This window comes from Mycobacterium sp. OTB74, from assembly GCF_029892685.1.
GTDB lineage: Bacteria > Actinomycetota > Actinomycetes > Mycobacteriales > Mycobacteriaceae > Mycobacterium.
This window is the reverse complement of the sequence record NZ_JARXVD010000003.1, coordinates 228,345-286,015: the sequence shown is the minus strand read 5'-3', so window position 1 is coordinate 286,015 and position 57,671 is coordinate 228,345. Positions and strand designations below refer to the sequence as shown.

Annotated in this window: 53 protein-coding genes and 1 pseudogene (2 of these 54 cut by a window edge); 26 read left to right on the top strand and 28 right to left on the bottom strand. The window is 64.7% G+C overall.

Going from position 1 to position 57,671, the window contains the following annotated elements:
• Positions 1-851: the 3' portion of a wax ester/triacylglycerol synthase family O-acyltransferase gene (locus tag M2432_RS06910; protein ID WP_280826013.1), read on the top strand. Its footprint begins 565 nt before the window's first position; the window shows 851 of its 1,416 coding nt (coding positions 566-1,416); its start codon lies off the left edge, out of view; it ends in the stop codon at positions 849-851.
• A gap of 136 nt (positions 852-987) precedes the next feature.
• Here M2432_RS06910 and dmpG read toward each other — a convergent pair whose 3' ends face one another.
• Genes dmpG through M2432_RS06895 form a run of 3 tightly spaced genes read right to left on the bottom strand, consistent with a single transcriptional unit; the run spans position 988 to position 3,776 of the window.
• Positions 988-2,052 (bottom strand): 4-hydroxy-2-oxovalerate aldolase, encoded by a 1,065-nt coding sequence (dmpG, locus tag M2432_RS06905; protein WP_280826012.1) that lies wholly within the window; start codon positions 2,050-2,052, stop codon positions 988-990.
• Entirely contained in the window at positions 2,049-2,960 is a 912-nt protein-coding gene (locus tag M2432_RS06900) for an acetaldehyde dehydrogenase (acetylating) (protein ID WP_280826011.1), read from the bottom strand. Before M2432_RS06900 ends, dmpG begins: the two co-directional genes overlap by 4 nt.
• Positions 2,961-2,990: 30 nt before the next feature.
• Complete coding sequence (locus tag M2432_RS06895) at positions 2,991-3,776, bottom strand: 2-keto-4-pentenoate hydratase (RefSeq protein WP_280826010.1); 786 nt, start codon at positions 3,774-3,776, stop codon at positions 2,991-2,993.
• A gap of 71 nt (positions 3,777-3,847) precedes the next feature.
• Between M2432_RS06895 and kstD the strand changes: the two genes are divergently transcribed.
• The 3 genes from kstD to M2432_RS06880 all read left to right on the top strand — a co-directional run bounded on the left by kstD (position 3,848) and on the right by M2432_RS06880 (position 7,709).
• Complete coding sequence (kstD, locus tag M2432_RS06890) at positions 3,848-5,542, top strand: 3-oxosteroid 1-dehydrogenase (RefSeq protein WP_280826009.1); 1,695 nt, start codon at positions 3,848-3,850, stop codon at positions 5,540-5,542.
• A 1-nt stretch (position 5,543) separates the two neighbouring features.
• Positions 5,544-6,404, top strand: coding sequence for a MaoC family dehydratase (locus M2432_RS06885; RefSeq protein WP_280826008.1), 861 nt, complete (start codon positions 5,544-5,546; stop codon positions 6,402-6,404).
• Positions 6,405-6,632: 228 nt separating this feature from the next.
• On the top strand, positions 6,633-7,709 hold the full coding sequence (locus M2432_RS06880) for an MPT63 family protein (RefSeq protein WP_280826007.1): 1,077 nt from the start codon (positions 6,633-6,635) through the stop codon (positions 7,707-7,709).
• 82 nt (positions 7,710-7,791) lie between these two features.
• On the opposite strand, the gene M2432_RS06875 is transcribed toward M2432_RS06880, so the two are convergent.
• The 8 genes from M2432_RS06875 to M2432_RS06840 all read right to left on the bottom strand — a co-directional run bounded on the left by M2432_RS06875 (position 7,792) and on the right by M2432_RS06840 (position 15,994).
• The gene (locus M2432_RS06875; RefSeq protein ID WP_280826006.1) at positions 7,792-8,565 is read right to left on the bottom strand and encodes a hypothetical protein; all 774 of its coding nucleotides are present in this window, start codon (positions 8,563-8,565) and stop codon (positions 7,792-7,794) included.
• A 19-nt stretch (positions 8,566-8,584) separates the two neighbouring features.
• A complete protein-coding gene (locus M2432_RS06870; protein WP_280826005.1) occupies positions 8,585-9,700 on the bottom strand; it encodes a hypothetical protein in 1,116 nt (371 codons plus the stop codon).
• A 154-nt stretch (positions 9,701-9,854) separates the two neighbouring features.
• Positions 9,855-11,009, bottom strand: a complete 1,155-nt coding sequence (locus tag M2432_RS06865; protein ID WP_280826181.1) for a lipid-transfer protein — start codon at positions 11,007-11,009, stop codon at positions 9,855-9,857.
• A 2-nt stretch (positions 11,010-11,011) separates the two neighbouring features.
• The gene (locus tag M2432_RS06860; protein WP_280826180.1) at positions 11,012-11,395 is read right to left on the bottom strand and encodes a MaoC family dehydratase; all 384 of its coding nucleotides are present in this window, start codon (positions 11,393-11,395) and stop codon (positions 11,012-11,014) included.
• Between the two features lie 41 nt (positions 11,396-11,436).
• Positions 11,437-12,411 carry a bifunctional MaoC family dehydratase N-terminal/OB-fold nucleic acid binding domain-containing protein gene (locus M2432_RS06855; protein WP_280826004.1) on the bottom strand — a complete coding sequence of 325 codons (975 nt, stop codon included), beginning with the start codon at positions 12,409-12,411 and terminating at the stop codon, positions 11,437-11,439.
• A gap of 16 nt (positions 12,412-12,427) precedes the next feature.
• Positions 12,428-13,591 (bottom strand): acyl-CoA dehydrogenase FadE29, encoded by a 1,164-nt coding sequence (gene fadE29, locus M2432_RS06850; protein WP_280826003.1) that lies wholly within the window; start codon positions 13,589-13,591, stop codon positions 12,428-12,430.
• Between the two features lie 2 nt (positions 13,592-13,593).
• Entirely contained in the window at positions 13,594-14,655 is a 1,062-nt protein-coding gene (locus tag M2432_RS06845; RefSeq protein WP_280826002.1) for an acyl-CoA dehydrogenase family protein, read from the bottom strand.
• A 43-nt stretch (positions 14,656-14,698) separates the two neighbouring features.
• On the bottom strand, positions 14,699-15,994 hold the full coding sequence (locus tag M2432_RS06840) for a cytochrome P450 (RefSeq protein WP_280826001.1): 1,296 nt from the start codon (positions 15,992-15,994) through the stop codon (positions 14,699-14,701).
• A 161-nt stretch (positions 15,995-16,155) separates the two neighbouring features.
• Here M2432_RS06840 and M2432_RS06835 point away from each other — a divergent pair, with 161 nt between their 5' ends.
• The 4 genes from M2432_RS06835 to M2432_RS06820 all read left to right on the top strand — a co-directional run bounded on the left by M2432_RS06835 (position 16,156) and on the right by M2432_RS06820 (position 19,729).
• Positions 16,156-17,307 carry a steroid 3-ketoacyl-CoA thiolase gene (locus M2432_RS06835; RefSeq protein ID WP_280826000.1) on the top strand — a complete coding sequence of 384 codons (1,152 nt, stop codon included), beginning with the start codon at positions 16,156-16,158 and terminating at the stop codon, positions 17,305-17,307.
• Positions 17,308-17,311: 4 nt separating this feature from the next.
• Positions 17,312-17,698, top strand: coding sequence for a hypothetical protein (locus M2432_RS06830; protein WP_280825999.1), 387 nt, complete (start codon positions 17,312-17,314; stop codon positions 17,696-17,698).
• 9 nt (positions 17,699-17,707) lie between these two features.
• Positions 17,708-18,190 (top strand): nitroreductase family deazaflavin-dependent oxidoreductase, encoded by a 483-nt coding sequence (locus M2432_RS06825; RefSeq protein ID WP_280825998.1) that lies wholly within the window; start codon positions 17,708-17,710, stop codon positions 18,188-18,190.
• A 147-nt stretch (positions 18,191-18,337) separates the two neighbouring features.
• A complete protein-coding gene (locus M2432_RS06820; RefSeq protein ID WP_280825997.1) occupies positions 18,338-19,729 on the top strand; it encodes a histidine phosphatase family protein in 1,392 nt (463 codons plus the stop codon).
• Positions 19,730-19,846: 117 nt separating this feature from the next.
• Here the strand turns inward: M2432_RS06820 and M2432_RS06815 are convergent, their stop codons facing one another.
• The 3 genes from M2432_RS06815 to M2432_RS06805 form a co-directional block, all read right to left on the bottom strand.
• Positions 19,847-20,047, bottom strand: coding sequence for a hypothetical protein (locus M2432_RS06815; protein ID WP_280825996.1), 201 nt, complete (start codon positions 20,045-20,047; stop codon positions 19,847-19,849).
• Between the two features lie 404 nt (positions 20,048-20,451).
• A complete protein-coding gene (locus M2432_RS06810; protein ID WP_280825995.1) occupies positions 20,452-21,357 on the bottom strand; it encodes an SDR family oxidoreductase in 906 nt (301 codons plus the stop codon).
• A gap of 43 nt (positions 21,358-21,400) precedes the next feature.
• A complete protein-coding gene (locus tag M2432_RS06805; protein ID WP_280825994.1) occupies positions 21,401-22,165 on the bottom strand; it encodes an SDR family oxidoreductase in 765 nt (254 codons plus the stop codon).
• Between the two features lie 57 nt (positions 22,166-22,222).
• On the opposite strand from M2432_RS06805, the gene echA20 reads away from it, so the two are divergent.
• Genes echA20 through ipdC form a run of 4 tightly spaced genes read left to right on the top strand, consistent with a single transcriptional unit; the run spans position 22,223 to position 25,722 of the window.
• Positions 22,223-22,981 carry a (7aS)-7a-methyl-1,5-dioxo-2,3,5,6,7,7a-hexahydro-1H-indene-carboxyl-CoA hydrolase gene (gene echA20 / locus M2432_RS06800; RefSeq protein ID WP_280825993.1) on the top strand — a complete coding sequence of 253 codons (759 nt, stop codon included), beginning with the start codon at positions 22,223-22,225 and terminating at the stop codon, positions 22,979-22,981.
• Positions 22,982-23,015: 34 nt separating this feature from the next.
• Entirely contained in the window at positions 23,016-23,903 is an 888-nt protein-coding gene (gene ipdA / locus M2432_RS06795; RefSeq protein ID WP_280826179.1) for a cholesterol ring-cleaving hydrolase subunit IpdA, read from the top strand.
• Positions 23,900-24,649 (top strand): cholesterol ring-cleaving hydrolase subunit IpdB, encoded by a 750-nt coding sequence (gene ipdB, locus M2432_RS06790; protein WP_280825992.1) that lies wholly within the window; start codon positions 23,900-23,902, stop codon positions 24,647-24,649. Before ipdA ends, ipdB begins: the two co-directional genes overlap by 4 nt.
• A 2-nt stretch (positions 24,650-24,651) precedes the next feature.
• Positions 24,652-25,722: a (3aS,4S,5R,7aS)-5-hydroxy-7a-methyl-1-oxo-octahydro-1H-indene-4-carboxyl-CoA dehydrogenase gene (gene ipdC / locus M2432_RS06785; RefSeq protein ID WP_280825991.1), complete on the top strand. Its 1,071-nt coding sequence runs from the start codon at positions 24,652-24,654 to the stop codon at positions 25,720-25,722.
• 85 nt (positions 25,723-25,807) lie between these two features.
• Here ipdC and M2432_RS06780 read toward each other — a convergent pair whose 3' ends face one another.
• The 4 genes from M2432_RS06780 to M2432_RS06765 form a co-directional block, all read right to left on the bottom strand.
• Positions 25,808-28,123: an FdhF/YdeP family oxidoreductase gene (locus tag M2432_RS06780; RefSeq protein ID WP_280825990.1), complete on the bottom strand. Its 2,316-nt coding sequence runs from the start codon at positions 28,121-28,123 to the stop codon at positions 25,808-25,810.
• 65 nt (positions 28,124-28,188) lie between these two features.
• Positions 28,189-29,160 (bottom strand): cation diffusion facilitator family transporter, encoded by a 972-nt coding sequence (locus M2432_RS06775; protein WP_280825989.1) that lies wholly within the window; start codon positions 29,158-29,160, stop codon positions 28,189-28,191.
• Between the two features lie 37 nt (positions 29,161-29,197).
• On the bottom strand, positions 29,198-30,718 hold the full coding sequence (locus M2432_RS06770; RefSeq protein ID WP_280825988.1) for a wax ester/triacylglycerol synthase family O-acyltransferase: 1,521 nt from the start codon (positions 30,716-30,718) through the stop codon (positions 29,198-29,200).
• 31 nt (positions 30,719-30,749) lie between these two features.
• On the bottom strand, positions 30,750-31,532 hold the full coding sequence (locus tag M2432_RS06765) for an SDR family oxidoreductase (RefSeq protein WP_280825987.1): 783 nt from the start codon (positions 31,530-31,532) through the stop codon (positions 30,750-30,752).
• Positions 31,533-31,650: 118 nt separating this feature from the next.
• Here M2432_RS06765 and M2432_RS06760 point away from each other — a divergent pair, with 118 nt between their 5' ends.
• Positions 31,651-32,247 carry a QsdR family transcriptional regulator gene (locus M2432_RS06760; RefSeq protein WP_280825986.1) on the top strand — a complete coding sequence of 199 codons (597 nt, stop codon included), beginning with the start codon at positions 31,651-31,653 and terminating at the stop codon, positions 32,245-32,247.
• Between the two features lie 366 nt (positions 32,248-32,613).
• On the opposite strand, the gene fadA6 is transcribed toward M2432_RS06760, so the two are convergent.
• Entirely contained in the window at positions 32,614-33,768 is a 1,155-nt protein-coding gene (gene fadA6 / locus M2432_RS06755; protein ID WP_280825985.1) for a steroid 3-ketoacyl-CoA thiolase FadA6, read from the bottom strand.
• A gap of 25 nt (positions 33,769-33,793) precedes the next feature.
• Positions 33,794-34,414, bottom strand: coding sequence for a TetR family transcriptional regulator KstR2 (gene kstR2, locus M2432_RS06750; RefSeq protein ID WP_280825984.1), 621 nt, complete (start codon positions 34,412-34,414; stop codon positions 33,794-33,796).
• Between the two features lie 252 nt (positions 34,415-34,666).
• Between kstR2 and M2432_RS06745 the strand changes: the two genes are divergently transcribed.
• On the top strand, positions 34,667-35,908 hold the full coding sequence (locus M2432_RS06745; protein ID WP_280825983.1) for a CaiB/BaiF CoA-transferase family protein: 1,242 nt from the start codon (positions 34,667-34,669) through the stop codon (positions 35,906-35,908).
• A gap of 304 nt (positions 35,909-36,212) precedes the next feature.
• On the top strand, positions 36,213-37,280 hold the full coding sequence (locus M2432_RS06740) for an IS110 family transposase (protein ID WP_280825982.1): 1,068 nt from the start codon (positions 36,213-36,215) through the stop codon (positions 37,278-37,280).
• Between the two features lie 75 nt (positions 37,281-37,355).
• Here the strand turns inward: M2432_RS06740 and ipdF are convergent, their stop codons facing one another.
• Positions 37,356-38,144, bottom strand: a complete 789-nt coding sequence (gene ipdF, locus M2432_RS06735; protein WP_280825981.1) for a (5R,7aS)-5-hydroxy-7a-methyl-1-oxo-2,3,5,6,7,7a-hexahydro-1H-indene-carboxyl-CoA reductase — start codon at positions 38,142-38,144, stop codon at positions 37,356-37,358.
• Positions 38,144-39,292, bottom strand: coding sequence for an acyl-CoA dehydrogenase IpdE1 (gene ipdE1 / locus M2432_RS06730; protein WP_280825980.1), 1,149 nt, complete (start codon positions 39,290-39,292; stop codon positions 38,144-38,146). Before ipdE1 ends, ipdF begins: the two co-directional genes overlap by 1 nt.
• Positions 39,293-39,394: 102 nt before the next feature.
• Between ipdE1 and M2432_RS06725 the strand changes: the two are divergent.
• The 7 genes and pseudogenes from M2432_RS06725 to M2432_RS06695 form a co-directional block, all read left to right on the top strand.
• Positions 39,395-39,511: pseudogene (locus M2432_RS06725) on the top strand (hypothetical protein); the annotation flags it as partial.
• Positions 39,512-39,519: 8 nt separating this feature from the next.
• Complete coding sequence (locus M2432_RS06720; RefSeq protein WP_280825979.1) at positions 39,520-40,644, top strand: acyl-CoA dehydrogenase family protein; 1,125 nt, start codon at positions 39,520-39,522, stop codon at positions 40,642-40,644.
• Positions 40,645-40,653: 9 nt separating this feature from the next.
• Positions 40,654-41,610, top strand: coding sequence for an acyl-CoA dehydrogenase (locus tag M2432_RS06715; RefSeq protein ID WP_280825978.1), 957 nt, complete (start codon positions 40,654-40,656; stop codon positions 41,608-41,610).
• Complete coding sequence (locus M2432_RS06710; protein ID WP_280825977.1) at positions 41,607-42,548, top strand: acyl-CoA dehydrogenase family protein; 942 nt, start codon at positions 41,607-41,609, stop codon at positions 42,546-42,548. Before M2432_RS06715 ends, M2432_RS06710 begins: the two co-directional genes overlap by 4 nt.
• A 35-nt stretch (positions 42,549-42,583) precedes the next feature.
• A complete protein-coding gene (locus M2432_RS06705) occupies positions 42,584-43,570 on the top strand; it encodes a linear amide C-N hydrolase (protein WP_280825976.1) in 987 nt (328 codons plus the stop codon).
• Complete coding sequence (locus tag M2432_RS06700; RefSeq protein WP_280825975.1) at positions 43,567-44,733, top strand: pyridoxal phosphate-dependent aminotransferase; 1,167 nt, start codon at positions 43,567-43,569, stop codon at positions 44,731-44,733. Before M2432_RS06705 ends, M2432_RS06700 begins: the two co-directional genes overlap by 4 nt.
• Before the next feature lie 132 nt (positions 44,734-44,865).
• A complete protein-coding gene (locus tag M2432_RS06695; RefSeq protein WP_280825974.1) occupies positions 44,866-45,687 on the top strand; it encodes an Abi-alpha family protein in 822 nt (273 codons plus the stop codon).
• A gap of 6 nt (positions 45,688-45,693) precedes the next feature.
• On the opposite strand, the gene M2432_RS06690 is transcribed toward M2432_RS06695, so the two are convergent.
• Positions 45,694-47,055: an MFS transporter gene (locus M2432_RS06690; RefSeq protein ID WP_280825973.1), complete on the bottom strand. Its 1,362-nt coding sequence runs from the start codon at positions 47,053-47,055 to the stop codon at positions 45,694-45,696.
• 255 nt (positions 47,056-47,310) lie between these two features.
• On the opposite strand from M2432_RS06690, the gene M2432_RS06685 reads away from it, so the two are divergent.
• A complete protein-coding gene (locus M2432_RS06685; RefSeq protein ID WP_280825972.1) occupies positions 47,311-48,744 on the top strand; it encodes a hypothetical protein in 1,434 nt (477 codons plus the stop codon).
• A gap of 172 nt (positions 48,745-48,916) precedes the next feature.
• Here M2432_RS06685 and hsaB read toward each other — a convergent pair whose 3' ends face one another.
• The 3 genes from hsaB to hsaA are packed head-to-tail and all read right to left on the bottom strand — an operon-like array spanning position 48,917 to position 51,644.
• Positions 48,917-49,486, bottom strand: a complete 570-nt coding sequence (gene hsaB, locus M2432_RS06680) for a 3-hydroxy-9,10-secoandrosta-1,3,5(10)-triene-9,17-dione monooxygenase reductase subunit (RefSeq protein WP_280825971.1) — start codon at positions 49,484-49,486, stop codon at positions 48,917-48,919.
• A gap of 24 nt (positions 49,487-49,510) precedes the next feature.
• Positions 49,511-50,410, bottom strand: a complete 900-nt coding sequence (gene hsaC / locus M2432_RS06675; RefSeq protein ID WP_280825970.1) for an iron-dependent extradiol dioxygenase HsaC — start codon at positions 50,408-50,410, stop codon at positions 49,511-49,513.
• Between the two features lie 43 nt (positions 50,411-50,453).
• Positions 50,454-51,644: a 3-hydroxy-9,10-secoandrosta-1,3,5(10)-triene-9,17-dione monooxygenase oxygenase subunit gene (gene hsaA / locus M2432_RS06670; RefSeq protein ID WP_280825969.1), complete on the bottom strand. Its 1,191-nt coding sequence runs from the start codon at positions 51,642-51,644 to the stop codon at positions 50,454-50,456.
• 158 nt (positions 51,645-51,802) lie between these two features.
• On the opposite strand from hsaA, the gene M2432_RS06665 reads away from it, so the two are divergent.
• Entirely contained in the window at positions 51,803-52,870 is a 1,068-nt protein-coding gene (locus M2432_RS06665) for a ferredoxin--NADP reductase (protein ID WP_280825968.1), read from the top strand.
• 21 nt (positions 52,871-52,891) lie between these two features.
• Positions 52,892-53,473, top strand: coding sequence for a hypothetical protein (locus M2432_RS06660; protein WP_348536294.1), 582 nt, complete (start codon positions 52,892-52,894; stop codon positions 53,471-53,473).
• A 5-nt stretch (positions 53,474-53,478) separates the two neighbouring features.
• Here the strand turns inward: M2432_RS06660 and M2432_RS06655 are convergent, their stop codons facing one another.
• Positions 53,479-54,483: a bile acid:sodium symporter family protein gene (locus M2432_RS06655; RefSeq protein ID WP_280825967.1), complete on the bottom strand. Its 1,005-nt coding sequence runs from the start codon at positions 54,481-54,483 to the stop codon at positions 53,479-53,481.
• A gap of 71 nt (positions 54,484-54,554) precedes the next feature.
• Here M2432_RS06655 and M2432_RS06650 point away from each other — a divergent pair, with 71 nt between their 5' ends.
• Entirely contained in the window at positions 54,555-55,409 is an 855-nt protein-coding gene (locus M2432_RS06650; RefSeq protein ID WP_280826177.1) for a LysR family transcriptional regulator, read from the top strand.
• 150 nt (positions 55,410-55,559) lie between these two features.
• On the opposite strand, the gene M2432_RS06645 is transcribed toward M2432_RS06650, so the two are convergent.
• On the bottom strand, positions 55,560-57,671 hold the 3' portion of the coding sequence (locus tag M2432_RS06645; protein ID WP_280826176.1) for an acyl-CoA dehydrogenase. Its footprint extends 30 nt past the window's final position; the window shows 2,112 of its 2,142 coding nt (coding positions 31-2,142); its start codon lies off the right edge, out of view; it ends in the stop codon at positions 55,560-55,562.

Here is a 57,671-nt window from a genome sequence, read left to right as displayed (position 1 = left end):
GCCAGACCAGGGCACTGCTCCGGTTCCCCGGCATCGTCGCCCGCACCGCCAAGGTCACCGGCACCATCCGCCGCCGGCAGAAGGCCGGCAAACCTGGCTACGCCGCGGCCTTCATCCCACCGGCCCTGCCGTTCAACGACCCGCTGAGCGCCCGACGAGGATTCGCCTACCGCGGCTGCGATATGGAGCAGATCAAGCAGGTGTCCAAGGCCTTCGAGGTCAGCCTCAACGACGTCTTCCTGGCCTTGTGCAGCACCGTGCTGCGGGAATATCAGGCATCACGCGGCGCCGTCAGCGACGACCCCATGACCGCGGTGGTTCCGGTGTCGATGCGCCCCGAAGACGGTGACCCGTGGGGCAACAAGGTGGCCCGATGGAACGTCGAACTCGCCACCCAGATCGCCGACCCGGTGGACCGCCTGCGTGCCATCGCATCGGCCACCAAGACGGCGCGCGAGGTGCAGGGCGAGCGCGACGCCTGGCTGCAGCACGACTGGATGGAGTACTGGCCGCTGTTCAAGTTCTATTCGCGGGGTCTGCCGATCATCGGGGCCAAGCTCAAGAAGCGGCCGATGTTCAGCATGATCGCCTCGAACATGCGCGGACCGCAGCGCCTGTACTTCGGCGGCGCGCCGGTCGAGCAACTGATCTCCACCGGGCCGCTGGTGTTCCCGATGGGGCTGAACATGACCGGATGGAGCTACGAGGGGCAGATGCAGATCTGCGTGCTGAGCTGCACCGACCAGCTCCCTGATCCGCAAGCTATCGCCGATAGGCTGCCCGTCGCGCTGGCCGAGTTGGTGGCGCGCTGTAGATCGGCCTCCGATTCGGTTGACCCCGTCACCAGCTGACCTCTAACGCACAACGCCGGCCGTTCTCGAAAGGACGGCCGGCGTTTTCGTGTTCCTCAGCGAGTGTGTGGGCTACGCACTGGATCTGCCCCAAAGAGGCGTGCATAGCCCACACAGTCGCGGCGCCAGAAAAGGCTTAGGCCCCGGCTTCGGCCTGCTCGCGCTTGATCTCCAGCGCAATGTCGATCAGCTGGTCCTCCTGGCCACCGATCAGCTTGCGCTGTCCGGCCCGGTGCAGCAGCTGGTGCGCCGGCACGCCGTAACGCTCGGACTGACGCACCGCGTGCTTGAGGAAGCTCGAGTACACACCCGAGTAGCCCATGATCAGCGCGTTGCGATCCAGCAGGCACTCGGCCGGCATAGCCGGGGCAACAACCTCTTCGGCCGCATCGGCGATGTCGAAGAAGTCGATGCCGGTCTTGACGCCGATCTTGTCGAACACGCCGATGAGCGCCTCGACCGGCGCGTTGCCCGCACCGGCGCCGAACCGGCGGCAAGAGCCGTCGATCTGCTTGGCACCCGCGCGCACGGCCTCGACCGAGTTCGCCACGCCCAGACCCAGGTTCTCGTGACCGTGGAAACCGACCTGCGCGTCGTTGCCGAGTTCGGCGACCAGTGCGGCCACCCGATCAGCAACGCCGTCGAGCACCAGGGCACCCGCGGAGTCGACGACGTACACGCACTGGCATCCGGCATCAGCCATGATGCGGGCCTGTTCGGCCAGCTTCTCCGGGGAGATGGTGTGGCTCATCATCAGGAAGCCCACGGTCTCCAGGCCGAGTTCCCGGGCAAAACCGAAGTGCTGGATCGAGACGTCAGCCTCGGTGCAGTGGGTGGCGATGCGGCAGATGGAACCGCCGTTACCCTGCGCGATCCGGATGTCCTCCTTGGTGCCCACACCCGGCAGCATCAGGAAGGCGATCTTGGCGTTCTTCGCGGTCTCGGCCGCAATGGTGATCAGCTCCTGCTCCGGGGTCTTGGAGAACCCGTAGTTGAAGCTGGATCCACCCAGGCCGTCGCCGTGGGTCACCTCGATGACCGGCACACCCGCGTTGTCCAGCGCGCCGACGATGGCGCGCACCTCGTCACCGGTGAACTGATGACGCTTGTGGTGTGAACCATCACGCAGCGAGGTGTCCGTCATCCGGACGTCCCAGGCGGCGTCGAAGAAGATATCTCCTGGTTGAAGTGCGGTGCTCATGCCTTAACTCCTGATGTGACGAGGCGATCCCTCGCAATTTCTTCGCCCACCTTGGTGGCCGCGGCGGTCATGATGTCCAGGTTTCCAGCGTAGGGCGGCAGATAGTCGCCCGCACCTTCCACCTCGACGAAGATGGTGACGACGTGATTGCCGCCGTTGACCACCGACGGCTCGTCGAACTGCGGCTCGTTGAGCAGCCGGTAGCCGGGCACATAGGTCTGCACGTCAGCGGCCACATCCTTGATGGACTGCGTGATGGCGTCGCGGTCGGCATCCGCCGGGATGGCGCAGAAAATGGTGTCGCGCATGATCATCGGCGGATCGGCCGGGTTCAGGATGATGATGGCCTTGCCGCTCTTGGCTCCACCGATATCGCGCACACCGGCGCTGGTGGTCTTGGTGAACTCGTCGATGTTGGCCCGGGTGCCCGGACCAGCCGAGGCCGACGATACCGACGCCACGATCTCGGCGTAGGGCACATTCACGACGCGCGACACCGCGTAAACCATCGGAATGGTGGCCTGGCCACCGCAGGTGACCATGTTGACGTTCGGCGCATCCAGGTGCGCACGCAGGTTGGCCGGCGGGATGACACCCGGGCCGACGGCGGCCGGGGTCAGGTCGATGGCCCGGATGCCGGCTTCCTCGTAGCGCGGGGCGGCGGCCCGGTGCACGTAAGCGCTGGTGGCTTCGAACACCAAGTCGGGCTTCTCGCTCTGAGCAAGCAGCCAGTCGACACCCTCATGGCTGGTTTCCAGCCCCAGCTTGCGGGCCCGGGCCAGGCCCTCGCTCTCGGGATCGATGCCGATCATCCAGCGGGGTTCCAGCCAATCCGACCGCAGCAGCTTGTACAGCAGGTCGGTGCTGATGTTGCCGGAACCGACGATGGCGACACTGGCTTTGGACATGAACGCTCCTCTTTAAGAAACTTTTGGGGTCTACTCGAAAGACAGGTGGACTGAACCTAGTCCGGCGAACTCGGCTACGAAATCGTCACCGGGACGTGCATCTATCGCACGCATGCAGGCACCGGGCAACACCACGTCACCGGCCTTGAGGCGCACGCCGAACTGGTCGACCTTGCGGGCCAGCCAGGCCACCGCGGTGACCGGGTTGCCCAGCACCGCGTCGCTGCGGCCCTCGGCGATCTTTTCACCGCCACGCTTGAGCACCGCGTCGATGTTGCAGATGTCCAGGTCCTTCGGCGACACCCGCTCCTTGCCCAGCACCCAACCCGCCGAGGAGGCGTTATCGGCGATTGTGTCGCACAACTTGATCTTCCAATCGGTGATCCGGGTGTCGATCAGCTCGATCGACGGCACATACGCGGCGGTCGCGGCCAACACGTCGTCCTCGGTGCAGCCCGCCCCGGGCAGGTCGTCGGCCAGGATGAAGCCGACCTCGACCTCCACCCGCGGGTACAGGTACTTGGACGTCTGCACCGGTACGTCTTCGAACACTTCCATGTCGGCCAGCAGGTGCCCGTAGTCGGGTTCATCCACGCCCATCATTTTTTGCATGGCTTCGCTGGACAAACCAACCTTGTGTCCCGCCACGTGGGCACCTTCGGCCAGACGCTGGCGAATGTTGATCAGCTGAACCTCGTACGCATCGACCACGTCCATGTCCGGGTACTCGTCGGTCATCGGGGTAATCGGCACCCGGCTCCGCTCGGCCTGAGCCAAGGCGGCAGCCAGTTCGGCACGCACAGCATCAGACAGCATTCGTGAATTCCCCTAACTTCATGGACCGGCGCAGTTGTCCACAGGCCGGGCAATTCTATAACGTGTTCTACATGACAGGACAGGAGTACGACGTTGTCGTCGTCGGTAGCGGAGCGGCCGGCATGGTTGCCGCCCTCACCGCTGCCCATCAGGGACTTTCGACAGTAGTCGTTGAAAAGGCACCGCACTATGGAGGTTCCACTGCGCGGTCAGGTGGCGGCGTGTGGATCCCGAACAATGAGATCCTCAAGCGTGACGGGGTCACCGACACCCCCGAGGCGGCACGCACCTACCTGCACAACATCGTCGGCGATGTGGTGCCCGCCGAGAGGATCGACACCTACCTTCAGCACGGGCCGGAGATGCTGTCGTTCGTCCTGAAGAACTCACCCCTGAAGCTCTGCTGGGTGCCCAACTACTCCGACTACTACCCAGAGGTCGAGGGTGGCCGGGCCGGCGGACGGTCTGTCGAACCCAAGCCTTTCGACGCCAAGAAGCTGGGCGCCGACATGGAAGGCCTGGAGCCGCCATACGGCAAGGTGCCGCTGAACATGGTTGTGATGCAACAGGACTACGTGCGCCTGAACCAGCTCAAGCGGCATCCTCGCGGTGTTCTGCGCAGCATCAAGGTCGGTGTGCGCTCTGTGTGGGCCAACGCCACCGGCAAGAATCTGGTCGGCATGGGCCGCGCGTTGATCGCCCCGCTGCGCATCGGCCTGCAGAAGGCCGGCGTCCCGGTCGAATTGAACACCGCGCTGACCGACCTCTACATCGAGGACGGCGTCGTTCGTGGCATCTATGTCCGTAAGACCGATGCGCCGGAAAGCACTGAGCCACAACTGATCCGGGCCCGAAAGGCGGTCATCCTCGGTAGCGGCGGGTTCGAGCACAACCAGGAGATGCGCACCAAATACCAGCGCCAGCCCATCACCACCGAGTGGACTGTCGGTACCAAGGCCAACACCGGTGACGGCATCCTGGCCGCCGAAAAGCTCGGCGCGGCCATGGACATCATGGAAGACGCATGGTGGGGCCCGACGGTTCCGCTGGTCGACTCCCCGTGGTTCGCACTGTCCGAGCGCAACTCCCCCGGTTCCATCATCGTGAACATGGCCGGCAAGCGGTTCATGAACGAGTCGATGCCCTACGTCGAGGCCTGCCACCACATGTACGGCGGCAAGTACGGCCAGGGCGACGGTCCGGGCGAGAACGTGCCGGCGTGGCTGCTCTTCGACCAGCAATACCGCGACCGTTTCATCTTCGCGGGTCTGCAACCGGGACAACGCATTCCGAAGAAGTGGATGGAGTCCGGCGTCATCGTCAAGGCCGACACCATCGAGGAGCTTGCCGCCACGGCCAACCTGCCGGTCGACGCGCTCAAGGCCACCATCGAGCGGTTCAACGGCTTCGCCCGCAGCGGCGTGGACCAGGACTTCCACCGCGGTGAGAGTGCCTACGACCGGTACTACGGCGACCCGACCAACAAGCCCAACCCGAACCTGGGCGAGATCAGCCACGCGCCGTACTACGCGGCCAAGATGGTTCCCGGCGACTTGGGCACCAAGGGTGGCATCGTGACCGATGTCCACGGGCGCGCTCTGCGCGAGGACGGTTCGGTGATCGAAGGCCTCTACGCGTCGGGCAACGTCAGTGCTCCGGTCATGGGCCACACCTACCCGGGCCCCGGCGGGACCATCGGCCCCGCCATGACCTTCGGTTACCTTGCGGCACTGCACATCGCCGGATCACAGGCAGGAAAGGGCTGACATGCCGATCAATCTCGACGAGGCGATTGGCGCCGAGCTCGACCCGGTCGAATTCTCTTGGACCAGTAGCGATATCCAGCTCTACCACCTGGGCCTGGGCGCCGGCGCCGACCCGATGGACGCCAAGGAACTGCGCTACCTGATCGACAACACCCCGCAGGTGCTGCCGACCTTCGGCAATGTGGCGCAGAGCTTCCACATGACCGAGCCGCCGACCGTGCAGTTCCCGGGCATCGACGTCGAGCTGAGCAAGGTGCTGCACGCCAGCGAGGCGGTCTACGTCGACGCGCCCATCCCGGCGTCGGGCACTGGACGCGCCGTCACCAAGTTCACCGAGATCTGGGACAAGGGCAAGGCCGCAGTCATCTGGTCGGAGACCACGGTGACCACCCCGGACGGCGCGCCGCTGTGGAAACAGAAGCGCTCCATCTTCGCGCGGGGAGAAGGCGGCTTCGGCGGCGACCGTGGCCAGTCGACCTCTACTGCCGAGCCGGACCGGGCGCCCGACCTGACCATCGATCTGCCGACACTCCCCCAGCAGGCGCTGTTGTACCGGCTGTGCGGTGACCGCAATCCGCTGCACTCCGACCCCGGATTCGCCGCAGCCGCGGGCTTCCCGAAGCCGATCCTGCACGGGTTGTGCACCTACGGCATCGGCTGCAAGGCCATCGTCGACCACATCCTGGACGGTGACACCAGCCGCGTCCGGTCCTACGGCGCCCGGTTTGCGGGCGTGGTGTTCCCGGGCGAGACGTTGCGGGCAAACCTGTGGCGGGACGGCGACAAGATCACGGGCGTGCTGACCGTACCGAGCCGCGACAATAGCATCGTATTGTCTGGCGTGGAGCTAACCGCGTCCTGACCTTCACTGCTGAACCGGGAACATGACCCCGTTCTCGCCGCGGCCCTGCCAATCGGGCAAACGCGGCGCGTAATCCGCTGTACCCCGGCAATTTCGGTTGCCGGGGTACACATCCACAGCGGACTCATAACCTGCTAGTTTTCGTAGCAGTCAGTAACGACTCGATTACGTCTGACCACCCTATCTGTCGGGGGAAGCCGCCCGCGGACGACTTTAGGAGCCAACACCGTGAAGATCACGACAATCACCACCTCTGCCATCGCGGCAGCCGGCGCAGTCGGTGTGCTCGGCGCGCCGCTGGCGTTTGCCGACGCGCAGAACGCCGACGTAAACAAGACCAGCATCGGCCAGCAAGTCAAGCTGGTTAACGGTGACAGCGTGCAGGGCTGGACCATCGCCGGATTGAAGCCGAGCACCGACGTTATCGATTACACCCCGAACGGCACCTTGTGGGAGGCCACCGCCACCGACGAGGCCATCCAGGGCGGCGCAACGCCGGTGGTCTCCAACTTCAACGCTCGCACCTCCGAGGGGCAGAACTACCGCGTGCTGTTCGGTATCGCGAGCCCGCAGGGCGTGAACCCCGCTAGCCTGTCCCAGGGCCAGAAGACCACCGGCAAGATCTACTTCGACGTCACCGGCCCGGCGCCTGAGTCCGTCGTGTTCGCCAACAGCGGCCAGGACCTGCTCAAGTGGCACGGCGCCGAGGCTGCCCAGGGTGCCCCCGCGCCGGCATCCGCTCCCGCTCGTAACGCTGCACCGGCCGCTGCTCCGGCTCCGGCCGCAGCGCCCACCCCCGCCCCGGCCGCCGCTGCCGCCGGCGCGTCCACCACGCCTCCGGCTGTCGCAGCCGGCCTCGGCAATGCAGTGCCCACCGGAACCCCCGGCGCCGCCGTTCCGGCAAGCGGCCAGCAGCCCGTAGCCGGCCAGCCCGCCACCGTCCCGGCTGCCGGCCCGACCCCGGCTCCTGCAGGCGCTCCGGTTCCCGCTGGCACTCAGCCTGTCGAGGGTGCTCCGGCTCCCGCTGCCGGCGCTCCTGCTCCTGCAGCCGTGCCGACCGCCTCGGAGGCGAGCCCGGGTGCCGCTGCCGCCGCCGGTGGCGCTGCTCCGCAGGCTCCGGCTGCTGCACCTCAGGCTCCGGCTGCTCCGCAGGCTCCCGCGGCTCCGGTAGCTCCTGCCGCCCCGCAGGCTCCGGCAGCTGCCGCCGCTCCCGGTACCCAGCCCGCGTCCAATACGCAGGCCGGCCCGGCAACCGCGGCTCCAGCCGGAAACGCTGCTCCGGTCGCCCCGGCGCCGGCTTCCTAACGGCTCAGTCAACAAAGAACGGGGGCCGGTCGCAATCTGCGACCGGCCCCAGTTCTTTTGTGTTGCTTGCCCTTTGAAACTTTTACATGTCCCGCGCGGCGTTCCCACCGCCGTGGCGCGGCGGGGTGACCGGGGCCACCGGCGGCGGACTGGCATTGGATGAGCCGGGGCCCGGGCCGGCCAGCGGCGGTGCCGAATGGGTCGGCGCCGACGGACCGGCCGCGGCGTGCTGCGCGTCGCGGGCATCCTGCCTGACCTCACGCCGGTCCTGCTGCTGCTGGCGATTGTCCTGTTGTTGTTGGCGGGTGTCCTGCTGCTGCTGACGGTCGTTCTGCTGGTTCTCGCGCTGATCCTGCTGGGCCTGACGCTGCTCGGGTGTCATCGGCCCACCGGGACCGCCGGGTTGGCCAGGCTGGCCAGAATCAGGCTCGCCGCCGGGTGCGCCCTCACCACCGCCGCCCTTACCCATGGCCTGCTGGATCATCGAGCCGAACTGGCCCACTTGGCCCAGACCCTGACTCATCTGACCCGCCTGGCCGGCCATCTGGCCTGCCTGCTGGCCCATCTGCCCGAGCTGGCCGAGCATCTGACCCATCTGTCCGACCGACTGGCCACCGGCGTCATCGGAGTTGGTATACGCGGACTGCGCGGCGTCAACTTTGCCGGAGAACATGCCTTCTTTGGCCTGCAGCGCAACAACATTGGCGGTCATGTCAGCTGCCATGGTCGGCAATACCGCGGCGATGGTCGCGCTCATCGCGTCCTCACCGGGCTGGATCATCGGCATATCGGGCAGTTCTACGGACGCCGGAGACCAACTGATGTTGTCGGGCGTCTGCATGGGCGACATACTCATCGCGCTAAATTCCCTTCACTCACCAGTCGTCGTCGGTGTCTTCGTCATAAGAGCCGTGGTCCAGCGCATCAGGCACGGCCAGCGCACTGATACGGCCACCGCCACCCTCACTGCCTCGCTGTCCCATCCCGCCCATGGCACCCATGACGCCCATGCCTGCGGCGGCAGTTACCGGGGCTGCGCCTGCGGCAATCGAACCTTGCGCCACACCCGCGGGCACCGCGGTGGCAGCAGGGCCGGCACCAACCATCTTGGCCAACAAGGGCGTCTGCGCTGATGCGGCGCTGACCTCGCCCCCGCCACCGGGCATGCCGCCCTTCATCAGCCCCGCGCCTTTTGCCGCGCCGGACCCGCCGGCCAACGGATGGTTGGAAAACGCATTGAACGGCGAGGCACCAAGTCCGGCCTTGCTCTGGCCGCCGCCCTGGAACAGCGACGTCAGCTGTTGCAGCGGTTGTGACAGCTGCTGCAACGGCTGCATCATCTGCTGCGGCAGCTGGCCCAGCATCTGCGGCACCTGCCCAGCCATCTGCATCATCTGGCCCATCATCTGGCCCATTTGGTCGCCGCCTTTGGAAGCCGACTTCGCCGTCTTCTCCGCCGTCTGGGCCACCTGCGGCGGCACGCCGGGCATCGGAATACTCGGCGGCGCCCCGACTGCATTCGCGACCTCGGTTGCGCTGGCCGTCACCGCGGCGGTGTTCTCCGACAGACCCATCTTGATCCGGCTCTGGATCAACTCCTGCACATTGGGAAAAGGCGCCGCCGACAACGCCATGCACTCCTGCTGGACTTCCTCGGCAGTGGCATTGACCAGGTTCTTCGTCTTGATCACAGAGGCCACCATGGTCTGCAGCTTGGCCGCGATAGCCGCAGCCTGCGCGCCGTTGGCCTCATGTCCGCCGATGATGGTGCCGGCCTCGCCCGCGGCCGCCGACGAGCCGGCGCCGGTCCACTGGTCGGTCAGGCTCATCAACTGGCTGTGCTGCCGTGGCACCACGGAACCGGTGATCTTGGTGGCCAATTTTTGATAGTGCGCAGCCGCCTCTTGAAGCTGCTCTTCTTCGACGTTCGGCCACCCCGGCCCCGTCACCGTCTGCGATCCGTACGGACTGCTGTCCGGCTGAATCCCCATAAACACGGCCCCCTTCCGCACACATACCGCGCCGATTTGAGCCTACCGCCCGCAGCTAACGCTCCCGACGCGAATCTCCCCGAGCGCCGAGCAGGCATAAAAGTGCCCCAAACCAAGCGGTTTGGGGCACTTTGCAGTCGCTGGCCGAAGAAACTCAGCCCAGGATCAGCCCCGACGTCGGCACACCGGTACCCGCGGTGACCAACACGTGCTCGACGTTCGACACCTGGTTGACCGACGTACCGCGCAGCTGTCGCACGCCCTCGGCAATGCCGTTCATGCCGTGGATGTAGGCCTCACCGAGCTGGCCGCCGTGCGTGTTGATCGGCAACCGGCCACCCAGCTCGATAGCGCCGCCGGCGATAAAGTCCTTGGCCTCACCCTTGCCGCAGAAGCCAAGCTCCTCAAGCTGCAGCAGCGTGTACGGGGTGAAGTGGTCGTAGATGACCGCGGTCTGAATGTCGTTCGGCGTCAGTCCGCTTTGCCCCCACAACTGCCGACCGACCAGACCCATCTCGGGCAGGCCGAGCTCGTCGCGGTAGTACGAGTACATGGTGAACTGGTCCTCGCCGGCGGCCTGCGCGGCCGCTTCGACGATCACCGGCCGCTGCTTGAGATCCTTGGCCCGCTCCGGTGTGGTCACGACGATGGCCACGCCACCGTCGGTCTCCTGGCAGCAGTCCAGCAGGCGCAGCGGATCTGCGATGAACCGCGAATTCTGGTGCTCCTCAATGGTGATCGGCTTGCCGTAGAAGTGCGCCTTCGGGTTGGTGGCCGCATGCTTGCGGTCGGCCACCGACACCACGCCAAAATCAGCACTGGTGGCGCCGTATTCGTGCATGTAGCGCTGAGCGATCATGGCCACCGAGGCGGCCGGAGTGCTCAGCCCGTGCGGATAGGACCAGCTGTACTCGACGCCGCGGGAGTCTGCGTTGACGGTCAGCCCTGTCATCACCTGGCCGAAGCGGTGCTCCGAACGCTCATTAAATGCTCTGTAAGCCACCACAACTTCCGCGATGCCAGTGGCCACCGCGAGCACCGCCTGCTGCACCGTAGCGGCCGCGGCCCCGCCGCCGTAGCCGATCTGGCTGAAGAACTTGAGCTCGCCGATCCCGGTCGACCGGGCCACCGCGGTCTCCAGGTTGGAGTCCATGGTGAAAGTCACCAAACCGTCAACGTCCTTGGGCGACAAGCCCGCATCGTTCAACGCATCGGTAACTGCCTCGGCGGCCAGCCGCAATTCACTGCGGCCGGAATTCTTCGAGAAGTCGGTCGCACCGATACCGGCGATGACCGCCTTACCGGAGATGCTCACTGCGCGCCTCCCAAAGTCAGGGTCGAGGTGGCGATGACGTGATCGCCAAGGCTGTTGCTGCCCACCACTTTCAGGGTCACCAACTCACCGTCGACAGCGGTCACCTCACCACGGAACGTGATGGTGTCGTAGGCGTACCAGGGCACACCGAGCCGCAGCTTGATCGACTTGATGACGGCCTTCGGCCCAGCCCAGTCCGTGACGTACCGCCCCACCAGACCGGTGTCGGTCAGGATGTTGACGAAAATATCCTTGGAGCCCTTGGCCTGTGCCTTATCCCGGTCGTGGTGCACGTCCTGGTAATCGCGGGTCGCGATGGCCGTGGAGACGATGAATGTCGGGTCACCGTAGATGGACAAATCGGGCAGCTTGGTGCCCACGGCCGCAGCCGCCCCTGCAGCGACATCAGATTGAGGTGCGGTCACTTGACTGCCTCCCATGCGTACAGGCTCCATGCCGGGCTGACTTCGCTGTCCGGGAAGTCGATAAACGTTGCCTGGACCGGCATTCCGATCTTCACCTCGTCCGGCTCGACGCCGCGCAACTCACCGAGCATCCGCACACCCTCTTCGAGTTCGACGAGAGCAATGATGAACGGCAGGGTACGACCCGGCACCTTCGGCGCGTGGTGCACCACGTAACTGAAGACGGTGCCGTTGCCAGACGCGACGAGATAATCGGAAGGCGCGACCGGCGCTTTGTAGTCCTTCCAGACGGCAGGCACCGGCGGGTGCTGCAGTGAGCCGTCCGGGCGCTTCTGAATCCGCAGTTCGTGCGCATTGACGCCGTCCCAGAAGAACTGGGTGTCCTTCGACGACGCCGGGCGCATCAGCTTGTCCGGATCGAGATCGGCTGGGACCGAACCGGTTTCAGCTGCCGCTTTGCCCTGCTTGTTGGCCGGCAGGAACTTCATGATGCGCCAATCCATGTCGGCGACTTCCTCGTCGCCGACGTGCCAGCGGATCTTCTGGTTGATGAAGTAGCCCTCACCCAGCGCGGTCTGCTTGGGACCGATGATGCTGACGATCTCTGCACTCATGGCAACCTGCTCACCCGCCTGCAGGTAGCGGTGATATGTCTGGTCGCAGTTGGTAGCGACCACACCGACATACCCCGCGTCGTCGAACAACTTCATGGCCCGGCCCAGCGGGTCATCGTCGGAGCGAGTACGTCCGAGACCCATCATGGTCCACACCTGGATCATCGCCGGCGGCGCGACAATGCCGGGATGGCCGGCCGCGCGCGCTGCTTCGGCGTCCACGTATATCGGGTTGGTGTCGCCGATGGCGTCGGTCCAGTGGTGAATCATGGGCTGATTCACCGGATCCCGGCTCACCGTCGGCTTGCCGCGTCCAGCGGCGATGATCTCGTCGATCCCGGCCTTGAGGTCACTCATCGTCAGATCCCCTGTTCTACCGCGGAACCCGTGGCACTTTGAGGCCCGATGCCGCGATCATCTCGCGCATGACCTCATTGACACCGCCACCGAAGGTGATGACCAGGTTGCGCTTGGTCATCTTGTCCAGCCACACCAGCAGTTCGGCGGTGTCGGCATCGGCCGGGTTGCCGAAGCGACCGACAACCTCCTCGGCCAGCCGCCCGATTTCCTGAATGCGTTCGGTGGAAAAGACTTTCGTCGCGGCGGCGTCGGCCACGGCGATGTTCTCGCCGGACGCGGCCACCTGCCAGTTGAGCAGTTCGTTGAGCCGCCAGATCGCCTTGATCTGTCCCAGCAGCCGCTTGGCCTCCGGATTATCCAGCGGGACAACACCATCGGAGCCGGGCTTGGCGGCCCAGGCGTGCAGCTGCTCGTAAATGCCCGCGACGCGGCCGGCCGGACCCAAGCCCACCCGTTCATGGTTGAGCTGGGTGGTGATCAGCTTCCAGCCGCCGTTCTCCTCACCGACCAGCATGTCGGCGGGCACCCGCACGTCGTTGTAGTACGACGCATTGGTGTGGTGGGCACCGTCGGACAGGATGATCGGGGTCCAGGAGTAGCCCGGGTCCTTGGTGTCCACGATGAGGATCGAGATGCCCTTGTGCTTCACCGCCGTCGGGTCGGTGCGGCACGCGAGCCAGATGTAGTCGGCGTCATGTGCGCCGGTGGTCCACATCTTCTGACCGTTCACGATGTATTCGTCACCGTGACGCACTGCGGTGGTGCGCAGCGACGCCAGGTCGGTGCCGGCCTCGGGCTCGGAGTAGCCGATCGCGAAATGCACGTCACCGGAAAGGATTCCGGGCAGGAACTTCTTCTTCTGCTCCTCGGTGCCCAGCAGCTGCAGGGTGGGTCCGACGGTCTGCAGGGTGACCATCGGCAGCGGAACGTCGGCGCGGTTGGCCTCGTTGATGAAGATCTGCTGCTCGATCGGACCGAAGCCCAGGCCGCCGTACTCCTTGGGCCAGCCCACACCGAGCTTGCCGTCGGAGCCCATCCGCTTGATCACCGCGCGATAGGCGGCGTTGTGCCGGTCGGTCTCCATCGCCGCCGCCTCTTCGGGCGTGATCAGCGTCGAAAAGTACTCCCGCAGTTCGGATTGCAGCTTGCGCTGTTCCGGAGTCAGTTCGATGTACATGCTTATTTCCCGTCGCTTCGCTCGCCCAGGACCGCTTTCCCGTCGCTTCGCTCGCCCAGCTCGGCCCCCACCAGGTCCAGACGGTGCGACGGACCACCGAGCAAGCGGGTCAGATCCTTGATCGAAGAGTAGTAGCGGTCCATCGGGTAGGTGATGTCCATACCCATACCGCCATGGAGGTGATGGCACAACCGCATGGCCGGCGGAGCCTGCGAGGTCAGCCAGTAGCCCAGAATGGCCAGATCCTCGGCGGCGTCCAAGTCTTCAGACAGTCGCCACACCACCGAGGTAGCCACCAGATCGATTGTCCGCGAAGCGATGTAGACCTCGGACAGCTGAGCGGCCACGGTCTGGAAGGTGGACAGCGGCTTGCCGAACTGTTCACGGGTCGCGACGTAGTCGGCGGTCAGACGGAGGGCCCCGGCCACCAGACCGGACGCGAAGGCGCCGGTCATGGCCAGCGCCAATTCGTTGACCCGGGTCACGGTCGCACCTGCGAGCACGTCCTCGTCAGCGACCGCGACGTCCGCGAAGGTCACCACGTATTCGTCCGAGCCGTTGGCGGTCGGGGTCTTGGTCACCGTCACACCGGCAGCGGAAGGCGAGACCACGACCACTGCACTATCGGCCGTGACGATCAGGAACTGCGCGCTTTCGGCATATGGCACACCGATTTTGGTGCCGTTGAGCTTGCCGCTGGCAAAGCTGGTGGACGGCTTCTCCGGCAGTTGGTTGCCCTGCTCGTTGAGTGCCGCAGACAGCAGGGCACCCTTGGCGACGCCGGCCAGGTAGCGGTCCTGCTGCGCCTCAGAAGCCAGGTCCAGCAGCGGCACCAGGCCCAGCCCGATGGTAGACAGAGCCGGACCGGTGGTGCCACGGCGACCGATCTCGGTCAGCGCGGTGGCCGCCTCGAGCAGCCCCAGTCCATCGCCACCCAGCCGGTCCGGCACTGCAAGTGCCGCAACGCCGCCGGAAACCAGTGCGTCCCAACTATTTTCCCGTTCCAGCACGGAAGTCACCACATCGGCGACAGCCTGCTGTTCCGGGTTCGGTGTGAAATCCAACCCGAATCCTCCTTGATTCGAACGAAAGTGATGAGCGGTTGGCTCAGGCCTGATTTGCCGACTCGCCGGCGGGAGCCGAAGTGGCCGACGCGCCGGCCTGAACCGGGCACTTACCGGTGTAGTCAACCTGCCAGTGCTTGATCCCGTTGAGCCAGCCCGACTTCAACCGCTCCGGCTCGCCGATCGGCTTCAGGTCAGGCATGTGATCGGCAACCGCGTTGAAGATCAGATTGATGGTCATCCGGGCCAGGTTCGCGCCGATGCAGTAGTGCGCACCGGTGCCGCCGAAACCGACATGCTGGTTCGGCGTCCGCATGATGTCGAAGGTGTTCGGGTTCTCGAACGCGTCTTCGTCGAAGTTGGCCGAGCGGTAGGACATGACCACCCGCTCGCCCTTCTTGATCTTCACGCCGCCGAGTTCGGTGTCCTCCAGCGCGGTGCGCTGGAACGCCGAAACCGGTGTGGCCCAACGGACGATCTCGTCGGCGGCCGATTCCGGACGCTCCCTCTTGTACAGCTCCCACTGCTCGGGGTGCTGCGCGAAGGCGATCATGCCGTGGGTGATCGAGTTACGGGTGGTCTCGTTGCCGGCCACCGCGAGCATCACCACGAAGAAGCCGAACTCGTCGTCGGAGAGCTTCTCGCCCTCGATGTCGGCCTCGATCAGCTGGGTGACGATGTCGTCGGTCGGGTTGGCCTTGCGCTCCTCGGCCATCTTCATGGCGTAGGTGATCAGCTCGAACGACGACATCGCCGGATCGACATCGGCGTACTCGGGGTCCTCGCCGGCGGTCATCTCGTTGGACCAGCGGAAGAGTTTGTCGCGGTCCTCCTGTGGGACACCGAGCAGACCGGCAATGGCCTGCAGCGGCAGCTCGCACGAGACCTGCTCGACGAAGTCACCGGAGCCGGACGCCGCGGCGTTCTCGGCAATCTTCTGGGCCCGCTCGGCCAGCTCGGCCCGCAGCCGTCCGACGGCACGCGGGGTGAAACCGCGGGAGATGATCTTGCGCAGCCGGGTGTGCTGCGGGGCGTCCATGTTGAGCAGCACGGCCTTCTGCAGGTCGACGGCGTCGCGGGTCATTCCCTGGGGCCACACCGGGATGGCGCCGTCGGGCGAACTGCCGAAGATATCGTTGCGCTTGGAGACCTCTTTGACGTCGTCGTACTTGGTGACTATCCAGTAGCCCTTGTCACCGAAGCCACCGGTGCCTCCAGGCACGTCGACCCAGTGCACCGGCTCGGACTTGCGCAGCTCGGCGAGTTCTTCGACCGGCAGGCGCTCCAGGTTGAGGTTGGCGTCCAGCAAGTCGAGGTCGTGGGGGATCGGGCAGGGCATTACATGTCTCCTCGAGAATCGTGAGCCACAGGAACTTTGTGGTCCCGGGACAAATCCTTCTAGTGCCAGTTGCGACCATTGAAACACGCCGTAGCCGCAGATAAAAGGCATGGCCGCATCAGCGCTTGTCAGAGTAATGAAACGTGTTCTAGCCTGACGACATGGGTAATCCTGTCATCGTCGAAGCCACCCGCAGCCCGATCGGAAAGCGGGCCGGCTGGCTGTCCGGTCTGCACGCCACCGAACTCCTGGGCGCCACCCAGAAGGCCCTTGTGGAGAAGGCCGGTCTCGACGCCGGCGACATCGAACAGCTCATCGGCGGCTGCGTCACGCAGTACGGCGAGCAGGGCAACAACATCACCCGGCAGTCCTGGCTGGTCGCCGGACTGCCCGAGCACGTCGGCGCCACCACCATCGACTGCCAGTGCGGCAGCGCCCAGCAGGCCAACCACCTGGTCGCCGGTCTGATCGCCACCGGTGCCATCGACATCGGCATCGCCTGCGGCATCGAAGCCATGAGCCGGGTGCCCCTGGGTGCAAACGGTGGCGGTGCCCGCGCCGCGTCGTGGGACATTGACCTGCCCAACCAGTTCGAGGCCGCCGAGCGCATCGCCAAGCGCCGTGGCATCACCCGCGCCGACGTCGACGCACTGGGCTTCGCTTCGCAGGCCAGGGCCAAGCAGGCCTGGGCCGAAGGCCGATTCGACCGTGAGATCTCTCCCATCGAGGCGCCGGTCATCGACGAGAACAAGCAGCCGACCGCCGAGCTGCACATGGTCACTCGCGACCAGGGTCTGCGCGACACCACACTGGAGGGCCTGGCCCAGCTCAAGCCGGTGATGGAGGGCGGCATCCACACCGCGGGTACCTCGTCGCAGATCTCCGATGGTGCTGCCGCCGTGCTGTGGATGGACGAAGACAAGGCCAAGGCACTGGGCTTCAAGCCCCGCGCCCGAATCATCGCGCAGGCCAACGTCGGTGCCGAGACCTACTACCACCTGGACGGCCCCGTGCAGTCCACCGCCAAGGTGCTGGAAAAGGCCCGCATGTCCATGGCCGACATCGATCTGGTCGAGATCAACGAGGCCTTCGCGTCGGTCGTGCTGTCGTGGGCGCAGGTGCACAAGGCCGACATGGATCGGGTCAACGTCAACGGCGGCGCCATTGCACTGGGCCACCCGGTCGGTTCCACCGGTAGCCGGCTGATCACCACTGCGCTGCACGAACTGGAGCGCTCAGGCAAGTCGACGGCGCTGATCACCATGTGCGCCGGCGGTGCGCTGTCGACCGGCACCATCATCGAACGGCTCTGAGCCCGTGGGGTTTTCGGACCAGGAGCGGATTGCCGCGGCACAGGCCTACATCGATTCGCTGTCCAGCCATCAGGCCGGTGACGTGCCGTTCACCCCGGATTGCATCCGCATCGAGATCGGCATCAAGACCGGTCGCAATGCCGATCACCTGCGCCGCAGCCTGGAACGTGGCCCGCAGTTCAAGTTGATCGAGGGCACCACCGTGCCGGAGTACACGGTCAGTGGCGACAACGTGCGGGCCAAATTCGATGTGCTGACCAAACCGCGGCTCGCTGGGTGGCGGGTGTGCTCGCACGTCGACGAAACGTTCGTGATCCCAGCCGACGACCCCAGTGGGTCGCCGAAGATCCATCACATCAACGCCAAGCTCGTACCGTTCCTGTCCCGATAGGTTGTCATAGTGACCACTCCTTCACGTCCCCTCAGCGCCAAGCAGATCGAGTCGCTGAACTCCCCCCGCGTGGAAGCCATCATCAAATTGATGTCGCGGGCGCAGACGTGGATCTACAAGAAGACCAATGGCCGGTTCGGGGACAAGTTCCTGCATGGTGCTGCGGTAGGCATCCTGACCACGACCGGCCGCAAGACCGGAGAGCCGCGCGAAGCTCCGCTGCTGTACCTCCGCGAGGGTGATCGAGTAATCATCGTTGCCTCGCGGGGTGGTCACGCCAACAACCCGCCGTGGTACGGCAACCTCAAAGCCAACCCGGCTGTGACGTTTCAGATCGGCGGCGAACTTCTGTATCTCACGGCTCGGGACGCCACCGACGCCGAGCGCGACGAGTACTGGCCGAAGCTCGATGCGATGTACCCGGACTTCGTCAACTACCGCTCGTACACCGATCGAGAGATTCCGATCGTTATTTGCGAGCGCACCATATAACGCCTAGCAAATATCGATTTAACTTGGTTGCGAGGATATATTAACGGAGTCGACAATACAGATTTACCACTCTGTACATAATGTGTTGCCGCACACATGCAACCACGCACGCGTGCCCGCTCATCGCGAGCTACAGATGGAGTCCTAATGCCGTACAACCCATACGGGTCTAGTTCAGTGCGCCCCAAACGCACCATCCGACGTGCGTTACAGGGCCTGGTGGTCATCGTTGCCGCCGCCTTCATGTTCATCGCCACCGCCTTCGCGGCGTGGGCGGCCGACAACATCACCATCACCTTCGTGCGTCATGGTGAGTCGGCTGGCAATGCGTCGGGCTTCATCGACACCACGATCCCAGGACCGTCGCTGACCGCCCTCGGTCAGCAGCAGGCTCAGGCCGTGTCCGACCAGCTGATCGCGAACGAGGCTGCCACCGGTGTGGACTACACCAGCATCTACTACTCGGACATGGTGCGCACTCAGCAGACGGCGGCACCGTTCGCGGCAGCCTCCGGCCTGCCGGAAACCGAGTTGTCCGGCCTACACGAGGTTCAGGCCGGCGCCTTCGAAGGCCAGTCGCAGAACTCCGGCCTAGGCCGCATCGCCTACGCCTTGATCCCGCTGTCGTGGGTCGCCGGCTTGTACGGCGTGCCCATGCCCGCCAACAGCAATACCTCGCTCGGCGTGAATGGTGACACCAACGGCGCGGAGTTCGAGTCCCGGTTCAACGGCGCCATCGACAGCATCTACGCAGATGGCGGGTCCAACCCCGTCGTGTTCTCGCACGGCATGGCGATCATGGCCTGGACCCTGATGAACGTCGACAACCCAGACCTGAGCCTGATGCTCAGCGACCCACTGAACAACACGTCGATCGTCACCGTCACCGGCAACCCGACCGACGGCTGGACGCTGGACACCTGGGACGGTAAGGCTGTCAGCCAGAACCCGAACCTGCTGACCAAGCTGTTCGTCGACACCCGCAAGGTGGCCACCACCGCGCAAATGGCGGTGTACAACGTCACGACCGCGCTGGCAACCGGTAACGCCACCACCATCAGCAATGCCATCAGGGACGGCCTGACCAGCACGGTCACCGCCGCGCTGAACTACCCGGGCGCTCTGGTGAACAGCATTGTCAATTCGGTGCAGACCGGCACGGTGTTCCAGTCGGCCCCCGCGCCGACCAGCACCGCCGGCACCACGTCGGCAGCCGCGACCTCCACGGGCACCTCGGCAGCCGCCGCGCTGACCTCGGTGGAGACGGCCGTCAACAATGCTGTGAGCACACTGTCGTCGTCGATCAAGCCGATCTCGCTGACCGCGCCGAAGACCACTGCGGCCACCAGCACTGCGGCCACCAGCACTGCGGCCACCAGCACCGCGGGCACGGCAGCGGAGAGCGTGTCGAAGCAGGCCAATTCGGCTGCCTCACAGGTGAAGCCGAAGGCCGACAAGGCCGCCGATAAAGCCAAGGCCGACAAGCCCAAGGCAGCATCAAAGAAGGCGACCGCCGGAGCAGGCGCCTCGGCCAAGTAGCACCCCCGCAGCAACCCAAGAGCTCCCCCAGAAATCCTTCTGGGGGAGCTCTTCTATGTCGCTATGGCCCGATACCTGCACTTGCCACGAGAGCCCGTCACGCCGAACGCGAGCTGACTACTCGTGACTGCCACCGGTCGCATCGGCATTGCCCAATGCTTCCTGCAGGGTGGCCAGCGGGTCGGTGCTGTTGGCAACACCCAATCGATGCCCTGGCGGTCCACCGCTGCCCTTGGTCGGCAACCGGTCGGCGTCGACATCATTGAGCGATCCCGGCCCACCTGAGCCTCCGCCGCTATTGCCCTGCGGTTCCAGCACCGGGTTCTTTCCCGGCCCATGCGGCGGGGGTACCGGCGGAGCGGGTGCGGAAGGACCACCACCGGACGCGGCATCCTGGCCTCCCGGCAGAGGTGGCGGCGGAGTGGGCGCTCCCGTCGGCCCCGGAGCCGGGGGCGGTGGTGGAGGCGGCTCAGAGAGCGATTTCAGCTTGGCGTCCAACCGGGCCTGGGTGTCCGCGCGGACTTTGCGGCGATCGGCGTTGGGATCGTCGTTGCCCGAAAAGCAATGCTCCGGAGCGGCTTTGACGATGTCCTGGGCCGCCTTGTACCGGTCCTCGGCGCGCTTGCGGTCGCCGCCCGCTACGGCCAGATCGCCCTGGGTTGCGTGGGTGTGTCAGGAGTTAGGAAAAATTGACACCCACGCGCACGCTCGCGCAGCACTGCTCAGGCGCCGTACACCGGCACCGCGGGCCGCGCCTTGGCCAGCAGGTCTGCGACCACAGGGCCCAGCTCCGCCGGGTCCCACTTGGCGCCCTTGTCGATCTGCGGACCGTGCGCCCAGCCCTCGGCGATGCGAATCTTGCCGCCCTCGAGCTCGAACATCTTGCCGGTGATATCCCGCGACTCGACGCTGCCCAGCCACACCACCAGCGGCGAGATGTTCTCCGCAGCCATGGCGTCGAAGGCCTGGTCCTGGGTGGCCATCATGTCGGCGAACACGGTCTCGGTCATCCGGGTGCGGGCCGACGGTGCAATGGCGTTGACGGTGACGCCATAGCGGCCCATCTCGGCCGCGGCGACCAGGGTCAGCGCGGCGATGCCGGCCTTGGAGGCGCTGTAGTTGGCCTGCCCGACACTGCCCTGCAGGCCGGCTCCAGAGCTGGTGTTGATGATGCGTGCATCGACGGTTTCGCCGGCCTTGGACTTGGCCCGCCAGTACGCGGCGGCATGCTTCATGGTGGCGAAGTGCCCCTTCAGGTGCACGGCGGTGACGGCGTCGAACTCTTCTTCGGTGGCGTTGGCGAACATCCGGTCGCGCACGATGCCGGCATTGTTGACGAGAACGTCAAGGCGGCCAAAGCTATCCACGGCCTGATTGATCAAGGCCTCGGCCTGTCCCCAGTCGGCGACGTTCGAACCATTGGCAACGGCTTCGCCTCCGGCAGCGACGATCTCGTCGACCACCTTCTGCGCGGCGCTACCGCCACCGGCCGGTGAACCGTCCAGACCCACCCCGATGTCGTTGACCACAACGCGGGCACCCTCAGCTGCGAACGCAAGCGCGTGCTCACGTCCGATACCGCCACCTGCGCCCGTCACGATGACCACGCGGCCGTCGAGCAATCCCATTGATATATCTCCTACCGTGTTGTTTTGGGGCGCTCCGCGCGCCCTACTTGTTGGCGCTGGAAGCTTCCAGGTACTGCGGCGGTTCACCACCGCCGTGCACTTCGAGGGACGCACCGCTGATGTACGACGCAGCCTCGGAGGCCAAAAATGCTGCCGCCCAACCGATATCGGTCGGCTTGGCCAGACGCCCCAGCGGTACGGTCGCAGCAACAGCGGCCACCGACTCGGCGTCACCGTAGAATAGCTCGGACTGTTCGGTCTCGACCATGCCGACCACCACCGAATTCACCCGGACCTTGGGTGACCATTCGACGGCCAGCGTGCTGGTCAGATTGTCGATACCCGCCTTGGCTGCGCCGTAGGCCGCGGTGCCCGGCGTGGGGCGGTGCGCGCTGACGCTGGAGATGTTGACGATCACGCCGCCTTGCGGCTGGTTCTGCATCACGGCGTTGGCGTGCTGGGAAACCGACAGTGGCCCAAGCAGATTCAGCTCGATGATCTTTCGACTGAAACTGGCCTTCGCTTCAGCGGCCGCGACGTAAGGCGAACCGCCGGCGTTGTTGACCACCACGTCGAGCCGTCCATGCTTCGCCACAATGGCGTCGATCATCGCCTTGACCGAGTCGTCGTCGCGGACGTCGCAGGAGTGGAACTCATAGGGCAGTCCCTCGACCGGACGACGGGCGCAGGTGATGACGGTGGCGCCCTGCTGGGCGAACACCTCACTGATACCGGCGCCGACGCCGCGCACCCCGCCGGTCACCAGGACCACCCGATCAGCCAGCTGCAGATTGATTCCAGCACTCACTGTGCTAGCGTACCAAGCAAGTGCTTGCTTAGGTAACCACCTCCCAGGAAGTGACTGATGACCATCACCACCAAGACAGTCGAACCGGGCATCGTCTCGGTCACCGTGAACTACCCGCCGGTCAATGCCATCCCGTCGGCGGGGTGGTTCGAACTGGCCGACGCGATCACCGCGGCCGGGCGCGACAAGAGCACCCACGTGGTGATCCTGCGGGCCGAAGGACGTGGCTTCAACGCCGGCGTCGACATCAAGGAAATGCAGAACACCGAGGGCTTCGGCGCACTCATCGACGCCAACCGTGGCTGTTATGAGGCGTTCCGCGCGGTGTACGAGTGCCAGGTTCCGGTCATCGCGGCGGTCAACGGCTTCTGCGTCGGCGGCGGCATCGGTCTGGTCGGCAACGCCGACGTGATCGTCGCCTCCGACGACGCCAAGTTCGGCCTGCCCGAGGTCGAGCGCGGCGCTCTGGGTGCGGCCACCCACCTGTCCCGGCTGGTCCCCCAGCACATGATGCGCCGGTTGTTCTTCACCGCCGCAACGGTTCCCGCCGAAACGCTGCACCACTTCGGCTCGGTGCACGAGGTGGTCCCCCGCGAGGAACTCGACGAGGCCGCGCTACGCGTTGCCCGCGACATCGCCTCGAAGGACACCCGCGTCATCCGTGCCGCCAAGGAAGCGCTGAACTTTATCGACGTGCAGCCCGTCAACGCGCGGTACCGCATGGAGCAGGGCTTCACCTTCGAGCTGAACCTGTCCGGCGTGTCCGACGAGCACCGCGACGAGTTCGCGGGGACCAATAAGGGAGCTGCCAAATGATTCGGCGGGTACGAGCGAAGCGAGACGGGGTCAAATAATGGATAAGACAACAACTCTCGAGGCCGCAGTCGCCGAGATCGAAAGCGGCATGACCATCGGCATCGGTGGCTGGGGCTCCCGGCGCAAGCCGATGGCTTTCGTGCGGGCACTGCTGCGCACCGACGTCACCGACCTGACCGTGGTCACCTACGGCGGCCCGGATCTCGGATTGCTTTGTGCCGCAGGAAAGGTCAAGCGCGTCTATTACGGCTTCGTGTCGCTGGACTCGCCGCCGTTCTACGACCCGTGGTTCGCCAAGGCCCGCACCAGTGGTGCCATCGAGGCCCGCGAGATGGACGAGGGCATGCTGCGCTGCGGCCTGCAGGCTGCCGCGCAACGGCTTCCGTTCCTGCCGATCCGCGCCGGCCTGGGCAGCGATGTTCGCACATTCTGGGGTGACGAACTCAAAACCGTGAAGTCGCCATACCCGACCGGAGACGGCTACGAGGAGCTCATCGCCATGCCGGCGCTCAACCTCGACGCCGCCTTTGTGCACATGAACCTCGGCGACGTGAAGGGCAATGCCGCCTACACCGGCATCGACCCATACTTCGACGACCTGTTCCTGATGTCGGCCAAGCGCCGGCACCTGTCGGTCGAAAAGATCGTCTCCACCGAAGAGCTTGTGAAATCGGTTGTGCCGCAACAGCAGATCATCAACCGCATGATGGTCGACACCGTCGTCGAAGCCCCGAACGGTGCGCACTTCACCACAAACGAGCCGGACTACCGGCGCGACGAGAAGTTCCAGCGCCTTTATGCAGAGGCCGTAGCCTCCGAAGACACCTGGGCCGAGTTCGTCAAGACCTACCTGTCCGGCACCGAGGCCGATTATCAGGCTGCGGTCCGTAAGTTCGCCGAAAGCCAGGAGGCCGCCAAATGAGCGAAGCAACCCGTGGTGACGTCTGCGCTGTCGCCTGCGCCGAATTGTTCCGCGACGCAGGGGAAATCATGGCCAGCCCTATGACCACCATCGTCCAGGTGGGTGCCCGGCTGGCACGGTTGACCTTCTCCCCCGATATCGTGCTGACCGACGGCGAGGCCCGAATCCTTGCCGACACCCCGGCGATCGGCGCTCCGTTCGCCGTCGAAGGATGGATGCCGTTCAACCGCGTCTTCGAGACGCTGGCCTGGGGCCGGCGCCATGTGGTCATGGGCGCCAACCAGGTTGACCGTTACGGCAACCAGAACTTGTCGGCCTTCGGCCCGATCCAGCACCCGACCCGGCAGATGTTCGGCGTCCGCGGCGCGCCGGGCAACAGCATCAATCACGCCACCAGCTACTTCGTGGGCAACCACTCCAAGCGGGTGTTCACCGAAGCTGTCGACATCGTTTCCGGAATCGGTTGGGACAAGGTCGATCCGGAGAATCCGGCCTTCCGGTTCGCCAACATCTACCGGGTGGTGTCCAACCTCGGCGTGTTCGACTTCAACGGTCCCGAGCACCAGATGCGTGCGGTGTCTCTACACCCCGGTGTGACGGCCGTGCAGGTTGCTGAGAACACCTCCTTCGAGGTGCACGGCCTGGACAGCGCCGAAGAGACCCGGCTACCCACCGACGAAGAGCTGCAGCTGCTGCGCGAGGTCATCGACCCGAAGTCGCTGCGGGACAAAGAAGTCAAGGCCTGACGATGAGCAAGCTCGTTACCCCGCTGACCGAACTGGTCGGTATCGAGTACCCCGTCGTGCAGACCGGTATGGGCTGGGTGGCCGGTGCCCGACTGGTTTCCGCGACCTCGAACGCCGGCGGCCTGGGCATCCTGGCGTCGGCGACCATGACGCTCGACGAGTTGCAGACCGCAGTGACCAAGGTCAAGGCTGCCACCGATAAACCGTTCGGCATCAACATGCGTGCCGACGCCGGCGACGCGGGCGACCGCGTCGACCTCCTGATCCGCGAAGGGGTCAAAGTCGCCTCCTTCGCCCTTGCCCCCAAGCCCGAGCTGATCGCGAGGCTGAAAGATGCCGGTGTCGTGGTTATTCCGTCGGTCGGTGCGGCCAAGCACGCCAAGAAGGTGGCGAGCTGGGGCGCCGACGCGGTGATCGTGCAGGGCGGCGAGGGCGGTGGCCATACCGGTCCGGTTGCCACCACTCTGCTGTTGCCGTCGGTGCTGGACGCGGTGAAAGACACCGGCATGCCGGTCATCGCCGCGGGTGGCTTCTTCGACGGTCGCGGCCTGGCCGCTGCGCTCTCTTATGGCGCCGCGGGAGTCGCAATGGGCACCCGATTCCTGCTGACGGCGGACTCGACGGTGCCCGACGCGGTGAAGCAGCGCTACCTGGCTGCGGCCCTGGACGGCACCGTGGTGTCCACCCGAGTCGACGGTATGCCGCACCGGGTGCTGCGTACCGGTCTGGTGGAGAAGCTGGAAAGCGGTTCGCGCGCACGTGGTTTCGCCGCCGCGGTCGGCAACGCCCAGAAGTTCAAGAAGATGTCCGGGATGAGCTGGGCATCGATGGTCAAAGATGGCCTGGCCATGCGGCACGGCAAGGAACTGACCTGGTCGCAGGTCGTCATGGCGGCCAACACCCCGATGCTGCTGAAAGCCGGTCTGGTGGAAGGTAATACGGACGCTGCTGTGCTGGCGTCCGGTCAGGTGGCCGGCATCATCGACGACCTGCCGTCGTGCGCCGAGTTGGTCCGGGAGATCGTGGCCGAGGCCATCGAGCACCTTCAGGCCGCCACCAGCTACATCCAGTAACCCCTCATTCTCCCCGCGGGCGGCGATGCTCTGCCGGCCGCCCGCGGGTGATACCTACCTCGGTCACGCTGCGCCACAGGCCAACTCACGTGCCGGTTGATGCCGTCACGGTGACTTTGACGTTCTTCATGATGGGCTGATCGCTCTGCGTGCTGTAGTCGCCGATGGCGCACAGCACGTTCATCTCCGGCATGTACCCGGCCGCGCAGCCGCGTGGGATGCCATACGGAACAGCCTTGTACCGCCGCAGCGATCGGGTGCTGCCGTCGCGCGCGGTGGCGACGATATCGACGTCGTCGAACTCCTTGAGGTCGCGGTCGGCCATGTCGTCGGCATTCATGAACACCAACGCGCGCAGGTTCTCGACGCCGCGGTAGCGGTCATTGTCAGAGTAGACGGTCGTGTTCCATTGATCGTGCGAACGCAGCGTGGCCAGGGTCAGGGTGCCGGAGGCGACGCTGTCGTCGGGCAGGTCGGACGCCGAGAATTCTGCGCGACCGGACGGGGTCAGAAAGATCAGTTCCCGTGCAGGCTGCTTGATACGGAAGCCCAGCGGCAGCCGGACCCGCCGATTGAAGTCTTCAAAACCGTCGAGCACCTTGGCCATGGTGTCCCGAATCCGGTCGTAGTCCTCGACGTACCAACTCCACGGCGTCCGACTGTCCGGCAATGCAGCGTGCGCGATACCGGCGATGATCGCCGGCTCGGACAACAGATGCGGTGAAGCCGGCTTCTTCATACCGACCGACAGATGCACCATGCTCATCGAATCTTCGACCGAGGTGGACTGGACGCCCGCCTTCTGCCGGTCTTTCTCGGTGCGGCCCAAACACGGCAGGATCAGCGCGCGGCGGCCGTGGATCACGTGGCTGCGGTTGAGTTTGGTGCTGACGTGCACGGTGAGATCACATTTCTGCAGGCCCGCGAACGTGTACGCGGTGTCCGGCGCCGCGCTGGCGAAATTGCCGCCCATGCCGATGAATACCTTGAGCTTCCCACTGTGCATGGCCTCGATGGTGTTGACCGTGTCCAGTCCGTGCGCAATCGGTGGGTCGATCTCGCACACCTCGGCGAGGCGCGCGAGGAAGTCTTCGGTGGGCCGGTGGTCGATGCCGCAGGTGCGGTTGCCCTGCACATTGCTGTGCCCGCGAACGGGTGACGGTCCCGCGCCCTCGCGGCCCAAATTGCCGCGCAGCAACAGCAGATTGACGATTTCACGCACACTGTCCACGCCGTGTTCGTGCTGGGTGACGCCCAGGCACCAGCTGATGATGCTGCGGTCCGAGTCGCGGTAGATCTTGGCGGCCTTGCGGATATCGGATTGGCGCACACCGGATTTGTATTCGATCTCGTCCCACGAGGCGGCCTCGCAGACCGCGCGGTAGTTCTCGAAACCCACCGTGTAGCGCTCGATGAATTCCACGTCGAGCGCTTTAGGGTCTGTTTCGGCTTGTTCCAGAACGACTTTCGCGATGCCCCGGATCAGCGCCATATCGCCGCCGATGCGGGGCTGCAGGTTGAGGGTGCTGGTCTTGGTCGATTGGAAGGTAGCCATGCGCAGGAAATCGTGCGGGATGATGGTGCGGGTGGCGCCCGCTTCCACCAGTGGGTTGATATGCACGATCTGTGCACCGCGACGATAGGCCTCGGCCAGCGCGGTCAGCATCCGCGGCGCATTGGAGGCGGCGTTGACGCCGATGATGAACAGCGCGTCTGCGGTCTGCCAATCTTCCAGATCGACGGTGCCTTTACCGGTTCCCAGTGCCGCCTTGAGCGCTCGCCCGCTGGCCTCGTGACACATGTTGGAGCAGTCCGGCAGGTTGTTGGTGCCAAGCTCGCGGGCCATCAACTGGTACAGGAACGTGGCCTCATTGCCCAGGCGACCGGAGGTGTAGAAAGACGCCTGATTCGGGTCATCAAGGTCAGCCAGCGCACCACCTACCAGCTCGAACGCGTCGCGCCAGCTGATCGGCAGGTAACGGTCGATCTCTACGTCGTACACCATCGGTTCGGTGAGCCTGCCCTGGTCTTCCAGGGCGAAGTCACTCCACGTTGCGAGCTCTGAAACAGTGTGTTGGGCAAAGAATTCCGGACCGCAACGATTTTTCGTCATCTCCCACGTGACGTGTTTGATGCCGTTCTCACAGATGTCGAGCCTGAGGCCCTTCATGTCATCGGGCCACGCGCATCCCGGGCAGTCGAAGCCACCGTCTTCGTGGTTCATCCTCATGATCGCGCGCGGCCCGTCGAACGGCTCGCGTTCGCGGATCAGAAACTTGGTGACGCTCTTGGCAGCACCCCAGCCTGCGGCTGGGTGATGATACGGATGGAACCCTGGTTCACCTTGGCTCTCGGGCTGATCCTCGGCCTCAGTGTGTTGCTCTGTGCTCCGGTCGGTCATTGGTCAAGTCTGCGCGCCTCGAAACACCCGCGTCCATGCTGAATTTCCGAATTTCCGACGGCCGCTCAGCGATACCAGTCGGGCAGCTCGCCCGGCTGCAGGTCGACGGTATCGCCCGGCCGGGTCAGCGTCAGCACCGCCCGCACGATCTCCGGGCGGGCCTGCAAAGCGTCGGCGACACCGTTGAGTCGCGCGGCAACATTGGATTCAGCTGCGTCACCGACCAAGTCAACGGCTGCGACGAGAAAGACGCGGTCCGCGCCGACCCATTCCATGTGCAGATAGCTGACCCGCTCGATGTCACGGTGTTCCCGCAGAGCGCGCAGCGCGTTGTTGCGGGTGAGCGGGGTGACCGCCTCCCCGGTGAGGAAGTCCATGTTGCGGCCGATGAGGAACAGCGCGACGCCGCCGAGCAGCAGACCAACCAGGATCGAGCCCGTCGCATCCCAGACTGCGTTCCCCGTCAGCTCGTGGGTCAGGATGCCGCACGTCGCGATCACGATGCCGATCAATGCCGACAGGTCCTCGGCGAACACCGCGCGCAGCATCGGATTGGAGGTCACCCGGATGTAACGCAGTGGGTGGACCCGCCGCCGCACCGCAATCGAGCGGGTCTGTGACAACGCCTGCAGGAATGACGAGCCTTCCAAGAGGAAGGAGACCGCCAGCACCAGGTACGCCCAGCCATACGACGTTGCTTCCGTGTTTTCTGAAGCTCCGCGCAACGACTGGATTCCGTGCCAGATCGACACCACCGAACCGACGGTGAACAACCCGAAGGCCGCGAACATCGACCAGATGTAACCCGCTCTGCCGTAGCCGAGCCGGTGTTCGGCATCGGCGGGCTTTTTCGACTGGCGCGTGCCGATCAGCAGGAACACCTCATTGCCGGTGTCCGCCCAGGAATGGGCGGACTCGGCGAGCATCGAGGCGCTCCCGGTGACCAATGCGGCCGCGGTCTTGGCGACCGCGATCAGCACGTTGGCGCCGAGCGCGACGACGACGGTCGGCACATTCGCGTCGTCAGAATCACTCATGCGCTGACCCTAAGGGCCGATCACGCGCTAGCTGATGTCATCTGTTGTTCCGGCCGGACGTGCCGCGTCGGGGTTCTGCGGGTTGGGGCTCCTGGGCCCACTGCGCACCGCTGGCTTCGAACAGCCGGCCGATCTCGTCGATGTGCATGTCGGCCAGATCCCAGACGTCGGGGACCAGCTCGCGGTCGACGATGAAACCGAAATCCAGCCGGTCCAGGTAGCTCACCACGGTGATGTTGAGCCCCTGGCCTTCGGTTACGATCGATACCGGGAACTGATGGCACAGTTGCGCTCCCGCGAAATACAGCGGCTGGCGAGGACCCGGGACGTTGGAGATCACCAGGTTGAACGGCATGGCCGCGATCCGGTGGGCCAGCCCGAACCGGGACGCCAGCCGCATCGCAGACGTCGACAGCACCGGAGCCGAAAACTGGGCCATATCACCGAGTTGATCGGCGGGCATCAGATCCAGCAGTCGCTTGGCATCGAGCATCGCTTCGCGACAGCGGGCGACCCGTTCGAGCGGGTCTTCGCAGTCCGTCGGCAGCTGGGGGAAGATCGCCGATACGCGATTGGTCCACGGATCGTCTTCCTCACCGGTACGGATGGACACCGGCACCATGGCCCGCAGCGGGCGGTTCGGCAGCGCGTCGTGGGCAAGGAGGTATTGCCGCAACCCACCGGCACAGATGGCCATCACGATGTCGTTGACCGTGCCACCGGTGGCGTCCTTGAGTCGCTTGACGTTCTCCAAGGAGGCGGTACGCATGGCGAACCGACGGTGACTGGTGATCGGCTTGTTCCACGGGGTGGGTGGTGCCGACGATGTCGGCAGCGGAATTCTCGGGCCGTCATCTTTGCCAAGGCGCGCAACGGCTTTGATTGCCGAACCGGCTTTGCTCGCGGTGCTGCTGAGGCCGTCGATTCCGGCGGCGTCGGCAAGCTGACGGACCAGCCGAGTCTGCACCCGCAGCGCCTTGACCGGGTGGCCGGCCAGATTGGCCGCAGTCCGGCGCAGTAGCTCGGTCGTGGTGGGCAGCTGTTCAGGCTGCCACGCCGGGCCGGGTCCGGGTGGCGTGGTGTCCGGTTGGGTGTCGGTCAGGATATTGAGCATCAGCTGTCCGGCCGCCCCGTCGACGGTGGCGTGGTGGTATTTGGTGAGCAGGGCCCACTGTCCGCTGTGCAATCCGTCGATGACGTAGACCTCCCACAGCGGTCGACTGCGGTCCATCGGCCGCCCGACGATGCGCGACACCTGGTCGGCCAGCTGGTCGACCATTCCTGGTCGCGCCAAATGGATTTCGCGGATATGGAAGTCGAGATCGAAGTTGGGGTCGTCGACCCAGTAGGGATGGTCGAGCCCAAGAGGCACCTCGACGAGCCGCCGACGCAGCGGTTCGAGTTCCCCCACCAGCGATGCGTATTTCGCGTACACCGCTTCGTACGGGTCGAACTCCTCGTCGGGGCGCTCGAAGACCATCAATCCGGTGACGTGCCCGAACGTCGTCGCGGTCTCGAGATACAGGAAAGTGGCGTCCAGACCGCTGAGCTGCTTCACGAGTTTGCCTCTCCTAGTTGAGTTTTGTCGCTCAGCTGGTGAGCATGCCGCCTTCGACAGGCAGGGTGATACCGGTGACGTAGCTGCTGGCGTCACTGGCCAGGAAGATCAGAGCGGCGCTGAGTTCGTCTGTGCGGCCGAGCCTTCCGGCCAGGGTCCGGGGCAGGATGGTGCACTCGAAATAGCTGTCCTCGAACTGGTCGGTCATCTCGGACTCGAAGTAGCCCGGAGCCAATGCATTGACCCGGATACCTTTTCGTCCGGTCCATTGCTGGGCCAGGTCTCGGGTCAGGCCGATCAGCCCGGCCTTCGACGACGAGTACGCCGCCTGCGGAAGGCCCGTGGTCGTCAGTCCGAGCACACTGCTGATGTTGACGATCGAACTGCCAGGCTTCATGTGTGCAGCGCATGCCTGCGCCATCCAGTAGCACCCGTTGAGGTTCAGGTCGATGACGGACCGGAACTGCTCAGGTGTTTCGCGCGTCGCCGGCACCGCAGTACCCACTCCCGCATTGTTCACCAGAATGTCGACCCGGCCGAAGGTGTCCATCGCGGCCTGCACCAGCGCACGGCAATCGCCCGGATCGGTGACGTCAGTGCGTACGGCGACGGCCTTGCGTCCGGTGGCTTCGACCAGTTCACGGGTGCCGGCCAGGCGATCTTCGCGCCGTGCACCGAGTACGACGTCTGCACCGGCCTGCGCCAGTGCCTGCGCGAATCCGACACCGAGCCCACTTGAGGCGCCGGTGACGATCGCGACGCGGTTGTCGAGGCGGAATAGGTCGAGGATCGAAGGCGCGTCAGCATGAGTCATGTTCGCATCATATTTTTATATGTTGCATTCTAGATACACTTAGAGATACATATCACTTGAGCGGCAGTCGGTAATATGGTGCGGCGGCGCGGTGCCTGCAGCGCAGAGGAGGTGCGAGATGGCCGAGACACGGTTGGGACGCATGCTCGCCTCGACTGAGCGACGGCCGGACCCCATGGAGGCGTTCCGGATTGCCCGCCGCTGGTTTCTGGACGGCCGCAGAATTGAAATGCGGGAACTGGCAATAGAACTCGGTGTCAACCGGGCCACCCTGTTCCGCTGGGTCGGCAGTCGCGACGAGCTGCTCGCGGAGATCATGTGGTCATTGGCAGAGCCGACACTCACGTCCGCCGTCGACGCGGCACCCGGACACGGAGCCGAACGTGTCGCAGCAGTCGTCGGGAAGTTCGCCGCCGTGATCGATGAGGCTGGCTTCTTCCAGGAGTTCTTGCGCCGCGAACCCGAACGCGCGCTGCGGATTCTGACCACCCGCGCCGGGACGGTGCAGTCCCGCGTGGTCGCCGCCATCGAGACACTCCTCAACGACGAAATCGCTCACGGTCTGCTCGACCCGTCGCTAACGCCTCGCGACTTGGCGTATCTCATCGTCCGCATCGTGGAGTCGTTCCTGTACGCGGATATCATCACCGGCGAACCGCTGGAGATCACCCTGGCCGAGCAGGCTATCGCGGCGCTCCTGGGCCATCGGCCCTGACGATTTCGGCCATATTCCGGCTTTCGAGGCCCGGTACTGGCGCCAAATCAGCGTTGTATCCGGCATACAACCGCCCGTGTTTTCTTGGTCGCCTCGGCACATCTGCTACCCACGAGTAGCTCCGTAGCGTTCTGACCAGCCCAAATACCTGGATCGTCCGAATCGCCCGGAGGAAAACATGCTTTACCTGCAGATGTTTCTGCTGTACGTCATCGGAACGTTTCCGGTGTTGATCGCCGCTGTCGGCGGAGTCGTTCGCACAGTAGCTGCCCGGCGCCGCGCCGCAGCGACCAGCTAACAAGCACCAACAGAACTGCCCCTTTTCCCAGGCGGAAAAGGGGCAGTTCTGGTTCTATCTGGTAGGCGTCAGAGCCGCTCGATGATGGTGACGTTGGCGGTGCCGCCGCCCTCGCACATAGTCAGCAGGCCGTAGCGTCCGTTGATGCGCTCGAGTTCGTTGAGCAGGGTGGCGAACAGCTTGGCGCCGGTGGCACCCAAGGGATGGCCCAGGGCGATCGCGCCGCCGTTCGGGTTCACCTTGGCCAGATCGACGTTCAGCTCCTTGGCCCAGGCCAGCACGACCGGGGCAAAGGCCTCGTTGATCTCGACAACGTCGATGTCGTCCATGGTCAGGCCGGTCTTGGCGAGCGCGTACTTGGTCGCCGGGATCGGACCGGTCAGCATGAACACCGGGTCGTCGCCGCGGCAGCTGATGTGGTGGATGCGAGCGCGCGGCTTGAGGCCGTGAGCCTTGACCGCAGCCTCGGAGGCCAGCAGCGTGGCAGATGCACCGTCCGAAATCTGGCTGGCCAGCGCGGCAGTAAGACGGCCGCCCTCGACCAGTGGCTTGAGCGAAGCCAGCTTCTCCATGGTGCTCTCACGCGGACCCTCGTCGACCTTGAAGCCGTCAACCTCGATGATCTCGTTGTCGAAGTGGCCTTCGCGGATCGCGGCGAACGCCCGCTGGTGGCTGTTGAACGCGAACTGCTCCATGTCCTCGCGGGAGATGTCCCACTTCTCGGCGATCATCTCGGCGCCACGGAACTGCGAGATCTCCTGGTCGCCATAGCGTTCCAGCCAGCGCTTGGACTCGTTGGTGGGAGAGGTGAAGCCGAACTGCTCGCCGACGATCATGGCCGAGCTGATCGGAATCTGGCTCATGTTCTGCATGCCGGCAGCCAGGATCAGGTCGGCGGTGCCGGACATGATGGCTTGGGCGCCAAATGAAATGGCCTGCTGCGAAGAACCGCACTGCCGGTCGACGGTGGTGCCTGGAACGGCCTCGTCGTAGCCGGCGGCCAGCCAGGTCAGGCGGCCGATGTTGCCGGCCTGCCCACCGATGGCGTCAACGCAGCCGACAATGGCGTCATCGACGGCACCGGGGTCGACGTCGTTGCGGGCGAAGATGCCGCGGTACGCCTCGACGCCCAGGTCGATCGGGTGGTAACCCGAGAGCCCGCCACCCTTCTTGCCAACAGCGGTGCGCACGGCGTCGATGACATACGCCTCTGATGCAGCCATTTCTCAACTCCTCTTGTTAGGAAACCTATTGCTTGTCAACGTTTTTGGTCGGGTCGATGATTCCGCCGAGCACGATTGCCAAATACTGTTCGCCCACTTGACGGGCGGTCAGCGGCCCACCGGGCTGATACCAGCGAACCGATACCCAGGTGGTGTCACGGATGAACCGGTACACCAGGTCGAAATCCAGATCGGGCCGGAAAACGCCTTGCGCCACACCCTCATTCAGGATGTCAACCCACATCTTGCGCTGCTCGCGGTTGCGTTCGTCGACAAAGTCGAACTGCGATAACGATCCCAGTCGCTTCGCCTCATCCTGATAGATGACCACCGCGGCATGCCGGTTCTCGATGGCGTCGAACGACGTCATGAACAAGCCCTTGAGCCGCTCCAACGGATCGGGCTCGGTATCGATGATTTCGCGGTACCGCGCGAACAGCCAGTCGAGGAAATCCCGAAGGATCTCCTCCACCATCTGTTCCTTCGATTTGAAGTGGTGATACAGGCTGCCGGACAGGATGCCCGCCGAGTCCGCGATATCACGAACGGTGGTGGCCTTCAGCCCGCGCTCAGCGAACATCACCGCGGCGAGCTCAAGGAGCTCGTCGCGCCGGCTGGCGGGTTGATTGGGCGATTCGGGCGCCATCGTCACAGCATAGCAACCAAGCGCTTGCTAGGGCAGGTCGGGCCGGTGTTGACTTGGCCACTACGTACACAAAGATCGAGTGCTCACCTGGGTCGCGCACGTTGAGGCGATCGCCGCCCTGAGGGCGGACGAGGTCACGCGCGCGGTTCTCGACCGCGACCGATAGATGGGGTGCGCAAAGCGTCGGGCGCTTCGATTCGAGCCCTATGATTGCGCGCAGCACGATTTGAAATGGATGAGTAGCAGGAGATCATGAGCACGACACAGCTTGCCCTGGAGGGTATCCGGGTCATCGACATGACCCGCGTCTTCGCCGGCCCGATCAGCGCGCAGATACTGGGCGACCTCGGCGCTGACGTCATCAAGGTGGAGCGACCGGGCAGCGGTGACGAAGGGCGCGGTTACGGTCTTGCCTCGGTCGAGGGCAAGGATGGCAAGGACCTTCGCCAGTCCGGCTTCTTCACCGCGTCGAACCGCAACAAGCGGTCGATCACGGTCAACCACTCCAAACCGGAGGGGCAGGACATCCTGCGTGCCCTAGTCAAGACCGCGGACATCCTAATCGAGAATTACAAGGTCGGCGACCTCAAGCGGTTCGGGCTGGACTACGAGAGCCTGAAGGCGATCAATCCCCGCCTCATCTATTGCTCGATCACCGGCTTTGGCCAGACCGGGCCGATGGCGGCGCGCGCGGGCTACGACGGGTTGTTCCAGGCGAGCGGCGGCATGATGGCCGTGACCGGAATCCCCGAAGGCCAGCCCGGCGCGGGTCCGGTGAAGGCCGGTCCCAGCCTGGTCGATTTCGTGACCGGCCACAACAGCGCCATCGCGATCCTCGCCGCGCTGAACCATCGCAACAGCACGGGCGAGGGCCAGCACATCGACATGGCGCTGCTTGACAGTTCCGTGGCGATGATCTGCCACATCATGCAGGACTATCTGATCAACGGCGTCCAGGCGGAGCGTCTGGGCAATGGCGGCAACGGCGGCGGACCCGCCGACCTCATCCATGCGCGCGACGGCATGACGTACATTACGGCCGGCAGCGACGCCCACTGGCGGCGCATGTCGGAGTTGATGGGCCGGCCCGAGCTCTACGCCGACCCGCGCTTCGACACCAACGCCAAGCGGGCCAAGATCAATCGCGCGGAGTTGATCGACATCATCAACGTGTGGAGCCGGCAGTTCACGACGGAGGAGCTTCAGGCGAAGTTCGACAGCGTGGGCATCCCGGCCGCGCGCTATAACGATCTAGCGGAGGTCTGGGATGATCCGCAGGTGCAGCACCGGGGCCTGCGCGCCACGACTCCGCACATGTGGGCCGCCGCCGGATCGGTCGACCTGATCGGCAGCCCGCTGGCGGGCATGGGCGCGACGCCTGCGACGATCCGCCGCCCGCCGCCGCTGATCGGCGAGCACAGCGCAGAGATACTGGGCGAACTGGGCTATGACGCGGCGCGGATCGCGGGCTTGCAGGAGCAGGCGATCATCTGATCGAGAGGGTCCGCCACCAGGTCAGGCTCGCGAGATCGCGAGCCAGCCACACATGAAAATGCCCGCCTAATTGCGACTGTGAAGATGAATCTGGCTGCCTGGCGGGCTGACCCGCTGTGCGACTGACCCTGAGTGTGGGTGTCTTGTAGTTGATCTGTCGTCTGTCAGGTGGCCGCACCCTATGGTGCTGACCAGCCGGGGCAGTGACCTTATAGGAGCCTGACCGTAACTCAGGTCCCATCACAGTCTTGTCCTGACCCGACCGGCCAGCGTCACAACCCGCTGAAAGGTCGCAATCACCATCATGCCAACCCAACCTGGGCCGGGTCGAGTCATCATCGGCGTCGACACCCACAAACATGTTCATGCCGCCGCAGCACTCGATGAACGTGGAATGCTGTTGGACACATCGCTGTTCACCGCCGATCGTGCGGGCTATCGGGAGTTGATCGACTGGGCGCAGCACTGGGGCACTGACTTGCAGTTCGGGATCGAAGGCACCGGCTCATACGGGCGGGGTCTGACCGCGGCGGTACGGCGCACCGGCAGCGAGGTGATCGAGGTGATGCGCCCGGACCGCCAAGATCGTCACCGCCGTGGCAAATCCGATGTGATCGACGCCGAGAATGCCGCCCGCGCGGTGCGATCGGGACAGGCCGGTACCGTCCCGAAAGCCGCCGATGGTGCCGTGGAGATGCTCCGGCAGATCAAAATCGCCAAAGATGCTGCGGTCAAGGCACGTACCGTGGCGATGCAATCCCTTAAAGCGGTGCTGATCAACGCTCCAGCCGAACTGCGCGAGCAGCTCGAACCATTGCCGAACATGGCACTGCTCCGTCGCTGCGCGGCATTGCGACCCGGCCAGATGACGTCAGTGACCGCCGCAACCAGGTACACACTGCGCTCGATTGCACGACGCTGGCTGGGTCTGAATGAGGAGATCACCGCCTGCGAGCACCACCTGAAAACCCTCACCGATCAGATCGCGCCGCGCCTGACCGCCGCCGTTGGGATCGGCCCGGACAATGCTGCCGAGTTGCTGATCGCCATGGGCGACAACGCCGAACGCATCCGTAGCGAACGCGCGCTAGCCAAACTCGCCGGCGCCTGCCCGATCCCGGCATCCAGCGGGAAAACCGTCCGGCACCGACTCAACCGCGGCGGCAACCGTCACACCAACGCTGCACTGCACCGCATCATCGTCGTGCGCATGAAATACCACGCACCCACACGCGCCTACGTCGCCCGACGCACCGCCGAAGGCAAAACCAAGCCCGAAATCCTGCGCTGCCTCAAACGCTATCTGATCCGGGAAATCTGGTCCCGCACCACACACCTACACCACCACGAAGACCAACCAACCACGTGTTGACGTCTATAGGAGCATCAACATTGTCGCAATTAGGCGGGCAAGTGCATATATCCGAACCTCGCGGCCGGATGAAAACTACGCCCGCTGGCTCGACACCGAAATGATCTCACCGGTCAGGTAACTGGAGTAGTCACTGGCCAAATACGCGATGGTGGTGGCGATTTCCCACGGCTCGGCGGCACGGCCGAATGCCTCGTCGGAGGACAGCCGGTCCAGCAGCGCGGCATCGGCCGACTTCTCCAGGAACTTGTGCCGCGCGATGCTCGGGGACACCGCGTTGATCCGCACCCCGTACTCGACGGCTTCGATTGCGCTGCAACGGGTCAGGGCCATCACCCCGGCCTTGGCGGCGGCGTAGTGCGACTGCGAGTGCTGGGCGCGCCAGCCCAGGACACTGGCGTTGTTGACGATCACACCACCGTGCTCAACACCGCGGAAGTACCGCAGCGCCGCCCGGGTCGCGCGCATCACCGAGTTCAGCGTGACGTTCAGGACGCGGTCCCACTCGTCGTCGGTCAGGTCGACCAGCGGTGTCTCGCCACCGAGGCCGGCGTTGTTGACCAATACGTCCAGGCGGCCCATCTTTTCGACGGCCGACGCAATCAGCGCGTCAACGGCCTCGGTCGACGTCACATCACACACCACAGCCTCAACCCGGCCCAGGCCAAGCTCCGCCAGCTGATCACGGGTCTCATTCAGACGCCGCTCGTGGTAGTCCGACACCACAACATCGGCACCTTCGAGAAGCGCACGACGCGCGGTCGACGAACCGATGCCTGTACCGGCGGCGGCAGTCACCAGAACAACCTTGCCCTTGAGCAGGCCGTGGCCCTCAATCTCGTTGGGAGCTACAGAAAGGTCCATCAGCCCTTAGCCTCTCGGGGTAGGCCGAGCACCCGCTCGGCAATGATGTTGCGCTGAATTTCGTTCGACCCGCCGTAGATGGTGTCCGAACGCGAGAACAGGAACAGTCGCTGCCATTCGTCAAACTCACCGTCGGGCAGCACCAGACCGGCCATCCCCTGAACTTCCATGGCGATCTCGCCGAGTTCGCGGTGCCAGTTGGCCCACAACAGCTTTGACACATTGTCTTGGCCGGGCTGCTCAATATCCATGGTCGCGAGCGCGTACGAACGCATGGCCTGCAAACCGGTCCAGGACCGGGTCAGCTTCTCCCTGATCAACGGATCATCAAACGCACCAGTCTGTTTGGCCAGCGCAACGACGCCCGCATGCTCGCGCTTGTAACGGATCTGCTGGCCCAGCGTCGAAACGCCACGCTCAAAGGTCAACGTGCCCATGGCAACCCGCCAGCCGTCGCCGGGCTCACCGACAACCAGCGAGGCCTCGGTCCGGGCGTCGTCGAAGAAAACTTCGTTGAACTCGGAGTCGCCGGTCAGCTGGACGATCGGACGCACCTCAACACCCGGCTGATCCAGTGGCACCAGAAGATAGGACAGCCCGGCATGGCGCTTCGAGCCTTTTTCGGTGCGGCACACCACAAAGCACCACTGCGCCCAGTGCGCCAGCGACGTCCAGACCTTTTGTCCGTTGATCACCCATTCGTCGCCGACCAACTCGGCAGAGGTCGAGACGTTGGCCAAGTCGCTGCCGGCGCCGGGCTCCGAATATCCCTGGCTCCACAGCTCGGTGACATTGAGGATGTTCGGCAGGAACCGCCGCTTCTGCTCCTCGGTGCCGTATGCGATCAGCGTCGGGCCGAGCAGTTCCTCGCCGAAGTGGTTGACCTTGTCCGGGGCATCCGCCTTGGCATATTCCTCATAGAACGCCACGCGGTGCGCCACCGACAGGCCGCGGCCGCCGTACTCCTCCGGCCATCCCAGGCAGGTCAGCCCGGCGGCGGCCAGGTGCTGGTTCCACGCGCGTCGTTCTTCGAAAGCTTCGTGCTCGCGGCCGGGACCACCAAGGCCTTTGAGGGCTGCGAATTCACCGACGAGGTTGTCGGCAAGCCATTGCCGGACCTCGGCCCGGAACGTCTGGACCTCTATCACCCTTGTAGGCTAACCTACCAAGCACTTGCTTTGTTAGAGGGAGTTCCGATGAGTGGGTCCGACGGCACCCAGCAGCCCGGTCGGCAGACCCCACCGCAGACCTACACCAAAGAACATCTGGCGAACTTCAAGACCCCGCGATCGGTGGCGTTCCTGGACGCCCTGCCGCGCAACCCTGGAGGAAAAGTGGTCAAACCTTCGCTTCGAGAGATGAGATGAGTCGATAGATGGACCTGACATTCGACGACGAGACAGAAGAATTCCGGGCCGAGGTCCGCGACTTCCTGGCCTCCAACAAGGACAAGTTCCCCACCAAGTCCTACGACACGCTCGAAGGCTTTGAGCAGCACCGCGTCTGGGACAAGGTGCTGTTCGACGCCGGCCTCTCGGTGATCGCCTGGCCCAAGGAGTACGGCGGCCGCGACGCCACCCTGCTGCAGTGGGTGGTGTACGAGGAGGAGTATTTCCACGCCGGCGCCCCCGGCCGCGCCTCCGCCAACGGCACCGCCATGCTGGCACCGACGCTGTTCGCCCATGGCACGCAGGAGCAGATGCAGCGCGTCCTGCCGAAAATGGCTTCGGGCGAAGAGATCTGGGCCCAGGCCTGGTCCGAGCCCGAGTCCGGTAGCGACCTGGCATCCCTGCGTTCGACCGCCACCAAGGTCGACGGCGGCTGGAAACTGAACGGCCAGAAGATCTGGAGTTCGCGCGCCCCATTCGGTGATCGCGGCTTCGGCCTGTTCCGCTCAGACCCGGAAGCCCAGCGCCACAAGGGTCTGACGTACTTCATGTTCGACCTCAAGGCCGACGGCATCACCGTCCGCCCCATCGCCCAACTCGGTGGCGATACTGGCTTCGGTGAGATCTTCCTCGACGACGTGTTCGTGCCCGACGAGGATGTCATCGGTGGTGTGCACAACGGCTGGACCGCGGCCATGAGCACTTCGAGCAACGAGCGCGGTATGTCACTGCGTAGCCCGGCCCGCTTCCTGGCCCCTGCCGAACGCCTTGTCGCACAATGGAAAGAAGAGCAGAACCCGGCTTACGCCGAGCGCGTCGCCGACGCATGGATCAAGGCTCAGGCGTACCGGCTGCACACGTTCGGCACCGTCACCCGCCTGGCCAACGGCGGTGAACTGGGCGCGGAGTCGTCGGTCACCAAGGTGTTCTGGTCCGACCTCGACGTGGCACTGCACCAGACAGCTCTCGATCTGCGTGGCGCCGACGCCGAACTGTTCGATCACTGGACCGAGGGCCTACTGTTCGCCCTGGGCGGTCCGATCTACGCCGGTACCAACGAGATTCAGCGCAACATCATCGCCGAGCGGCTGCTGGGCCTGCCCAGGAAATAAGGATCAGACGTGTTCTTCGAAATAGACGAATCCCAGCGCGATTTCGCGGCCAGTATCGACGCGGCCCTCGGCGCTGCCAATGTGCCTGCCGCAGTGCGGGCTTGGGGCGAAGGCGATACCGCGCCCGGCCGCAAGGTCTGGTCGACCCTGTCCGAACTCGGCGTCACCGCGCTCAACGTGCCGGAAGAATTCGACGGTATCGGTGCCCACCCAGTTGATCTGGTGGTCGCATTGGAGAAGCTCGGCTACTGGGCCGTACCCGGTCCGGTCACCGAATCCATTGCGGTGGCGCCGGTTCTGCTGGCTGCCGACTCCCGCAGCGAGGGCCTTGCGTCCGGTGAGCTGATCGCCGCTGTCGCGCAACCGCCGCTGACGCCGCGCGCTGTCGACGCCGACACCGCCGGGCTGATCCTGCTCGCCGGTGACGGCCAGGTCCAGGACGCTGCGGCCGGCGACCAGCACGACTCGGTCGACCCAGCTCGTCGCCTGTTCGACGTGACCGCATCGGGCGACGCGCAAAGCGCCGACACCGCAAAGGCTTTCGAATTCGGTGCGCTGGCCACCGCAGCACAGCTGGTCGGTGCCGGCCAGGCCATGCTCGATATGTCGGTCGAATACGCCAAGCAACGCACCCAGTTCGGCACGGTGATCGGCTCGTACCAGGCCATCAAGCACAAGCTGGCCGACGTGCACATCGCCGTCGAGTTGGCCCGTCCGCTGGTCTACGGCGCCGCACTGGCGCTGGCCGACGGATCGGACACCACCGCACGTGACGTCAGCGCCGCCAAGGTCGCTGCGAACGAGGCCGCGTTGCTGGCAGCACGCTCATCACTGCAGACCCATGGTGCCATCGGCTTCACCCAGGAACACGACCTGTCTCTGCTGCTGTTGCGCACTCAAGCACTACGGTCGGCATGGGGCGATTCGACATGGCACCGCAACCGCGTTTTGGAGGGCATCAAGTGAGCGAAGAACGGGACATGCTGCGCGCCACCGTCGCTGCGCTGGTCGAAAAGCACGCCAACCCTGAAGCGGTGCGGACCGCCATGGCCTCCGACAAGGGTTATGACGAAAACCTCTGGCAACTGTTGTGCGAGCAGGTCGGTGCCGCAGCGCTGATCATTCCCGAGGAACTCGGTGGCGCCGGCGGCGAATTGGCCGACGCCGCAGTGGTTCTCGAGGAGCTGGCCAAGGGCCTGGTACCCACCCCCCTGTTGAGCACCACCTTGGCCGAGGTCGCTCTGCTGGCCGTCGACAACCATGAGCCGCTCGAAGGCCTGGCCGAGGGAACGTCTGTCGGCACCGTCGTTTTCGATGCCGGCTACGTGCTCAATGGCGACGTCGCCGACGTGGTGATCGCCGCTCAGGATGGCCGGCTGACCCGCTGGACCGACGTCACCGCCACCCCATCGACCGCAATGGACCCCACCCGGCGCCTGGCAGCGGTCACCGCCGGTGCAACCGAGAACCTGGGCGCCGACCCCGGCGTGGCCGACACCGCTGCGATCCTGATGGCCGTCGAGCAGGTCGGCGCCGCCGCGCGGTGCCTGGATCTGACCGTGGCCTACACCAAGGACCGAGTGCAATTCGGCCGGCCGATCGGCAGTTTCCAGGCGCTCAAGCACCGCATGTCCGACCTGTACGTGAAGGTGTCCGCCGCGCGTTCGATCGTCAACGACGCCGTCGCCGACCCGACCCCGACCAATGCGTCGCTGGCCCGTTTCATGGCGACCGAGGCGTTCAATGCCGTTGCCGCCGAAGCCATCCAGATGCATGGTGGCATTGCGATCACCTGGGAACACGACATCCAGCTGTACTTCAAGCGGGCACACGGCAGCGCGCAGTTGCTCGGACCGGCGCGGGAGCACCTGCGTCGCCTCGAAGCCGAAGCACTCCAAGCCTGAGCTGCGGCATCACGCGCCGCCGTAGGATGCGGGACATGTGCACACGGCTGGTCTACCTCGGCCCGAACGGCAACATCATCACCGGGCGATCGATGGACTGGGAGCTGGATTTGGCGACCAACCTGTGGGCATTGCCGCGTGGAATCAGGCGTACCGGTAAGGCGGGGACCAATTCGGTTGAATGGACCGCGAAGTACGGCAGCGTGGTTGCCAGCGCCTACGAACTGTGCACCACCGAAGGCTTGAACGATGTCGGGCTGTCGGCCAACCTGCTGTGGTTGGCCGAATCCGGGTATCCGAAATATGACGGGACACGGCCCGGCGTGGCCATCTCACTGTGGGCGCAGTACGTACTGGACAACTTCGCCACCGTCGCCGAGGCCGTCGAACAGTTGCAGACCGAGCCGTTCGTCGTGGTGACCGAAGGCGTTCCCGGTCAAGACCGGCTGGCCACCCTTCACCTGTCGCTGTCGGACGCAACCGGCGACAGTGCCATCGTCGAGTACATAGACGGCCGGCAAACCATCCATCACAGCCGCGACTACCAGGTCATGACGAATTCGCCGATCTTCGATCAGCAGTTGGCAATCAACGCCTACTGGGCCCAGCTCGGCGGCACGGTGATGCTTCCCGGCACCAACCGCGCCGCTGACCGGTTCGCTCGCGCATCGTTCTACGTCAATGCGGTACCCAAATCCGACGACCCGGAGATCGCACTCGCGGCGGTGTTGAGTGTCGTGCGCAATGTCTCGGTCCCGTTCGGCATCTCCACCCCCGACGAACCGAACATCTCCTCGACGCGGTGGCGTACGGTGGCCCACCACACCCGCAAGCTCTATTTCTTCGAATCCGCATTGACTCCCAACGCATTCTGGGTCGACCTGAACAAGCTCGACTTCAGCGAGACAGCATCGGTGCGCAAGCTGGATCTGGGCCCGGGGGAATCACATACATTCGCCGGCGAGACCTCGGCCCAGTTCGTCGAGGCCAAGCCTTTCGAATTCCTCGGGCTGGCCGGATGACCAATCCGGTAGCGCTGCGCGCGGGTATCCCACCGTTCTACGTGATGGACGTGTGGCTGGCCGCGGCTGAACGGCAACGCAGCCACGGCGACCTCGTGAACCTCTCGGCGGGCCAACCCGCCGCACAGGCACCCACACCCATCCGCGACGCCGCGGCCAAGGCACTGGCCAACGACAACCTCGGATACACCGTCGCCCTGGGGATTCCGGAGTTGCGGGAGGCCATCGCCTCGTCGTACCGACAGCGGTACGGCATCGAGGTTGATCCTGACGCGGTCGTGGTAACCACCGGTTCGACCGGCGGATTCCTGCTGGCGTTCCTGTCCTGCTTCGACGTCGGTGACCGCGTCGCAGTGGCCAGTCCCGGTTATCCGTGCTACCGGAACATCCTCTCGGCGCTCGGCTGCGAAGTGGTCGAGATGCCGTGCGGGCCCGAAACCCGTTTCCACCCAACCATTTCCATGTTGGAACAACTCGACCCGCCAGTGAAGGGTCTGATCGTCGCCAGCCCGAACAACCCCACCGGGACAGTGCTGCCGGCCGAAGACCTGGCCGCCATCGCCACCTGGTGTGACGGCAACGGCGTCCAATTGGTCAGCGACGAGTTGTACCACGGCCTGGTCTACGAGGGTGCACCCGCGACCAGCTGCGCCTGGGAAACATCGCGCAATGCCATTGTGGTGAACAGCTTTTCGAAGTACTTCGCCATGACCGGCTGGCGGCTGGGCTGGCTGCTGGTGCCCGAGCCGCTGCGCCGCGCGGTGGACTGTCTGACCGGTAATTTCTCCATCTGCCCCCCGACCCTGCCGCAGTATGCGGCCGTCGCGGCTTTCACCCCCGAGTCGGTCGCCGAAGCCGACGCGCTGGTCGAGCACTACGCCGAGAACCGGGCACTGCTGCTGAGCGGGTTGGCCAAGATCGGGCTCGACAAATTGGCCCCGGCGGACGGCGCCTTCTACGTGTACGCCGACATCTCCGAGTACTCCACCGACTCTTTGACGTTCTGCGAAACGCTGCTGGCTGACACCGGCCTGGCCATCGCACCAGGTGTGGATTTCGACACACAGCACGGTGGGTCGTTCGTCCGGCTGTCCTTCGCCGGCCCGCATTCAGATATCGCGGAAGCGCTGCGCAGGCTGGGTCCCTGGCTGGCAAATTACTAACCCAACCGGACCACGCCACGGCGGCAGGCCTGCCGCCGCATGCACCCGTCACTTGTCCGACCCGGTACCGTCCCCTTTACAGCGCGCCTCCGACCAGCTACTGGAGCGCCACAGGAGAGGGATCGAGCGACGATGTCGCAGGAAATTTCGCATACCGGTGAGCCCGACGTCACCGACGACCTGCCAGTCAACCGCAACGGCCACGAGCACCACGGCATCAAGCTGACCACCCCGCTCGGCGAGATCGCGATCGCCGTCCGCACGCCACGTGGTGGGCTGGCGGTACCGAAGCGACTCGACCCGTTCGGCGTCGCCAATCGTGCCCTCGGAGCGGCCAAGCTGGGGATCAAGCTCGCCGCTTGGGGCGGAGAGCAGCTGGCCATCCTCGGGAAGAGCCAGATCGAAACCATCGATGTGGCTCCGCGCCAATTGGTGATCCCCGCCCCGGAAAAGCCGGCCGAACAATCACTCAACAGCAAGTTGGGCAAGCTGCTGGACCGGGCCCTGGACCAAAGCACCACGGACAGCCGGGCGGAGCTGTATCACCGACTGCTCGACCAACTGGTCGCCGACGAGGCACGGATCATCTCAGCGCTGTCCGACGGCGCAACCTCGACATTGGTCAACGTCTACCGGCGCAACCGATCGGGCACGTCAGGCCAACCCGTACTGGAGAATGCGTGTCTGGTCGGCCGGACCGCGAATGTGGCCCTGCCCGCCATGGTTCCGCAATACATCAACCACCTGCTGGCGTTGGGCTTGGTCGAGACCGGGCCAGAGGACCCCGCCTTGAAAGAAGACTACGAGGTGCTGACGGCCGAGACCATGGTGTTGCGGGCCGTCAAGCGGGCGTCTCGCGGACCACTGCCGGCGCGGGTAGAGCTGCGCACCTTGTGCCTGTCAGAGCTGGGCCGCGGATTGTGGACGGCCGCAATGGAAACCAGCGACGACTGACCCGAGTTACTGCACGCCAGTGCTGATGTCCGCCCGACCGGATGTGGGTGGGCGTGCCGGAACCCCAGCATCCAAGGACGCCAGGTCGATGCCCTTGGTCTCCTTGGATACGAGCACTGCAACCAACGTCACCGCCGATGCCGCCGCCAGATACAGCGCGATCGGCACCGCCGAACCGTAGGCGCGCAGCAGCCACACTGCGATGATCGGCGCGAGTGAGCCCGCAACGATCGCCGTCACCTGATATCCAAGGGAGACACCGGAATACCGCATCCGGGTCGGGAACATCTCAGCCATGATGGCCGGCTGCGGCGCGTACATGAAGGCGTGGATGACCAGCCCCAAAGTGATCGCGCAGATGATCGGCAGATAACGCCCGGTGTCCATCATCGGGTAGGCGAAAAAGCCCCAGCAAGCCGCGCCGAGCGCCCCGACGAAATACACCGGGCGGCGCCCGTATCGGTCGGACAACGCCCCGACGGTGGGGATCACCAGGAAATGCACGGCATGCGCCAGCAGCAGCCACCACAGAATATCGGTGGTATTGGCGTGAACATGTTCCTTGAGATACGTGATCGAGAACGTGACCACCAGGTAGTACATGATGTTCTCGGCGAACCGCAGCCCCATTGCGGTGAGGACGCCGCGCGGGTAACTCCTGATCACCTCGACCACGCTGAACGAGGTGGACTTGATTAGCTCTGATTCCTTTTGGGCTGCAAGGAAAATCGGCGCATCGCTGACTTTGGTGCGGATGTAGTAGCCGATCAGCACCACTACTGCCGACAGCCAGAATCCAACCCGCCAGCCCCAGGACAGGAACTCGTCATGGCTGACCTCGCTGTAGAGAACCAGCAGCACCACTGTGGCCAGCAAGTTGCCGACCGGTACGCCGGCCTGCGGCCAGCTTGCCCAGAATCCTCGTGAGTTGTTCGGGCTGTGTTCGGCGACGAGCAGCACAGCACCGCCCCATTCACCGCCGACCGCAAAGCCTTGCACGAAACGCAGCAGCACCAGCAATAGCGGTGCCCACCAACCGATTTGGTGGAACGTCGGTAGGCAACCCATCAGGAACGTCGATGCCCCGACCAACAGCAGGCTGAGCTGCAGCAGCTTCTTGCGGCCCAACGTGTCGCCATAGTGGCCAAAGACGATGCCGCCCAACGGCCGAGCCACGAAGCCGACGGCGTAGGTGATGAAGGCCTTGAGGATGTTGTCGAGATCGCCGGCGCCCTGATCAAAGAAGATCTTGCTGAAGACCAGTGTCGCGGCCGTCCCGTACAGGAAGAACTCGTACCACTCCACCACCGTGCCGGCCATCGAGGCGGCAACCACCCGCCGCAGACCGGTTGGAACTGGCGCGCTCATCGCCGACTCCTCACAACTCGGACCCAGACCGGGCCACAGCTTTTCTGGAGTATTCATACAGGTAGGAGCGTCTTTGGTGGCCCAGTCGGCCACATTTGGCGCCTGACCGGGGAGTTCTTACGGCGCTCCGACTCCGCCATTGGCTCGGCTTTACCTGTTAGTTAGGTAAGACATACCTATTGTTTCTTAGGTAATCCTCAGCTAATCTCGCTGCTCGGCGCCGTGGTGGCGCCGTATGAACCAGAGGAGATCGTTGTGCAACTCGCCGTTTATCCCGGCGTGGCGGGTAAGTCCATCGGAGCCCCCCAGGCGTCAATTGCCGACGGACGTACCAAGAACAAATTCTTGATCGGCAGCATCGCGGTGCTGGGAGCCAGCGTCGTCATGGCGAATCCGGTCGCTTCGAGTCCCGTGCTGGCGGACATCCAGCACCGCGCCGTTCAACTCGTGTCCGAGGTAACCGACTCCCCGGCCACCGTGTACCAGGACCTGTTCACCCAGACATTCGCCAACGTCAACGCGTTGGCTGCGGCGTACCAGGCGAACCCGCTACCCGTCCTCAGTCAGATCATCGCGAACCAGATCGGTTACACCAACCAGTTGTCCACCGCGGTGAACTCGACGGCCAGCACCTTCCAATCATGGTGGGACAACGGCACTCCGGGTTCGAAGGAGCCGGGCGCCGCGACGCCCGGCAAGACGCTGCTGGCGAACTCATTGGCCGGCTTCCAATCCGGTGATTCCAGCGCTGCCTACGAGAGCCTGAATGAGTTCATGCTCTACGGCATGCAGAAGTCGGTACTGCCGGTGCTCAAGGTCCTGCTCAGCATCCCGCCCCAGCAAGCGCAGAACTTCGCCAATGCGGTCGCGGCCATCTCGAGCACCAGCACCCTGGTCAGTGGCGCCTTCCAGGCAATCTATGCGCCGGTGAGCGGCACCTTGTTTGAGGCGTCGCGGGCGTCCGTGGCGATTTCGACGGCCATCCAGTCCGGCGATATCCAGGGTGCATTGACGGCCATCGTGAACACGCCAGGCGTCTTGCTGAACGCGGCGTTGAACGGGTTCGACTACAACAACGACCCGACCACGCAGTCCTCCTGGGCCGGCTTGTTGTCCGTCAAGAGCAGCACCACGTCCACCGGCACGCTCCAGCAGTTCCTGCTGACCATTCCCACCAAGATCGCCACCGCCATCGACAACGATCCGACGACACCGGCGAACATCTTCACCAGTCTGCAGGCGGCGATAGCCGCGTCGACGGCGTCCTCGAGCGTCACGAGCCTGGCCGGAACAACCACGGCCACAAGCACTTCCGATGCCGCTGCTGCAGCGAGCACCGCCCAGGTCCAGTCGTTGTCGGCGGCCCCCGCCACCGACAGCACGTCCACTGACACCGCGGCGACGGCCTCTGCTGCCGGTACCACCGCGGCAGCCGCGGTCGCCACAAAGGTCGCTGCAACCACGACCACCGATAGCACGAGCACCGGTAGCACCAGCACCGACACCAAGAAGTCAGGCGACCGCGTGACCTCGGCGGTCAAGAAGCTGACCGACAAGCTGAAGACCACCAAGTCTGACTCGGCAACTGCGAGCGACTCCGCGTCGTCCAGCACCAGCAAGTCGGGCAAGAAGGACAGCGCAAAAACCAAGCGCTCCGCCAAGAAGGAATCGAAGGGCTCGAATTCCTGATCGCGTGACGACGACGCCGGCCTCTGCCAATGAGCGGCCGGCGTTGTCGACGCGCGTGTGCCGGCACCTCGAGTCCAGACCCGTCAACCTACAATGACCATGTCAACTCAAGTTGGCAGGCCCAAATCGCAAGTGCCCCAAGAGAGCCGACAAGCCCAGGGGCCGTGCCCGACTACAGCCAGGTGTCCTCGGTGGTCGTGGTCAGAAAGGCGTCAAGATCATCGCGCCACTGCGCCGGGGTGTTCTTGTCCGGTTCAATGCCCGTGTACTCACCGCGGTAGAAGAGCAGAGGGCGAGGCTTGATGGCCTGCGGCTCCGACATGGACCGCACCCCACCGAAAACCACGAAGTGATCACCGCCGTCGTGGACGGAGTGCACCGTGCAATCGATGTGCGCCAGCACCCCGTCGATCACCGGTGAGCCGAGTTCTGAAGGGCTCCAATCGATCCCGGCGAACTTGTCTTCGGCTCTGGAACCGAACTGCGCCGAGACATGCTGCTGGTTCTCGTGCAGCATATTGACGCAGAACTTGCCGCTGGCCTCGATGGCTTTCCAGGCCCGGGACTGCTTGGTGGGGCAGAACAGCACCAGCGGCGGGTCCAGCGACAGCGCCGCGAACGACTGACAGGCGAAGCCTATCGGCGCGTCGTCATGCACCGTGGTGATGACGGTGATGCCGGTGCAGAACTGCCCCAGCACATTTCGGAATGTACGCGGGTCGATGTGCGGGGTATTGGTCACCGCCGGCTCCTCACCCGAACGAGGTTACTTGAACCCGACGCTGAAGTCGTGGCCCCAGAGGCTGACCCCGACGCTCTCGCGTGCGATCCAGCTCTCGTCCTCGACTTCCAATCCCTCACAACCGAATTCCATGTCGAACCCGCCCGGGGTCTTCATGTAGAAGGACAGCATCTTGTCGTTGATGTGCCGGCCAAGGGTCGCCGACATCTTGACATTCCGGCGGTTGGCGCGGTCCAAGCAGAGGCCGACGTCATCGGAGTTCTCCACCTCGACCATCAGGTGCACAATGCCGGTCGGGTTGGGCATCGGCATGAACGCCAGCGCGTGGTGCCGCGGGTTGCAGCCGTAGAAACGCAGCCACACCGGATCGCCGTCGGACGGACGACCCGCGATCTGCGGAGGCAGCCGCATCGAGTCGCGCAACCGGAAGCCCAGCACATCCTGGTAAAAGGCTTGTGCCGCAGCATCATCGTCGCAAGTGAGGACGACATGACCGAGGCCTTGTTCCGCGGTGACGAACTTGTGGCCGTACGGGCTGACGAACCGGCGGCCCAGGTACTGCGCACCGTAGAACGCCTCAAGAACGTTGCCGGCCGGATCGGAGAAGCGGATCAGCCCCTCGACCCGACGCTCGGCAAGCTCGTCCCGGGTGCCTTCGGTAAAGTCGACGCCGGCCTTGGCCAGGTTCTCCCGCAAGGCCTGCAGCGCCGGAGCGTCGGCGACCTCCCAGCCGGACACCAGCAGCCGGTCCTGCTCGCCGGGAACGATCACCAGACGCGCGGCGAAATCATCCATCCGCAGGTAGAGAGCGTCTGGGATGGAACCCTCGCCCTCCACCATTCCGAGCACCTTGAGCCCGAATTGGCGCCACGCCGCCACGTCGGTGGCCTCGATGCGCATGTAGCCGAGCGCCTTGATGATCATTCGTCGTCTCCCAGCAAGTCAGTGGTCAGCGTGTTGAAGTGAATCAGACCATCGTGTCTGCCGGAGGCAAACCGAACTCGTTGTTTCCGAAGATCAGGTATGCGCGCTCAGGCTCGTTGGCTGCGTGCACCCGGCCGGCGTGGGCGTCACGCCAGAACCGCTGCAGCGGAGTCCCATTCGCCAGCGCGGTGGCACCAGCGGCCTCGAACAGCCGGTCGATCGAAGCGATGGCACGACCGGTGGCACGCACCTGGTCACGACGGGCACGAGCGCGCAGCTCGAACGGAATCTCCTTGCCGGCCACCAGAAGTGCGTACTCGTCACCGACATTGCCGATCAGCTGGCGCCAGGCGGCGTCGATATCGCTGGCGGCCTCGGCGATGCGGACCTTGGCGAACGGGTCGTCCTTGGCCTTCTCGCCGGCGAACGCCGCACGCACCCGCTTGCCCTGGTGCTCGACGTGCGCCTCGTAGGCGCCGTAAGCCATGCCCACGATCGGAGCCGAGATGGTGGTGGGATGCACTGTGCCCCAAGGCATCTTGTACACCGGAGCGGTGTTGTTCTGGTAGCCGCCGGCGGTGCCGTCGTTCATGGACTTGTAGGACAGGAAGCGGTGCCGGGGCACGAAGACGTCCTTGACCACGACGGTGTTGCTGCCGGTGCCACGCAGGCCGACCACGTGCCAGACGTCGTCGATGGTGTATTCGGTGCGCGGGATCAGGAAGCTGCCGAAGTCGACCGGGCGGCCGTCCTTGATCACCGGGCCACCGAGGAACGCCCACGTGGCGTGCTCGGAACCGGATGACCAGTTCCAGGCGCCGTTGACGATGTAGCCGTCGCCGGTCTCCGTGACCACGCCGGCGCCCATCGGGGCGTAGGACGAGGAGATCCGCACAGACGAGTCCTCACCCCAGACGTCATCCTGGGCCTGCTGGTCGAACAGCGCCAGGTGCCAGTTGTGCACGCCGATGATCGAAGCGACCCAACCGGTGGAGCCACAGGCGCTGGCGATACGGCGGACCGCTTCGTAGAACACCGTCGGATCGCATTGAAGGCCGCCCCACTGCTCGGGCTGCAACAGCTTGAAGAAGCCGATTTCATTGAGCGCATCGATGGATTCCTGCGGGACCTGGCGCAGATCCTCGGTGGCCTGGGCGCGCTCGCGCAGCGTCGGCAGCAGCTCATCGATACCGGCCAGCACGGCCTGCACGTCGCGTTGTTCAATGGACGTCACGGATTGCCTCCCGAAAGTGGTCGTCTAGACAGAAGATTAGAACACGTTACGATTTGTGTCGAGCAGGGCGTTCCTGCAGCGGCTAGACCAGGCAAAGCAGGTTTTTGTAACATGTTCTAGTTCATGCTTCCGGCCTGGAAAGTAGAAGGGTGTTAGTTGTGACGGACGAGCCGCTGGGCACCCACGTTCTGGAACTTGTGGTGGCCGACGTCATCACCGAAACGGCCGACGCGAAGTCGTTGGTGTTCAAGGCGCCCGACGACGGCAGCGTCTCGCCGGAGCGACTGACGTACTCGCCAGGGCAGTTCCTGACCCTGCGCATCCCCAGTGACCGGACCGGGTCGGTGGCCCGCTGCTACTCGCTGTGCACCTCACCGTTCACCGATGATGCGCTGGCCGTGACGGTCAAGCGCACCGCAGATGGATATGCCTCGAACTGGTTGTGCGACAACGCGCACGCAGGCATGCGGATGCACGTGCTGGCCCCGTCGGGCACGTTCGTACCCAAGAACCTGGACACGGACTTCCTGCTGTTGGGAGCCGGCAGCGGCATCACCCCGATGATGGCCATCTGCAAGTCCGCGCTCTCGCAGGGCACCGGCAAGGTGACGTTGGTCTATGCCAACCGTGACGAGAAGTCGGTGATCTTCGCCGCGACTCTGCGTGAGCTGACCACCAAGTACCCCGACCGGCTGACGGTGGTGCACTGGCTGGAATCGGTGCAGGGCCTGCCGAACCCGACGGCACTGGCGGCCCTGATCGCGCCGTACGCCGGGCGCGAGGCGTTCATCTGTGGGCCTGGGCCGTTCATGGCCGCAGCCGAGGAGGCGCTGAAGTCGGTCGGCACCCCGGCTGAGCAGGTTCACCTCGAGGTGTTCCAGTCACTGGAATCCGACCCATTCGCGGCCGTCGTCTTGGACGATGATGCAGAAGATGACGATGGCAACGGCCCGGCAACGGCCGTCGTCACGCTCGACGGCGAGACGCATGAACTGCGTTGGCCGCGCAAGGCTGTGTTGCTCGATGTGCTGCTCGACAAGGGATTGGACGCACCGTTCTCCTGCCGCGAGGGGCACTGCGGCGCATGCGCAGTGCTGATGAAGAGCGGTGAGGTCGAGATGACTGTCAACGACGTATTGGAGCCGTCCGACCTGGCAGAGGGCCTGATCCTCGGTTGCCAAGCGGTGCCCAAGACGGATTCCGTCGAAGTCACCTACGACGAATAGCGAACGGATACCTTCTTGTCTGTGAAAGTGCCTGTGTACCGGCTTACTGCTTCGAGCGTGGTGGCTTTGGCCGCGGCTGCCCTGATGTCCCCGGCGACGGCTGCGGCCGCGGCGAATTCGGCCGACACATTCATCCCGGTCGACGAGGGCACCAAGATCCAGATGCATGTCACCGCCAATTGCGCGGGCAGCACGTGCACCTTCAACACCGCAGCCAACCTGGTGACGCCGGACGGCCCGGCCCCGCTGCCACCCGGCACCTGGGCCCGGCAGAACATCACCCTGCGCAGTTCCAATCGCCTTGTATACCAAGATGTCTCGTACAGCGCGCCGTCCGGCGCCCCAGCCATCAACCGCGGTTCGTGGAACGGCCCGGTGAACTCCCGGCAGCTCAAGTCGGAGAACAGCGCACTGGTATCGGTCACTTACAACGCCGGCGGATCGTTCGAGGAGTTTCTGGTCGACGGCACCTCACAACCGCTCGACGTCTCCACCGGACGCCCGAACACCAACGCCAATTTCATTGCGTGCTCGGAAATTCAGGTGGTTTACCCCGGGGTGAACCTGACCACCCCGACAGCCTGCGCGACGACGACGTTCTGAGGCGCTCAGGCTGGCGCCACCAGCTCCGACTCAGAGCCCTCCAAGGCCTCCGCCTGCCGACCCCAACGTCCTGACAGCCAGGCGCAGGTGATGAGCTGAATCTGGTGGAAGATCATCAGCGGCAACACGATCAGGCCCACCGGGTGTCCGGCGAAAAGCACGGTCGCCATCGGCAGGCCGGTCGCCAGGCTCTTCTTGGAGCCGCAGAAGATGATCACGATGCGGTCTGCGCGGTCGAAGCCGAGAACCCGTGCGGCACCGGCAGTCACGCCCAGCACCACCGCCAGCAGGACAACGCTGACCGCGACGACAGCCAGAATGCTGGAGACTTTCATTCCAGTCCAGATGTGTTCGGCCATACCGGCACTGAACGCCGCGTAGACCACCAGGTACACCGAGCCGCGGTCGACGACCTTGGTCAGCGTCGTGTGCGCCAGCACTCCCTGCAGCTTGGACCGCAGCAACTGGCCCGCGATGAATGGCAGTAGCAGCTGCACAACGATTTCCAGGATCGACTTCGCTGAAACCGTTGCGCCACCACTAGTTTGCATCAACAACGTCACCAACAACGGGGTGACGAAGATGCCGAGCATATTTGATGCCGACGCACTGACCACCGCGGCCGCGACATTGCCCCGAGCGATCGAGGTAAAGGCGATCGACGACTGCACGGTGGACGGCAGCAGGCACAGGTACAACATGCCGGTGTAGAGGTCGACGGTCAGCACCGACGGCACCAGCACTTTCATAGCCAGGCCGAGCAGCGGGAACAGGACGTACGTCGCAGCCAGCACGGTCGTGTGCAGTCTCCAGTGCTTCAGACCTTCGAGCGCCTCACGCGGTTCGAGCCGAGTGCCGTACAGCAGGAACAGCACAGCGATCGCGATCTTGGTGGCCGTCTCCACCATCTGACCTGCCTCGCCAGGGGCCGGAAGGAATACTCCGATCGCCATCACAACGAACAATCCCAGCAGGAATCCGTCGATACGAAGTTTGGCGAGGAGGTTCACCGTACGACCGTACTGCTATGACTACTCATAACGGAAGTTGATGTATTCGATATCTATAAACGATTATCATGATGAATATGCTGGACCCGGAACTGCTGCGAACCTTCCTGACGGTCGATCGGGCCGGCGGGTTCACCGCAGCCGGCCGCCTGCTCGGGCTGCGGCAGTCGACGGTCAGCGGGCACATCGCCCGTCTGGAGCAAGCCGTCGGACGCGAGCTGTTCAGGCGCGATACCCGCAACCTCGCGCTGACCGCCGACGGCGCGGCGATGGTCGGCTTTGCGCACAACATTCTGGACGCCCAGGCCCAAGCCGACCGCTACTTCTCCGACTCTCATGTCACTGGGCTGATCCGGCTCGGCGCCTCCGACGATCTGGTCAGCCGGATGCTGTCCGACGTGCTGGTGGAGTTCCGGCGGTCCTACCCCGGCGTCGACCTGGAGCTGGTTGTCGGACTCAGCGAAAACCTCAAAACCCGAATGGCTGCAGGCGAATTGGACCTCATGGTGGCCAAACGACTGCCCGGCGAACAGCACGGCGAACTGCTGTGGCGGGACCGTCTGGTGTGGGCCGGGCGCCCCGGACTCACCGACATCGCCGACCCGGTGCCGATCGTCACCTATCCCCCGCCAAGCCTGACTCGACACGTTGCTCTCCGCGAGTTGGAACGTGAGCACCGCACCTGGCGGATCGTCTGCGTCAGCGACAGCCTGCTCGGCCTGCGGGCTGCGGCGCTGGCCGGACTGGGCATCATCACACACTCGGAAACTCTTCTGCCCCAAGGCATTCAGCCAGTGGCCGACGACCGGCTGCCCGACCTGGGGCATCTGGAGTTCGTGCTGCTGCATAGGCGCAGCACACCGTCGGAAGCCGAGATCGCATTGCGCGACGCGATCATCGCCGGTTCAGACCGGATGCGGCGCTGATTACGAAGGGGCCACGCACACCGACTATCGGCGTGCCTTCCGTCTTGTGGCACACGCGATTTGGACTGGTCAACTTTCCTTGACGCGTAAAAGAAAGTTGACCAGTCCGAACGAGAGTTATCCAGCAGAGCGCCGCGGTAAGTGCCCGTTCTAACGCGGCAGCCCCAACAGCCGCTCGCCGGCGACTGTCAACAGAATCTGTTCGGTTCCACCGGCGATCGACAAGCACCGGCTGTTCAGCCAGTACCGCACGTCCGGCGAATCCTCGATACCCGCACCGTCGTAGGAGTCCATGATGATCTCGGCCAGCGCCTGCCGGTAGCGCACACCGATCAGCTTGCGCACGCTGGACGGCGCGCCCGGATCATGCCCACCGACAGCCAACTGTGCGATCAGCTGATCCAGCAACGAGCCCACCTGAGCCGCAATGATCAGTGCGCCAAGGCGTTCCGACTCAGCGGCATCCAGCTCGCGGTCGCCGATCACATCGAGCAGGTGCTCCATACCCTTGTCCAGTGCACCACCGGCTGCCATCGCGACGCGCTCGTTGGCCAGAGTGGTGCGGGCCAACGGCCAGCCACCGTCCACTGGGCCGATGACGCAGTCGTCCGGCACGAACAGGTCGTCCATGAAGACCTCGTTGAACAGCGCCTCACCGGTGATCTCACGCAGCGGCCGGATGTCGATACCAGGTGAGCTCATGTCGATCACGAAGTAGGTGATGCCCTTGTGCTTCGGCACGTCCGGGTTGGTCCGGGCCAGGCAGATACCCCAGTTGGCGCGGTGGGCATTGGAACTCCACACCTTCTGGCCGGTCAGCTTCCAACCCGTCTGCCCATCGCTCCTCTCGTCCGCAGCGACACGAACCGCCTTGGTACGCAACGCCGCGAGGTCCGATCCGGCGCCCGGCTCACTGAACAGCTGGCACCAGAACACCTCGCCGGTGAGGGTGCCGGGGATGAAACGCTCGATCTGCTCGGGGGTACCGGCCTGCAGGATGGTCGGCGCGGCCCACCAACCGATCGAAATATCCGGGCGCACAACGCCTGCCTTGCCCAGCTCCGAGTCGATCACCAGTTGCTCACCCGGCGAAGCGGCACGACCGAACGGAGTGGGCCAGTGCGGCGCCATGATTCCAGCCTTGGCCATCGCGGCCTGGCGCTGTTCGGTTGGCAGCGCGGCAATTTCGGCGACTGCGGCGGCGATCTCGGGCCGCATCCCTTCAGCGTCACCGGTGTCGACGTGCAGCTGGCGACGCACGCCGGAGCGGGTCAGCGACGCCACCCGACGCAACCAGTTGCCGCGTCCCCCGAGAATCTGAGCGATCGAATACGCGCGCCGGAGGTACAGGTGTGCGTCGTGCTCCCAGGTGAAACCGATACCGCCGAGCACCTGAATGCATTCGCGCCCATTGAGTTTCGCGGCGTCGATGCCAGCCGCGGCGGCCACCGCAGCGGCGATGGAGAGCTGCTCGGCATCGTCGTCGCCCGCGGCCTCGGCGACGTCGGACGCCGCCACCGCGATCTGCTGCGAGCGCAGCAGCATCTCCGAGCACATGTGCTTGACGGCCTGGAAGCTGCCGATCGGCTTGCCGAACTGCTCACGCACCTTGGCGTATTCGGCGGCTGTCTCCAGCTGCCAACGGGCCAGACCCGCGGCCTCGGCGGCCAGAACCGTCACTGCCAGGTCGACGACCTTCTGATACGGCAGCTCAATCGCCTTGGCTGGCGCGCCATTCAGCTCCACGCTGGCCAGTGGACGCGAGAAGTCAGTGGCGACCAGCGGTGTCACCGTGACGCCGGCGGCCGTTGCGTCGACCAGCAACCAGGTGTCCCCGGCCGGAAGCAGCAGCAGGCCGTCGGGCAGCGCGCCCAGCACGAACTTGGCGGTACCGGTCGCGGACTGCCCGTCGAAGGTGATGTCGGAGCTCATCGCCAGACCGGCAGTACGCTGCCCGGAGGCCAGTGCTTCGAGCAGTTCGGCATCGGTGAGGACCAGGGTGGCCAAAGCAGTGGTGGCCACCGGTCCGGGTACCAGCGCGGCGGCGGCCTCGTCGACCATCACGCACAGGTCCGCGATCGTCGCGCCCGCGCCGCCGAGGTCCTCCGGGACCGCGACGCCGAAGGTCCCTAGTTCGACGAGCCCGTCGTACGGGGCACGCCAGGCCTCGAGGCTGCCTTCCTCGATTGCGCGCACCGCGGCGATCGAACCAGAGGCGACGGCCCAGCTACGGACCATTTCACGGACAGCCGACCGCTCGGA

Excerpts from the sequence above, each read along its gene's own strand:
- dmpG (WP_280826012.1), bottom strand. The coding sequence starts at position 2,052 with ATGAGCACCGCACTTCAACCAGGAGATATCTTCTTCGACGCCGCCTGG.
- M2432_RS06900 (WP_280826011.1), bottom strand. The coding sequence starts at position 2,960 with ATGTCCAAAGCCAGTGTCGCCATCGTCGGTTCCGGCAACATCAGCACC.
- M2432_RS06895 (WP_280826010.1), bottom strand. The coding sequence starts at position 3,776 with ATGCTGTCTGATGCTGTGCGTGCCGAACTGGCTGCCGCCTTGGCTCAG.
- kstD (WP_280826009.1), top strand. The coding sequence starts at position 3,848 with ATGACAGGACAGGAGTACGACGTTGTCGTCGTCGGTAGCGGAGCGGCC.
- M2432_RS06885 (WP_280826008.1), top strand. The coding sequence starts at position 5,544 with ATGCCGATCAATCTCGACGAGGCGATTGGCGCCGAGCTCGACCCGGTC.
- M2432_RS06875 (WP_280826006.1), bottom strand. The coding sequence starts at position 8,565 with ATGAGTATGTCGCCCATGCAGACGCCCGACAACATCAGTTGGTCTCCG.
- M2432_RS06870 (WP_280826005.1), bottom strand. The coding sequence starts at position 9,700 with ATGGGGATTCAGCCGGACAGCAGTCCGTACGGATCGCAGACGGTGACG.
- M2432_RS06855 (WP_280826004.1), bottom strand. The coding sequence starts at position 12,411 with ATGAGTGACCTCAAGGCCGGGATCGACGAGATCATCGCCGCTGGACGC.
- fadE29 (WP_280826003.1), bottom strand. The coding sequence starts at position 13,591 with ATGTACATCGAACTGACTCCGGAACAGCGCAAGCTGCAATCCGAACTG.
- M2432_RS06840 (WP_280826001.1), bottom strand. The coding sequence starts at position 15,994 with ATGCCCTGCCCGATCCCCCACGACCTCGACTTGCTGGACGCCAACCTC.
- M2432_RS06835 (WP_280826000.1), top strand. The coding sequence starts at position 16,156 with ATGGGTAATCCTGTCATCGTCGAAGCCACCCGCAGCCCGATCGGAAAG.
- M2432_RS06820 (WP_280825997.1), top strand. The coding sequence starts at position 18,338 with ATGCCGTACAACCCATACGGGTCTAGTTCAGTGCGCCCCAAACGCACC.
- M2432_RS06810 (WP_280825995.1), bottom strand. The coding sequence starts at position 21,357 with ATGGGATTGCTCGACGGCCGCGTGGTCATCGTGACGGGCGCAGGTGGC.
- echA20 (WP_280825993.1), top strand. The coding sequence starts at position 22,223 with ATGACCATCACCACCAAGACAGTCGAACCGGGCATCGTCTCGGTCACC.
- ipdB (WP_280825992.1), top strand. The coding sequence starts at position 23,900 with ATGAGCGAAGCAACCCGTGGTGACGTCTGCGCTGTCGCCTGCGCCGAA.
- ipdC (WP_280825991.1), top strand. The coding sequence starts at position 24,652 with ATGAGCAAGCTCGTTACCCCGCTGACCGAACTGGTCGGTATCGAGTAC.
- M2432_RS06780 (WP_280825990.1), bottom strand. The coding sequence starts at position 28,123 with ATGACCGACCGGAGCACAGAGCAACACACTGAGGCCGAGGATCAGCCC.
- M2432_RS06775 (WP_280825989.1), bottom strand. The coding sequence starts at position 29,160 with ATGAGTGATTCTGACGACGCGAATGTGCCGACCGTCGTCGTCGCGCTC.
- M2432_RS06765 (WP_280825987.1), bottom strand. The coding sequence starts at position 31,532 with ATGACTCATGCTGACGCGCCTTCGATCCTCGACCTATTCCGCCTCGAC.
- M2432_RS06760 (WP_280825986.1), top strand. The coding sequence starts at position 31,651 with ATGGCCGAGACACGGTTGGGACGCATGCTCGCCTCGACTGAGCGACGG.
- fadA6 (WP_280825985.1), bottom strand. The coding sequence starts at position 33,768 with ATGGCTGCATCAGAGGCGTATGTCATCGACGCCGTGCGCACCGCTGTT.
- kstR2 (WP_280825984.1), bottom strand. The coding sequence starts at position 34,414 with ATGGCGCCCGAATCGCCCAATCAACCCGCCAGCCGGCGCGACGAGCTC.
- M2432_RS06745 (WP_280825983.1), top strand. The coding sequence starts at position 34,667 with ATGAGCACGACACAGCTTGCCCTGGAGGGTATCCGGGTCATCGACATG.
- M2432_RS06740 (WP_280825982.1), top strand. The coding sequence starts at position 36,213 with ATGCCAACCCAACCTGGGCCGGGTCGAGTCATCATCGGCGTCGACACC.
- ipdF (WP_280825981.1), bottom strand. The coding sequence starts at position 38,144 with ATGGACCTTTCTGTAGCTCCCAACGAGATTGAGGGCCACGGCCTGCTC.
- M2432_RS06720 (WP_280825979.1), top strand. The coding sequence starts at position 39,520 with ATGGACCTGACATTCGACGACGAGACAGAAGAATTCCGGGCCGAGGTC.
- M2432_RS06705 (WP_280825976.1), top strand. The coding sequence starts at position 42,584 with ATGTGCACACGGCTGGTCTACCTCGGCCCGAACGGCAACATCATCACC.
- M2432_RS06700 (WP_280825975.1), top strand. The coding sequence starts at position 43,567 with ATGACCAATCCGGTAGCGCTGCGCGCGGGTATCCCACCGTTCTACGTG.
- M2432_RS06695 (WP_280825974.1), top strand. The coding sequence starts at position 44,866 with ATGTCGCAGGAAATTTCGCATACCGGTGAGCCCGACGTCACCGACGAC.
- M2432_RS06690 (WP_280825973.1), bottom strand. The coding sequence starts at position 47,055 with ATGAGCGCGCCAGTTCCAACCGGTCTGCGGCGGGTGGTTGCCGCCTCG.
- hsaC (WP_280825970.1), bottom strand. The coding sequence starts at position 50,410 with ATGATCATCAAGGCGCTCGGCTACATGCGCATCGAGGCCACCGACGTG.
- M2432_RS06650 (WP_280826177.1), top strand. The coding sequence starts at position 54,555 with ATGAATATGCTGGACCCGGAACTGCTGCGAACCTTCCTGACGGTCGAT.